The 43,083-nt window shown below is 51.4% G+C and carries 47 protein-coding genes, 2 pseudogenes and 1 riboswitch; of the genes and pseudogenes, 8 read left to right on the top strand and 41 right to left on the bottom strand.

Annotated features, from left to right (window positions below):
- Window positions 1-119 precede the first annotated feature (119 nt).
- The 32 genes from ACFFK0_RS15545 to ACFFK0_RS15390 form a co-directional block, all read right to left on the bottom strand.
- Complete coding sequence (locus tag ACFFK0_RS15545; RefSeq protein WP_377471175.1) at window positions 120-335, bottom strand: hypothetical protein; 216 nt, start codon at window positions 333-335, stop codon at window positions 120-122.
- Window positions 336-437: 102 nt separating this feature from the next.
- Entirely contained in the window at window positions 438-731 is a 294-nt protein-coding gene (locus tag ACFFK0_RS15540; protein ID WP_377471174.1) for a hypothetical protein, read from the bottom strand.
- On the bottom strand, window positions 718-1,248 hold the full coding sequence (locus ACFFK0_RS15535) for a hypothetical protein (RefSeq protein ID WP_377471173.1): 531 nt from the start codon (window positions 1,246-1,248) through the stop codon (window positions 718-720). The genes ACFFK0_RS15540 and ACFFK0_RS15535 overlap by 14 nt, the downstream gene beginning before the upstream one ends.
- Window positions 1,229-5,734 (bottom strand): CARDB domain-containing protein, encoded by a 4,506-nt coding sequence (locus tag ACFFK0_RS15530; protein WP_377471172.1) that lies wholly within the window; start codon window positions 5,732-5,734, stop codon window positions 1,229-1,231. Before ACFFK0_RS15530 ends, ACFFK0_RS15535 begins: the two co-directional genes overlap by 20 nt.
- 70 nt (window positions 5,735-5,804) lie before the next feature.
- Window positions 5,805-6,032, bottom strand: coding sequence for a hypothetical protein (locus ACFFK0_RS15525; protein ID WP_377471171.1), 228 nt, complete (start codon window positions 6,030-6,032; stop codon window positions 5,805-5,807).
- Window positions 6,033-6,180: 148 nt separating this feature from the next.
- Complete coding sequence (locus ACFFK0_RS15520) at window positions 6,181-6,435, bottom strand: hypothetical protein (protein ID WP_377471170.1); 255 nt, start codon at window positions 6,433-6,435, stop codon at window positions 6,181-6,183.
- A 28-nt stretch (window positions 6,436-6,463) separates the two neighbouring features.
- The gene (locus ACFFK0_RS15515; protein WP_377471169.1) at window positions 6,464-7,303 is read right to left on the bottom strand and encodes a type II secretion system F family protein; all 840 of its coding nucleotides are present in this window, start codon (window positions 7,301-7,303) and stop codon (window positions 6,464-6,466) included.
- A 16-nt stretch (window positions 7,304-7,319) separates the two neighbouring features.
- On the bottom strand, window positions 7,320-8,108 hold the full coding sequence (locus ACFFK0_RS15510) for a type II secretion system F family protein (protein ID WP_377471168.1): 789 nt from the start codon (window positions 8,106-8,108) through the stop codon (window positions 7,320-7,322).
- On the bottom strand, window positions 8,105-9,367 hold the full coding sequence (locus tag ACFFK0_RS15505; RefSeq protein ID WP_377471181.1) for a TadA family conjugal transfer-associated ATPase: 1,263 nt from the start codon (window positions 9,365-9,367) through the stop codon (window positions 8,105-8,107). The genes ACFFK0_RS15510 and ACFFK0_RS15505 overlap by 4 nt, the downstream gene beginning before the upstream one ends.
- 2 nt (window positions 9,368-9,369) lie before the next feature.
- Window positions 9,370-10,158, bottom strand: coding sequence for a CpaE/TadZ family protein (locus ACFFK0_RS15500; protein ID WP_377471167.1), 789 nt, complete (start codon window positions 10,156-10,158; stop codon window positions 9,370-9,372).
- Window positions 10,155-10,919 carry an RcpC/CpaB family pilus assembly protein gene (locus ACFFK0_RS15495; RefSeq protein WP_377471166.1) on the bottom strand — a complete coding sequence of 255 codons (765 nt, stop codon included), beginning with the start codon at window positions 10,917-10,919 and terminating at the stop codon, window positions 10,155-10,157. Before ACFFK0_RS15495 ends, ACFFK0_RS15500 begins: the two co-directional genes overlap by 4 nt.
- A 1-nt stretch (window position 10,920) precedes the next feature.
- A complete protein-coding gene (locus tag ACFFK0_RS15490) occupies window positions 10,921-11,376 on the bottom strand; it encodes a prepilin peptidase (RefSeq protein ID WP_377471180.1) in 456 nt (151 codons plus the stop codon).
- 75 nt (window positions 11,377-11,451) lie between these two features.
- Window positions 11,452-12,603: a M23 family metallopeptidase gene (locus ACFFK0_RS15485; protein ID WP_377471165.1), complete on the bottom strand. Its 1,152-nt coding sequence runs from the start codon at window positions 12,601-12,603 to the stop codon at window positions 11,452-11,454.
- Complete coding sequence (locus ACFFK0_RS15480; protein ID WP_377471164.1) at window positions 12,600-12,758, bottom strand: hypothetical protein; 159 nt, start codon at window positions 12,756-12,758, stop codon at window positions 12,600-12,602. The genes ACFFK0_RS15485 and ACFFK0_RS15480 overlap by 4 nt, the downstream gene beginning before the upstream one ends.
- Window positions 12,759-12,859: 101 nt before the next feature.
- Window positions 12,860-13,042, bottom strand: a complete 183-nt coding sequence (locus ACFFK0_RS15475; RefSeq protein WP_377471163.1) for a hypothetical protein — start codon at window positions 13,040-13,042, stop codon at window positions 12,860-12,862.
- Window positions 13,043-13,067: 25 nt separating this feature from the next.
- Window positions 13,068-13,283: a hypothetical protein gene (locus ACFFK0_RS15470; RefSeq protein WP_377471162.1), complete on the bottom strand. Its 216-nt coding sequence runs from the start codon at window positions 13,281-13,283 to the stop codon at window positions 13,068-13,070.
- An 18-nt stretch (window positions 13,284-13,301) separates the two neighbouring features.
- Complete coding sequence (locus ACFFK0_RS15465) at window positions 13,302-14,789, bottom strand: hypothetical protein (RefSeq protein WP_377471161.1); 1,488 nt, start codon at window positions 14,787-14,789, stop codon at window positions 13,302-13,304.
- Between the two features lie 47 nt (window positions 14,790-14,836).
- On the bottom strand, window positions 14,837-17,329 hold the full coding sequence (locus tag ACFFK0_RS15460) for an ATP-binding protein (RefSeq protein WP_377471160.1): 2,493 nt from the start codon (window positions 17,327-17,329) through the stop codon (window positions 14,837-14,839).
- A 33-nt stretch (window positions 17,330-17,362) separates the two neighbouring features.
- On the bottom strand, window positions 17,363-17,587 hold the full coding sequence (locus tag ACFFK0_RS15455; RefSeq protein ID WP_377471159.1) for a hypothetical protein: 225 nt from the start codon (window positions 17,585-17,587) through the stop codon (window positions 17,363-17,365).
- Window positions 17,588-18,310, bottom strand: coding sequence for a TcpE family conjugal transfer membrane protein (locus tag ACFFK0_RS15450; protein WP_377471158.1), 723 nt, complete (start codon window positions 18,308-18,310; stop codon window positions 17,588-17,590).
- A 6-nt stretch (window positions 18,311-18,316) separates the two neighbouring features.
- On the bottom strand, window positions 18,317-18,559 hold the full coding sequence (locus ACFFK0_RS15445) for a hypothetical protein (RefSeq protein WP_377471157.1): 243 nt from the start codon (window positions 18,557-18,559) through the stop codon (window positions 18,317-18,319).
- Window positions 18,560-18,631: 72 nt separating this feature from the next.
- Window positions 18,632-18,799 (bottom strand): hypothetical protein, encoded by a 168-nt coding sequence (locus ACFFK0_RS15440; protein WP_377471156.1) that lies wholly within the window; start codon window positions 18,797-18,799, stop codon window positions 18,632-18,634.
- A gap of 38 nt (window positions 18,800-18,837) precedes the next feature.
- Window positions 18,838-19,650 (bottom strand): conjugal transfer protein, encoded by an 813-nt coding sequence (locus ACFFK0_RS15435; protein ID WP_377471179.1) that lies wholly within the window; start codon window positions 19,648-19,650, stop codon window positions 18,838-18,840.
- Window positions 19,651-19,661: 11 nt separating this feature from the next.
- A complete protein-coding gene (locus ACFFK0_RS15430) occupies window positions 19,662-20,540 on the bottom strand; it encodes a replication-relaxation family protein (RefSeq protein ID WP_377471155.1) in 879 nt (292 codons plus the stop codon).
- A 201-nt stretch (window positions 20,541-20,741) separates the two neighbouring features.
- Complete coding sequence (locus ACFFK0_RS15425; protein ID WP_377471154.1) at window positions 20,742-23,036, bottom strand: ATP-binding protein; 2,295 nt, start codon at window positions 23,034-23,036, stop codon at window positions 20,742-20,744.
- Window positions 23,037-23,057: 21 nt separating this feature from the next.
- A complete protein-coding gene (locus tag ACFFK0_RS15420; RefSeq protein WP_377471153.1) occupies window positions 23,058-23,300 on the bottom strand; it encodes a hypothetical protein in 243 nt (80 codons plus the stop codon).
- Between the two features lie 2 nt (window positions 23,301-23,302).
- Complete coding sequence (locus ACFFK0_RS15415; RefSeq protein ID WP_377471152.1) at window positions 23,303-23,770, bottom strand: sigma-70 RNA polymerase sigma factor region 4 domain-containing protein; 468 nt, start codon at window positions 23,768-23,770, stop codon at window positions 23,303-23,305.
- 1,439 nt (window positions 23,771-25,209) lie between these two features.
- On the bottom strand, window positions 25,210-25,695 hold the full coding sequence (locus ACFFK0_RS15410; protein ID WP_377471151.1) for a hypothetical protein: 486 nt from the start codon (window positions 25,693-25,695) through the stop codon (window positions 25,210-25,212).
- A 324-nt stretch (window positions 25,696-26,019) separates the two neighbouring features.
- Window positions 26,020-26,583, bottom strand: a complete 564-nt coding sequence (locus ACFFK0_RS15405; protein ID WP_377471178.1) for a response regulator transcription factor — start codon at window positions 26,581-26,583, stop codon at window positions 26,020-26,022.
- Window positions 26,486-28,036, bottom strand: a complete 1,551-nt coding sequence (locus tag ACFFK0_RS15400) for a sensor histidine kinase (RefSeq protein ID WP_377471150.1) — start codon at window positions 28,034-28,036, stop codon at window positions 26,486-26,488. The genes ACFFK0_RS15405 and ACFFK0_RS15400 overlap by 98 nt, the downstream gene beginning before the upstream one ends.
- Window positions 28,037-28,053: 17 nt before the next feature.
- Window positions 28,054-29,025, bottom strand: coding sequence for an alpha/beta hydrolase (locus ACFFK0_RS15395; RefSeq protein ID WP_377471177.1), 972 nt, complete (start codon window positions 29,023-29,025; stop codon window positions 28,054-28,056).
- A gap of 292 nt (window positions 29,026-29,317) precedes the next feature.
- A riboswitch (cyclic di-GMP riboswitch) is annotated at window positions 29,318-29,407 on the bottom strand.
- Between the two features lie 548 nt (window positions 29,408-29,955).
- Window positions 29,956-30,198, bottom strand: coding sequence for a helix-turn-helix domain-containing protein (locus tag ACFFK0_RS15390; RefSeq protein WP_377471149.1), 243 nt, complete (start codon window positions 30,196-30,198; stop codon window positions 29,956-29,958).
- Window positions 30,199-30,413: 215 nt separating this feature from the next.
- Between ACFFK0_RS15390 and ACFFK0_RS15385 the strand changes: the two are divergent.
- Window positions 30,414-30,542: pseudogene (locus tag ACFFK0_RS15385) on the top strand (type II toxin-antitoxin system RelE family toxin); the annotation flags it as partial.
- A 59-nt stretch (window positions 30,543-30,601) separates the two neighbouring features.
- Here ACFFK0_RS15385 and ACFFK0_RS15380 read toward each other — a convergent pair.
- A complete protein-coding gene (locus tag ACFFK0_RS15380) occupies window positions 30,602-31,552 on the bottom strand; it encodes a substrate-binding domain-containing protein (RefSeq protein WP_377471148.1) in 951 nt (316 codons plus the stop codon).
- Between the two features lie 156 nt (window positions 31,553-31,708).
- Between ACFFK0_RS15380 and modA the strand changes: the two genes are divergently transcribed.
- Entirely contained in the window at window positions 31,709-32,560 is an 852-nt protein-coding gene (gene modA, locus ACFFK0_RS15375) for a molybdate ABC transporter substrate-binding protein (protein ID WP_377471147.1), read from the top strand.
- A gap of 12 nt (window positions 32,561-32,572) precedes the next feature.
- Entirely contained in the window at window positions 32,573-33,232 is a 660-nt protein-coding gene (modB, locus tag ACFFK0_RS15370) for a molybdate ABC transporter permease subunit (RefSeq protein WP_377471146.1), read from the top strand.
- Window positions 33,233-33,910: 678 nt separating this feature from the next.
- On the opposite strand, the gene ACFFK0_RS15365 is transcribed toward modB, so the two are convergent.
- Both ACFFK0_RS15365 and ACFFK0_RS15360 read right to left on the bottom strand, forming a co-directional pair.
- Entirely contained in the window at window positions 33,911-34,216 is a 306-nt protein-coding gene (locus tag ACFFK0_RS15365) for a P-type ATPase actuator domain-containing protein (RefSeq protein WP_377471144.1), read from the bottom strand.
- Window positions 34,217-34,300: 84 nt separating this feature from the next.
- Window positions 34,301-34,447, bottom strand: coding sequence for a cation transporter (locus ACFFK0_RS15360; protein ID WP_377471143.1), 147 nt, complete (start codon window positions 34,445-34,447; stop codon window positions 34,301-34,303).
- A gap of 215 nt (window positions 34,448-34,662) precedes the next feature.
- On the opposite strand from ACFFK0_RS15360, the gene ACFFK0_RS15355 reads away from it, so the two are divergent.
- Entirely contained in the window at window positions 34,663-35,991 is a 1,329-nt protein-coding gene (locus ACFFK0_RS15355) for a cytochrome ubiquinol oxidase subunit I (RefSeq protein ID WP_377471142.1), read from the top strand.
- A gap of 12 nt (window positions 35,992-36,003) precedes the next feature.
- Entirely contained in the window at window positions 36,004-37,020 is a 1,017-nt protein-coding gene (locus ACFFK0_RS15350) for a cytochrome d ubiquinol oxidase subunit II (protein ID WP_377471141.1), read from the top strand.
- Here ACFFK0_RS15350 and ACFFK0_RS15345 read toward each other — a convergent pair.
- From ACFFK0_RS15345 to ACFFK0_RS15320, 6 genes and pseudogenes are all read right to left on the bottom strand, one after another.
- Window positions 36,949-37,320, bottom strand: a complete 372-nt coding sequence (locus ACFFK0_RS15345; RefSeq protein WP_377471176.1) for an SCO family protein — start codon at window positions 37,318-37,320, stop codon at window positions 36,949-36,951. The genes ACFFK0_RS15350 and ACFFK0_RS15345 overlap by 72 nt on opposite strands.
- A gap of 146 nt (window positions 37,321-37,466) precedes the next feature.
- Window positions 37,467-37,910 (bottom strand): annotated as a pseudogene (locus ACFFK0_RS15340) (ABC transporter permease subunit); the annotation flags it as partial.
- Between the two features lie 123 nt (window positions 37,911-38,033).
- Window positions 38,034-38,366, bottom strand: a complete 333-nt coding sequence (locus ACFFK0_RS15335; RefSeq protein WP_377471140.1) for a hypothetical protein — start codon at window positions 38,364-38,366, stop codon at window positions 38,034-38,036.
- Between the two features lie 134 nt (window positions 38,367-38,500).
- On the bottom strand, window positions 38,501-40,456 hold the full coding sequence (locus ACFFK0_RS15330) for an insertion element protein (RefSeq protein ID WP_377471139.1): 1,956 nt from the start codon (window positions 40,454-40,456) through the stop codon (window positions 38,501-38,503).
- Window positions 40,449-40,703: a hypothetical protein gene (locus tag ACFFK0_RS15325; protein ID WP_377471138.1), complete on the bottom strand. Its 255-nt coding sequence runs from the start codon at window positions 40,701-40,703 to the stop codon at window positions 40,449-40,451. The genes ACFFK0_RS15330 and ACFFK0_RS15325 overlap by 8 nt, the downstream gene beginning before the upstream one ends.
- Before the next feature lie 151 nt (window positions 40,704-40,854).
- On the bottom strand, window positions 40,855-41,160 hold the full coding sequence (locus tag ACFFK0_RS15320) for an ABC transporter permease subunit (RefSeq protein WP_377471137.1): 306 nt from the start codon (window positions 41,158-41,160) through the stop codon (window positions 40,855-40,857).
- Window positions 41,161-41,182: 22 nt separating this feature from the next.
- Here ACFFK0_RS15320 and ACFFK0_RS15315 point away from each other — a divergent pair, with 22 nt between their 5' ends.
- The 3 genes from ACFFK0_RS15315 to ACFFK0_RS15305 all read left to right on the top strand — a co-directional run bounded on the left by ACFFK0_RS15315 (window position 41,183) and on the right by ACFFK0_RS15305 (window position 42,938).
- A complete protein-coding gene (locus ACFFK0_RS15315) occupies window positions 41,183-41,374 on the top strand; it encodes a hypothetical protein (RefSeq protein WP_377471136.1) in 192 nt (63 codons plus the stop codon).
- Window positions 41,375-42,267: 893 nt separating this feature from the next.
- Window positions 42,268-42,729, top strand: a complete 462-nt coding sequence (locus tag ACFFK0_RS15310; protein WP_377471135.1) for an ATP-binding protein — start codon at window positions 42,268-42,270, stop codon at window positions 42,727-42,729.
- A 101-nt stretch (window positions 42,730-42,830) separates the two neighbouring features.
- Window positions 42,831-42,938 (top strand): helix-turn-helix domain-containing protein, encoded by a 108-nt coding sequence (locus ACFFK0_RS15305; RefSeq protein WP_377471134.1) that lies wholly within the window; start codon window positions 42,831-42,833, stop codon window positions 42,936-42,938.
- Window positions 42,939-43,083 lie beyond the last annotated feature (145 nt).

Below are 43,083 nucleotides of genomic sequence, written 5' to 3'. Positions count from 1 at the left end.
CTTCTGCCTCATTCACCCCTCATTCAGACTCAGAACACCTGCTTAATTCCGAGCCTCTATTTGAAGCATAAAAAAACGACCTCATCTTCAGAGATCGCTTTGTCTGGGCGCCTATGAAATCAACTGCAAAACGGATACGAATCCGTCTGTTTGAAGCGATCCCAAAAATCCGAGGCCTGCGCTTCGCTATCGAATTCAACCGACAGCAGTCCTCTTTCGCGAGCTGCGTCCAGTTCGCGATACACAATCCTTCCTCCGCTTTTGACTACATCCCGGGCGTAATGGTCCAAATCCCCGTTATGCTCACATTCCCGGCATGTCATATGAATGATCAATCCATTCACCTCCCACACCATAGAGTTCAACCTGGAAATCAACGGTTTATACGCCCTACAGTCTTTCATACAAAAGAGTCCCCGTTCCGATCAACAGGAGCATCACTTCTTTCTCCGGTTGAAACGCAAGCGCGGGAAAATGGCAGGGTGCTCCTGTTTGTCGTTCAGCATGGATAACCCGCTGTGGAGCATCCGGATCAAATCGCGATGCAATATCCAGGGTTCGACAACGATCGCGCCGGTCTTGCGATTCACCATCCGGAAGAGGACCGAATGCTCGTCGGATGGCATGGCCATCATCTGAACAGACAACACATTGCCGCTGCCTCTTCTGCCCACCTCCACCCAATCGTTGTCCATCGGGGATTGCGCATGAAGCCTCCTATGGATCAACATGCCATCCACCTTCCTTCATGACAGAGACTTGATGAGCCGATGCTGCCTCTTCGTTGTTATTGCCCGGCGCTACATGACCTTTTCGGAAATCGCTTGCTCGGGTGACTTCGATCGGAACGGATACATCCTGGCCGAAGAGAGCAAACGCGCGAAAGGGGATGCGTGTTTTAAAGGTCACCCACCATGTTGGATGGGGCGTTGCCTCCACCGGAGTGACGGAAAATGACCACTGTGCCGGATCCAGACCTCTTTGTTCCAGTAAACGGGCAACATCCTGCAGCACCTGTTCATCCGTTCCTTTCCGCATCTCGATTGCCTGCGTCGCTGTCTCCGCGACAGGCTGGACGGCAAAGAGCGTGATCTGCCAGCGCATAAAATCAACACCGATCAACAGAAAGAACAATAAAAAGGGCAGCAGGACAAGCCATTCCAGACTGGCCGTTCCGGATTGATCGCGGAGCCACCTGTTCAGGCGGCTCCGCTGCTTTGGACGCAGCTCATGGGATCGCAATCGCATTGGATTTCACCGTCGCCGAGTTTCCGCCCGGATACCGGGCGATCACTTCATACTCCACTTGCTCGCCGGATTTAACCGAGTCGTCGGTAAACAACGTTCCCTTTGCTCCGGGAACTCTACCGACCAAGATTCGCATCGGGTCTGTGGTTTTCTTCCTGTAAATGAGGTATTCTTTGGCGGCTTTCGGCGTCTCCCACGTGATCAGGACGCGGCCATCGTCAATGGATGCCGTTACATGTGACGGATCGAACACCGCAGACGGGAGAATCCCGTCTTCCGGCACGACCTTGATCGGCTTCGCTTCAAACTTGGGCGTCAGCAAGCTCCCGTATGGCTTCCGGTATTGGGCTTGAACGGCGTAGACATAGGTTTTTCCGACTTTCGCCGTGCTGTCCGTAAACTGCAGCCGATCGCCGGTTAACACCGCGATCAGCTTTTGATACATGCTGCCCGCTTCCTGACGATATACGAAATAGTGAGCTGGCGAACCTTCAGCGGCTTTCCAGGAAATCCTTACGCTTTCGCCTACCTGTTCCACAACCACGTAATCGCCGATGTGATCTTTCGGATCATCCTCGGGACTGCCCCAACCGGAAGGAGGACGATTCATTATCGAAACTGCGGGAAAAGCCGCTTTTTCCGATTCTTTACCGTCCTTCCAGGCCGAAACATGGTAGATATAAGTTCCATCGGAGCGAACTGTTCCGTCCTTATACGTCAAAGCGTCAATGCGCGGGGCCAGCAGCAATATCGGGCCGTCGCCCGCTTGCACATACAGGTTGTAGGCATCGGCGCCTTCAGCAGGCGGTTGCCAGCGAAGCCGAACCCCGTTTTCTTCTTGTTTCGCCTCCAAGGCGACGGGCATGGAAGGAGCAGAACCCGGTACCGTCACAAAAATGGGGATCGACACCGCTCGGACGGCATTGCGCTCTGCGGTCACCCGGTATTGGTAGCGTTGACCGGGGCGAATATCGCGGTCCAGCCACTCTGCTGCGTCTTCCGTGCCACGTTTGGTCTCAATCACGGTCCAATCGTCGGATAGCCTTCGCTCCAGCGTGTACGATTCCGCTCCCCGAACAGCTGTGCTCGCCAATTTCACCTCTTCCGGTGACACATGGCTAAGCCGCAAAATCGGATTGTCCGAAAGCGACACCACAGGACCGACCGGCCCGGCCTTGTCGGACTCCGTTCCTTCCGGGTCGACCGAAGCTACAACATACTGCACCCGCTCACCGTCTTCGAGTTCCAAACGATCGACGTATCGGGTCGTTCCCGCCGGCAATTCAGCAAGCAGTTTCCATTCCCCGTCATCGGCAATCTGCCGGTACAAACGATACGTTACCGGCGAAACATTGCCTTCTTCACGCCATTGGATGACCTGAGAGGTTCCCCATTTGTTGAACCGGAAATCCGCTGGTTTTAACGGCTTCGGCAACAGCAACACGGAGCGAACTTCCGACGGTTTCGAACGATTTCCTTGATCGTCCACGGCGACGGCCTTCACCACATACTTCCGATTCGCTTCCGGCCGAAGGACAACCGATTCGACTCCCGCAGGGATACGGCCGGTTTCCGTCCACTCCGCCCCTTCCTGATCTTCTTTGATCCACAGGACGATTTCCTTCAGATCCTCCTCTTCGGGATCGGTCCAACTCATCCGGATGCTTCCGGTTTTTTTATCCGGTACTGCGGACAGATTTCGAACCGCCTCCGTCGGCACGGTATCCTCATCCGTACGCAAGGATGTTTTGACGCCGGCCGAACGGTTTCCGGCCTCATCGACGGTAACAAATTGAAGCACATAGTCCGCCCCGGGCATGACCTTCAGAAACGTAACGTTTTGTTTCCCTTTTTCGACCGTTATCGGCGTTCCAACGAACTTGCCATATTTATCCAGCAAGCTCACTACGGTGAGTCGGTAATCCGGATCATTCGGATCCGTCCATTCCGCCCGAATCGACCTTCCCTGCGGCCCTGAAGTCAGACGAACATTGCGAACCTCTCCCGCCGGAACCGTGTCCTTCGGCACGCCGGTGACCGTTATCCCCGCAGACGTGTTTCCGTATATATCCACGGCGGTTAACCGAATTTCATAGGTCGTGCCGTTTGCCAATCCATCCAAAGCGATCTTCTTCACGCCTTTCGGAACAATCAAGGGCTCGCCGAATGTTTCCCCGGACGGACGGTAGGCAATCCGGACTTCCTTGACATCGTCCGCCGCAGGATCTTGCCATGTCACCTGAAACGCTTTGCCGGTCGGCACCACCGTAATTCTGGCATTTCCCACATCGTCAGGCGGCACGGAATCCCTTGGCGTGGTTACGGTTTGATTGATGCCGACGGATCGTTTGCCCGCTGTGTTGACCGTTGCGATACGCAGGTTGTAAGACGTCTCCGGTTTCAGACCACGGAACATCCACTTTTGAACGCCTTTGTCCACCCGCTGGGATGTCCCTTCGAACAGGAGGTTCACATGATCGAAAAAGGCGTCAGCCGGATCATCCCAGGAAACGGTCGCGCTGCGCCCATCCGGTGTCGCGGTGATTCGGACGTTTCGGACTTCCTGTACGGAAGCGACTCGAATGGCGGCTTCCGCCGCATTGTTGTCTTCACGGGATTCCGCAATTTGGGCCGCGGCATCCGCGATCACTTTATACGTGACATTGCCCGCCGGTTCGGCGAGCACATCGTCAAGCTCAAACGAAGCAACAGCGCCGGCATCCAGTCGATCGATCGTTTTCTGGGAAATTCGGGCGCCATTTTGGAACAGATCGACCCGGAATGATCCCGCCGCTCCTTGTCCGTTATTTTTTATTTGAACCCGAACATCATATCGGCCGCCCTGCGGCACTTCCGGCGCAGGAACAACTTCGATTGAAGGAACGAGTTCCACTCGGTGCAGTACCTGGATCGAACCGGCGATCTCATTGTTGCCCTCGTTTGCTTCCGCGACTTGTTTGGCGGAATCGACAACGGCTTTTAGTTGATGAAGAGCGGGCCGGTTTGCCTGGAAGGAAAACGAAACGTCCCGGCTTCCTCCGCCTGCCAAGCTGGATATCGTTTGCTCTGCAACCGCATTCCCGTCATCGTACAGGGTCACCCGAAACGCACTTGCTGCTTGCTCCCCTTCGTTTTTCAACAATACGGCAACGTTCACCGTGTTTTGATCGAGAACCGAACCGGCGGGAGTCGTCACAAGGGCCATCGGACGCAAGTCGGGCAGCGAGTAGATATGGATCGGCAAGCTTGCCCAATCGCTCCATGCATCGTAGCGATCCATCGCTCGAACTTCCACCACATAATCCTGACCGTAATCCATCCCTTTTGCTGTCATCGATGCGTTGGGCTGGCTGATTTCCCCACTGTCCCAAACGACGGTTCCGGACTTTTTGACCCGCATGTGGATTTTTTCCTGCGGATGCCCTTCCGGATCGCTGTAATTCCAGGATACCGTCGGCATTTTGGTGTTTGCGGAATCGACGCGCAAATTGGTTACCGCAGGTTTCCGGTTTCCCACGGCAATCGTATGCGTCACCGAGACCGATTCCCCGGTCGGATCCGTTGCCGTTCCGGTCACCTCCCAAACGCCCGGTTCCGTCAGCCGCACCCGGATCATCGGCGTGCTGCCGAGAAAGACTTTGCGCTCCTCCGGAGATAAAGCTTCCCAATAATAGCGAAGCGCGTCTCCGTCGGCATCCGAGCCGACGAGGGAAAATTCCAATTCGGTCGTCGTATTGATCGAACCCGGATCGACGCCGGGAGGAAGAACCACTTTGCTGTTTTCCACCTTCGGCGGCGTATTGCGTTGAATTTGCGCGATGATTCCTTGATAAGCCGTTCGCAAATCATTGGTTCGGAAATATTCGCCGCGCGTGTATCCGTCCAACTCACGGGCTTGACCGTAAGAATCCGCCCCCGTGCCGATGATGTTTAAGACGATGTTGTTGTCGCTGAGCAGCTTCCCAATCTCCTTGACGTCATACCCGCTTTCATTGCTTAAAAAAGGAGCGTCGGTGATCAGGATGATCATCCTGCCGGCTGTGGAACGGCTTTCGCTTTTGAACTTGAGATACCCATTGTACATCGCGTTAATATCCGACTCCGGCCAATCTCCGCCGCCGGTCGCGCGCAAACCGCCTACCCATCGGTTAAACGTCGAGGAATCGTCCGTAAAACCATACCACCACGGCCCTCCGTCGACTCGAATATCTTTGAAGTCGAGCAATCCGAGCCGGTAGTCGAACCCTTCCGCTTCGAGTTGATTGGCAAATGATGTCGTTTCCGAACGCACCTGCTGAATCCAGCCCGACATGCTGCCGGTCGTATCGATCGCTACAATCACATCGACGGTCGCGCTGACCAGCGTTTCGGATGGAGCCGCCGCGCCGATGCCGGAAAACACCGGGGAAAACGCCAGGACAAGAAACAGCAAGCAACTGACGATTCGTTTCCCGGCAGAACGATTCGTTTTCTCATCTCCGTACATGTGTTGAACTGCACCTCCCATGTTTGAAAAAGAAAGGAGAGCGGATCGCTCCGTTCCCTTTGTTTCCACTTCAGTTCGTCCAAAGACCGCCGTCGTAATTGACGGAGGTGTTCGTCAGCACGCTTTGGAAAAGTCCGCCGTCGCCGAGCAGCGCCGTCCCGAAGGCGGTAATCCCGGCAAACAACAGTGAACCGAGTCCCATGCCGGCCAAAAGCTTCACCATCGCCAGATTCCCTTCGTCAATTGAGGCGATCCCCTGCTCGTCTTTCAACCACTTCATCATTCGTTTTTTCAACATCGTATTCGGCCCTCGTTAAACAACAGGGCCTTCCTCCCTTCATCGGATCAAATGTTTTTCAATTGACTTGCTTGCCTGCTTGCCTGCTTGCCTGCCTTGCCGCAAAAAGAAGAGGGAAGCGAGCGTCCCGCCTCCCTTCTTCTTTGCCTCAGTTCGTCCAAAGACCGCCGTCGTAATTGACGGAGGTATTCGTCAGCACGCTTTGGAAAAGTCCGCTGTCGCCGAGCAGCGCCGCTCCGAAGGCGGCAATCCCGGCAAACAGCAGCGAACCGAGTCCCATGCCGGCCAGCAGCTTGACCATGGCCAGATTCCCTTCGTCGATCGAGGCAATCCCCCGTTCGTCTTTCAACCACTTCTTTAACTGATTTTTCAACATCAATTGTCGGCCCAAGTCCCGCAGCAAGGGCCTTCCTCCCTTCGTAGAATGAAATTTATAAAAAGATGCGGAGCCTCTGCGATAGCTCGAGCCCCACACCGATTACGGGCAACAGGATCAGATTGATAAACATGAGCAAATTCGGCCACTGCAAGCGGCCCGGAAGTTGCCGGACTTTTTGTTGCCATGCGGCTTGTTGTTCCCGCCGCAACGTTTGATAGGCCAAACGAAGCTGCCGCTCCATGTTCGCCGTATTCACGGTCATCAACTGCTGCAGCAGCGCGGCGAAACGATAGGCAGACGGGGAATGAATCCGTTCGGCCCAGCGTTTCCATGCTCCCGCGACATCCCCCGTCATTTCCATATCACGCGTAAGACGCTGGATCTCCCGTCGCAAAGCGCCGGAAATCGACGGAGCCGTCTCCAGTGTCGCCTGATACGGAGATAAGCCGGCCAGTAAACGCTGCAGCATCCCGACCTGCAGGAAGGGAAGTTCGTTCTCCACCTCGTGCCGCAATCGCTCCGCTTGGCGGCGCAGATGCTGAACCGGCCACCGATAGCTTGTCCATGAAGCGAATATCCCGAAGATAAACCAAACAATATGGAAGGTTTCTATCCAGAGCAGAAATCCGGCGAAAAAAGCGCCGACGGCCAAGAGCCATTGCTTGCGGACGATGTGCGTCCCTGTTTCCGTGAGACCAAGCAATCTTGCATCTCGCTGTAATCCTTTAAAATGCCGACTTTCTTGCGACCCGTCCCGGAGAACCTTCTCTTCGCCGAAAGTCGTCTGTCCCTTCAGAGGATGAAGAGCATCGGAGGATGGTTCAAACGGCACGAAACCCCGCCATAGCAGAAACAAGCCGACCAGAACGTTTGCGATCAAAACCCATTGCATCGTTTCCCTTCCCCCTTTAGCCGTTCTCCAATTTGCGGATGTGAAGACGCACCCACATCACACATAAGGCATTCATGGAAAACAGAACAACCATTGCGGTTTGTCCGATCGCGCTATCAAACAAGCCGGAAAAGAAAGTACCTTCCACGATCCTCAAAAAGAGGAGTTCGACGAGAAACAAAACAAACAAATGGCGGGATTCGGTCAGTCTGGCCGATATTTCCCTGTCCATGTCTTCCGCCCTCGCACTCGCTTCTTCGATCCACGCGACGGACTCTTCCAGGAGCGTTTCTCCGAGCGGGCCGCCGACGTTTTCGAGCAGCTGGATCGCTTCCCAGAAGAGGTTCAGTTCCGCGATCGGCATTCGTTTCTTGCCTTCCCAGATCATGTCGGGAAGAGACATCCCCAAATGTTCGCAGCGAAACCATTCCCGAAAAAGGCCCCTAGTTTCATCCGGCATGTGGGAAAGACTGAGCTGAATCGCCTTTCGCCATTCCCCGCACACAAGATAGGAATTGTGGAGCAACCGGATCGTTTCGATCCATGTATTCCGCAGTTTCTTTCGGTTTCGCCTGCGAACGGCTTCGAGCAGTTCCCCGGGTGCGGCATAAGCCGCAAAGACCGCCATCCCCAGACCGAGCCATGGATGATGAAACAACGACCCCAAGCTTAAACCGCCCGCAATGGCGGCTGCCAGCATGCTGATATACAAAAAGTGCGGCAATTCCCATCCGCATGCGCGTGCAGCCGAAACATACCGCCATGGCAACGGCCACGGCAATTGCCCCCATCCGTTTCGCTTCATGACCCGATCCCCCGCTTGATTTTGGCAAGCAAGGCGGAGGAAGGGGACTCACGCTTCACCCAGCAGCCATCCTCATAGACATACAAAGGAGCCGTTTCCGGTTGGCAGTTGCGATAACCGGTCACCTCCGCCACTTCCGTTACGCGGTAATGCCTCATCTGCACGATCAGGTCCACCGCATGGGCGATCATTTTCCCGGTATATTCCGGATCCATCTGCCGCTGACTGCGCAAGCACATGTGGACCAAACGCTGCGCCGTATCTTTCGGATCGTCCCCGTGCATCGTGGTCCATCCCGAGTGGCCGGTTTGAAACGCCTCTAGGACAAGCGCCGTCTCCGCACCGCGAATTTCTCCAAAAATAAAGCGCCTCACGTTTTGGTGAAGCGCATTTTCAAACAATTGCTCCAGGCTGACCCGGCTGGACTCATGTCCGCGAAGTCGCGGGATGACACTGATGATGCATTTGGAAGGATACAACGTCTTCAAAAACAGTTCCGGCACGGTTTCCGCCACCAATATGCCCTCCCCATCCGGCACGTGGGCAATCAGGCTTTGCAAGAGCGTCGTTTTCCCGGAACCCATCGGACCGCTGATAATGCCCGTCAGTCCGGCCTTCATCGCGTCGGAGAGAAACCGCCAAATATCGGAATTGAGCGTTCCGGCGCGAAGATAGGCTTGCTCGGTCCACCGGCGCTCCCGATATTTTCGAACGATGATCGTGGTCCCCTCCGCCGAAACTGGTGGAATCATCACATTGATCCGCATCCCGCGAACGGCACAGGTCGCGAATGGCTCTCCGACAGTGATTGATTGACCGGCTGCGTGCGCGATTTTCCGGGCGATTCGGATCATATGTTCCTCATCGCGAAATCGTATCGACAACCGCCGTTTCACTCCATCCTGCTGAATCCAGATTTCTTGCGCGCTTGCCATGATATCTGTTACGGATTCGTCCGCGATCAACGGTTCCAGGATGCCCCACCCGAACAGTTCCCAATCTATTCTTTGCGCAACTCGCCTGAGCCCGTTTCCATACAGTCCGGTCCGCTCCGATACCCAAGCTTCGATGACAGGCATGACATCCGCTTGCTCCCAACCGGACAGTCGCTCTTGTTGCAGCAACGCTCTCTGTACATCCGTAATGAGCTGCCCAAACATCTCCCACTGAAGCCACAGGGAAACCGGATCAAGCCGAAGCCGCTCGCGTCCAAGCGGGGTGAGCCTGGCAGAGACAACAGCATCGACTTCCAAGCTCATGGTCACCTTTGATCGCCGCCTTTCACCATGGTTTGTTGCTCCATTCGCTGGATCAACCGAAACAGTAGTTTCAGCGCCTTGCGATACCTCCATCCGGAAAATGAAAACAACGCTGAATTTCGCACATAAGGGAATGCGACCCGCGGCTGCTCCCAATCTTCCAAATCTGGATTTGCCCGCGACCGTTGTTTTCCCGGACGCAGCCGAACCGAAACCGGAATGACCGGGGAACTCCATCCCAAGCAGCGAAGCAAATTCCAGCGGTGCCGGAACAGGGTTCGGTGAGCGATCCGGTCATCGTGGATCGTAATGCATAGATCCACATGACGGAGTGCGGATATGGTTAGCATGGAATCCGCATCGCTGGAAATGTCCAGAATGACCCAATGAAAACCCAGTTGCTCCGCTTGCCGGCATACCTCGGGAACAAACGATTCCGGTTCTCCCGGGATATGCTCGAAGCCTCGCATGCCGGAAGGAACCAACATCCGCAAATCCGATGAACGCCCCTTTGTCCGCCGCTGCGGTACAGCCGATGGATTGTTGCTTGGTCCATGCGGCAGCAAATACTTCTCCAAACGCCAATCGTCCGATTCCATGCGATCCGCAATCGCGCGCTCCAAACATCGCTTGCTATCTGCCATTCCCCACTCGATTGCGGCGCTCGGATAATGGTACTCCAGTTCCACGAGCAGTACCTTCCGATCGCGAGCGGCGGCATGATTCGCCAGTTCCCGGGCCAACGTACTGGCGCCCATATTCGGTTTTGGCGCATAAATGCCAATGATCAAGGTGCTTCCCCTTCCTTCCCCCAGCGGGACGTTAGCCACGCTTTCGCGTCCAGCGGATGCCCCGTATCATCAACCTTGTTCCCGAGACCCACCCACACGAGCTTGCCCTCTTCCTGGGCGGACAGGAGGAATGGAATGTCTTCCTCCTTCAGCGAAATCGTAAGGAGCGTTTGCGAAGGGGAAGCGGACATCGGAGAAAAGGAAAGCAATCCTTTCTTCCCTTCCGAACCGCCCGTCTGCCCGCTCGTTTTTCCGCTATTGCCTTTCACATCCAACACTTCAATATCCCCGAACAATTTGCCGACAAAGCTGCCTTTCGGCTTAGGCTTCGATACGAACCAGACATCAATTCGATCGCCCCGGTGAAACCTGTCGCCCATACTTGCGGCATCGTCGATTGGAACCGTAATTCTCCGCGCATCTGAAGATTGCTGTCCTGTTTCTCCTGCATTTCGTTCATCTGCTGTGGAAAGATGAGCCATATAAACAAAGCTGTTTTTCGGAATCGAATAGCCACAGCTTGTCCACAAGTTGTCAACATCTGCCAATATCCGGGCCGTTCCCGGGGGAATTCCCATTTGCGGCAGCCGGATAATTTTCAAGGAAGAAGGGGGAATCGGGCTGCAGTCGGGGACGGTCTCGACGGTCACGACAACGGGCGCCAGAACCAACCGGTCCTTCCACAGATGGAATCCCATCCCCGCGAAAACGGTGGACATCAACAAGGCCATGCCAACAACCGCGGTCCATTTCACCTTCATGTCACCAGTTCCCCCTTGCCATCCATTCATGCAGCAGCAGGGTCATCCCGCTTGCGAGCGCAATCGTCATCGACCCGGGGTAATGCCATGACATGGACAAGTTGCGCCGGTTTCGCCGTGCGAAAAACTGGATCACACACACTCCCGTATGAAGGCTCGCCGTCCATCCGATAAGAAGGCTTGTCCCCCATAGCGGCGGAACGATGCCGTTCATCCAAACCGCCACGGCCAAAAACAGCTTGCTGTCCCCGGCCGCCCAAATGCTGCTTTTCTCCATAAACAGGCAAAATCCGGCGGAACAAAGGAACGCCAACACAAACGGGATCAATAAGAAAAGCCGGCCTTGTATCGTCGCGGTTGCCGCCATCGCGAGAAAACCCGCTGCCATGGCAGGGAGGGTCACGACGTTCAAAATGTGCCGGCTTCGGAGATCGGTGATTAACGATACGATCACCACCAATCCAAGGATTCCTCTGCATACCCACATCCAGGTTTCCGTAAAGCATCACCCCGTTTTTTTCCGAAATATTACCTACATATAATCGGACAGTTTTCGTCCTTTGTAGAACACGTTGTTCGCCGGAATGTTCCGTTTGATTGCCAAATCCAAAGCGAGCGCGGCGGCATCGTGAAACCCCCATCGAAACCCGACAGGACGAGGCTCAGTAGCGGAAAGAACCAAGTATATCATGAATCCGTCCGCACCTTGCTCGAGATGAATTTCCGCCACACCATCACACTCCTCGTCCGTCTTCCACTTCAAATAAGGATCGGTCGTCGATCCGTACTCCCGTATCTCCAGATGCAGATGAGGACCCGTCGATCTTCCCGAGCTGCCGACCAACCCGATCCATTCTCCTTGACTCACCCGCTGATCTTCTTCCACGACAATCTGGGAGAGGTGCGCATATACGCTTTGCATTCCGCCTCCATGGTCGATCCGGATAAAGTGGCCGTACCCGTCCGGATCGGACGAAACGGCGGTCACAGTTCCTCCTTGAACAGCGAGAACGGGTGTTCCTTTAGCCGCCGGGATATCGATTCCTTTGTGAAATGTCTCCTTTCCCGTAAGCGGATCGATACGCAACCCGTAAGGACTCGAAACGACTGGCGAGCCGGGGAACGGCCATAACCATCCGTTTTCGATGAACAGGAGAGTATGAAAATTTCGCTCTAAGCCAAGCACCCGGTCGACGTCGCTAGGTTGCGGCAAAAACCGTTCCAACTTCTGACGAGGTTCGCCGACCGAGCTTCCCAAGTAATGAGCCAGAGAAAAAATCGCGTCATACGGGTTCTCCGCCTCGGTGTCCCCGTCGCCATCCCCATCCTTTTGATACGTATGCCACAATTCTGCAGGAAATCCCACGAATCCCACCCGATTACCGGATGAAGGCTTTCTTTCGCCAAAATCCGTTGTCACTTGATGAATGGCGGCAAGTCTCGACCAGGGAACTTGACCTTGTTCGGCCTGCAAATAGATCGGCAGCATCGTCAGGGGAATGTTGATTTCCCGTTGCTCAGGCATTGGCGGGACACCGATCGATGCGCCGGACTGCGACACGAACATGCCCATGATCAGCAGGAATACGAGTCCGAAACCAAGCATTAGAAGCACGCCGCCCACCCCGATACTGCTGATGATCCAGATCGCGGCTTTCAACAAGACGGATTGCTTCGCGCTCATGTTTCCCGGTTCTCTCTTCGTATGTCTTCCCGTTGCCTCGCCTGCTTCAAGTCCGCCTCGACCTTTTGTAAAAGCGGGCGGCACGACTCGTCTCCGTTTTCAACCCGCTCCTGCAAATCGTCGAGCAATGCCTCCAAGTCCTGAACGACGTTCATGTCGAGGAATCCCTCCCCTTAATGGCTTGCTTGATTCAATCTTAGACGATCTATCTTTTTGCCTCATGCAATCCCCAATAACAGCACATCCTTACTATTCGTTAAGCCTTTTCATACTCGCTCATCATCACCGAGTCATCCAATACATAGCCGTTAAATGTAACTTCCAGCGCTTTTTCCCTCGAATGGCCGCGCTTCACCAAATCCTCCACGACAAAGCGGAGAAGCGCATCGCGCTTTACCAACCGCTCCATCTTAGCGGGGTCGAACACAGGTTCATCCATGCTAACCTCCCCCTCGCTTTGAGATTTAAAACAGTACCCGATCCGGAACGTAAACGCCCGTTGTTCTCCAGGACCGTTCACTCGGCTGTTTCAACCATACATGTCCCGAAGATACGACCAACAAGTCTACTTCCCGTTCCTGAGCCGCCCCCTTAAGCAAATGCCCGTGGGAATGCTTCTCAACGAACAAAACGGACTCGAGTTTCAATTCACGCTTCAGCCACTCCGCCAGTCGCTCCATGCATCCTTCCCCTTTCCGCTACTTGAGCTTGTCGATGATTTTTTTCGCCGTGACTTTCGCCTTCTTCGCGCGCTCCTTCGTGTTCTCCCACGACTGTTTCGCCTCCTCGACATGATAAGCGACCTCCCGCTTGGAAGCGTCGTACATCTCATGCGGCGTCGGCGCTTGGAAGATGCCAAGCAGTTGCTTCAGGATTTTCTTTCGGAACAAAAACGCGCAGAAAAACAGCAGCGCCACAAAGATTTGCTGCAGCATCAGAATGCCGGAACCGCGCGCGACGATGTCGGCCACGAGCAGCGTAAAGCCGAGGTAAAAACCGTAGATCACCTTGGTCCCGAGCGTCCCGATTAGCCAGCCGACCCAACGCCGCACGAACGCAACTCCCCGCTCCGGGAACAGGCCGATCAACAGCACAACCGGCGCGAGGATGATGATCGCGAGCGCCATCTCTTGCGCTACAATCAAGATGAGCGAAATGGTCCCGACAAACAGCAGCAACGTCAGGGTAGCGATCAGCGACAGCAGCGCGACCAGGCAGCGGATGCCCGCCGAACCGCCGGCAAACAAATACGGCACGTCCGCGTGATCGCCGTGGTCGATTTTCGGATCGCCCAGCACCTTCCGCAATATATCCCGCTCTTTCATCCCGGGCGCGTATTGCCGCATCCAATGCGACCACGCATCGCCGACCCGCACCCCGATCGTGGTGTCTTCCTCTTCGGCTCGGTCCAAGATCGCTTCCACTTCCTCCGACGTCATGCGCACCGCGCCTGCGTCCTGACGGTTAAACTGCCCGATCAGCCACGGACGGTCGACAAACAGCTTCCACAGCCGGTTGGACGTCGCCAGAAGCTGCTGGTCCGCCGCGTTCGCGAGTCCCGCGTCCATTTGCTCGCCGGTCACGCGCTGGTAGGGCGCGGCCAAGGAGCCCATCGTCACTTGCGTCAGCTTGTCCATCGTCTGCGACACTGCGCGGATACTCTGTCCCGCATGCGTGAAAAACCAGTAGCTTCCTATGAGCACAACAATCGATCCGATGACGCCGGACATGAGCCGCGACGTCTGGTTGTTCCAGTATCCGACTTTCACCATCCAAGCGGCCAAGAGCACGAGCGCCCAAGGCAGAAACTTGGAAAAGATGCTTGTTCTTAGCCCATCCATGATCGGCATAATCAGCGAAAGCTGTTCATTGACGAGATCGGTGTGAAAGCCGAGCTGCATCAGGAAAATGCAAAGGCGGGTGATAAACGCGCTGAACAGAAACAGCACGTTGGCGATCCAGTTCAACACAATCGGAAACGGGTTGTTCAGTCGCGGCTTCCACCCGGACCACTCGACGAGATCGTAGCCCAAATCCCATGTGTAGTGATCCGTCGGATACTGGCGGTAATCGAGCGTCCGGTCCCCGGGTTCAATGCCCATCTCGCTTTCTCCGGGCAACAGCTGATCCAGCATGTCTTTTGGTGTTTCAGCAGATACGGCAACCGGATTTGCCAATGTCATCATGCAAGCGATTAACACCACCAATAACAGTCCGAATCGGCATTGTCGTTTCAATGGGTTTCCCCCCTTTCCGGCGGATGTCGATCCGGCGTCGTATTAAAGATGGTCAGCAGATCGTCCGGCGTCGGCTCGATGTGCACCCGCCCGATCCGGCCGGTAATGTCTTTCATGAAGCAATCCCCGGCTTTCAGTTCACGGAATGATTGGATCATGTCCTCGTCGTCGGGATCGAGACCGAGCAGCGTCAGATTGTCCGCAATCGCCCGCGGGTCTTCGGTGCGGAAACAAAAAATGGAGCCGAGATTGTTTCTCGTCTCCTCATCCGAAACGTCTCCAGGGTTTTGGGTCGCCAAGAGCGGCACGACCTGAAAGGAACGGCCCATCCGAATGATTTCATCAATGAGCAGCGCGCCTTCCGGAAAGGAACGAAGAATCCAGCTTTCGTCGATGCCGAAGATTTTGAGCAGGTCGTGCGGGCTGTAAAACATATACTCGCGCCCAAGCGCCGCAACCAAATACATGATGCCAAGGCCGAACCGCTCGTTGGGCGTCAGCGCCGTCTGCAGCCGTTCGCTGCGCTTCTTGGGGAGCGGCAGACCGGCGAGCGTAATGACGATAAAACGCGCGCCGCTCAAATACGTGTTTTCTTCTCCGTCGCGGGCGAAGATAAACTTTCCGAACGGGCTGCGCGAGTAAGAGTGCAGCCGGTTCACGCAGCGCCGTGCCTCTACCCGAATCGCTTCCACCGGCGATTCCGCCGCAACACGCTCCAGTTCTTCGATAAAAAGATGCAGATCGCGCCGATCCCGCTCAAAGGTCCGTTCCACGGCTTCCATGATGGCGTCGGCCCGCTCGTCGCTTTTTGTCCCCTCGAGCAGCAAACTGAGGAAATCCAGTACAATGCCGTGCGCTCGTTCCTCGCTTTTTGACATCCGAAATGGATTGAATTTCGTCGCCGATTCCGCCGAAAAGTTCAGGCGCACCATGTTCTGCTGAATATCCGGGATGAGGGCGAAACAACTGTCTTCATCTTTCGGATCAATAGAAAATACGATGCCGCCCTGGTTGTATCCGTGGTAAAACAACGTCTTCTTCAGCACCGACTTTCCGGAACCGAGCGTGCCGACGATGACGATCGCACCGGACCGGTTCAGTACCTTGGACATCGGACGCTTCAGATCGAGCAGCACCGGAATGCGGTGCAGCGTCCGGCCGATGTAATCCCCGTCCGGATCGCCAATCTCCCGGGAGCCGTGCAGCATGCCCGCCGCCAAAAACTTCGGATCCATCGGAATGCGGTTTTGCTTGTCCATCGCAGAACCGGGCAAAAAGAGTTGAAACGCCTTCGCTTGATCGGCCGGCGATCGAACGATGCGGATTTGCTTGGTCGCATACAATTGCGAAAGCTGCGCCGCCCGTTCCTCCAGTTCCTTCCGGGAGGAAGCCGCGACATTGAGCCACGTCGACGACCAAACGAGCGGCATCCCTTTTTGCAGCTTGTTTTCAAGCACCCGCCCGCGCTTGCCCGCCCATTCGAGCGTAATCGGCGTTTCCTCGGACGCTTCCTTATACTCGCGACGTTGGTCTTTGAGCGCCTTGCGGCTTCGTTGCAAGCCGCCCGCCGCCTCGTGCGGCGTCTGTACCTGAAAATGGATGCTCACTTCGGCGGGAAACGGCAGGTCTTCGAGCGCATACAGCCACTCGTCGCCGATGGTCGAAATCTCCTCCGGCACATCGACGACCGAGAAAAACGCCTGATAGCTTTTACGGCTGTCCTCCTCCCAGTCGTCGTGATGCACGATCCACGTCTTCATCTTTTCTTCGCCGACCAGATCGGCGGCGAGCAGCACCGGCAGCGACTTTTTCGGGCGAAGCAGCACCTTCTCGCCCTTCACCAGAACCTCCCGCATCGTCTCCGGCGTCAGCGTGAGCTCCGGCTCGAGCGCCAGCCCTCGGAAAAAGCCGCGCCGGATTAGCCACTCGATCTCCCGAGGCCCGCACCGTTCGCCGTTTAAGTGGTGGTTGACCTGATTGAACTGCAAGCTTTCAGCGGACAACGCGATGTTCAGTCGCTCCAGCTCAAGTTCCCCGCGCTGGCGGTACCAAAACTGTTCCTGAATATTGCGCCCCATCGCGCCAGCCCACTCCCGCAGCGTTTCGCCGGTTTTGCGCCAACCGGATAAATCCACTTCCGGGAACTGCTTGTGCACGGCGGACAGCTGCAAAATGAGATAAAGCGATCGCTGCCACGGCCGCCGCTCGGCAAACCGCTGCATGACCGCTTTCACATATCGCTCGTATTCCGCGCCTTGGCCTATGCGCCTAGCCCGCCACATCGCGGCGTCCATCATCCGGGTGACGGAGAGCAATTGGCCGCTGCCGTGATAGCTGTGCAGAAATTGCTGCATCGAACTGACCGTGCCGCGCTTTTTCTCCGAGGATTGGTACGCATACGGCTTCAGCGAAATGCGATACACCGCCCACGGCTTCAGCAGCGTGTCGAACAGGAGGTTTTGTTCCCAATATAACACCGGAAAAGTCAATGCCCTTCACCTCCCTACACCGCATTAGATTCTTCATCGCGAAGATGAACCGGCCGGGATGTGCGATTCGATACGGGCAATTTCGACCGCATGAATCCGAAACCCGCGATCGGCAAACGTGAAAGCGTCATGTTGAGGAGAGACCCATTCAATGACGCCGCTGCATTGTTCGTTGTTTACCATCCGGAACACGATAACATCTCCGGGGCTTATCGCTTTGAGCGCTTCCGGCCGGATGGTGTCAAGCAATGGTTTCATTTACACGCCGTCCTCCTTTCGCTGCATGCCGTTCCGTTTTCCAACCTTCCATATCTCCATGTGTTCGTCTTTCTTCTCTCGCTGTATTTGCACCGGAGCGGCTGTCATCCACACCAGCGTCCTTTGGGTCTTCCCTTCCAGCACGGCAGGTGGAACAACCGCCCGTTTGGATGGTCGTTTCACCGGCGTCAAGGTCAGCCTCCCGGAACGCCCGCGCCAGCGAACACGCATATTGGCGGGAAGGGCAAGCATCTCCAAGCCCTCGACCGTTCCGCTAAGCGAGCCGCTGCCGCCGCGCCACAATTCTCCGCCGCTTTGCAGCGTGACTCGTTCATACGGACGGTAGCGGCCAACAAACCGGAGCTTTCGCTTCCCTCCAGGCTGGCGGTTCGCCTGCCAGCGGACGAACCATTTCGGGCGCACCAAAAAATGCAAAATATCCCGCAAATAACGCGGCACGGTTTTCCCCGCCGGATCGAGCTTGACCGTGTAGTAGGCTGCGGCAATCGGGCCTACGACCATCGTGATCGTCCGATCAAGCGGGAGCAGCCAGGCCAGCACCGGGAACACGTAGCAAAAGACGAAAAACACACCGATGTATACAAACCAGAGCACCACGCCATCCTGACGGATCGGCATCCACAGGCGAATGTCGCCGATATGGTAAATGAGCGGTCGAACCCGGTACAACGCGCGGTAGGACTCCGTTTTTTCCTCGTCCATCCGGCCTCACCCGCCTGTCGTATCCGTCAGCCCATCAACGGAAATGCCAAGCTGCTTTAGCACGTAGAGCGCCAAGTACTTGGCAATGCCGGGAGCGAAGACGAAAATGCCCAAAATCGTCGACAGCACAATGTGCGACCAAAGCCGGTTCGTCTCGCCGTTCGCGTACATTTTCACGCCCCGGTATATCGCGATGGTGAGGAAAATGGCTTGCAGCAGCCGCTTAACGACAAGCAACCCGGTATTCACAAAATCCCCTTCCACTGTCCCACCCCTTTTATTACAAGATGTTTCTGATTTCTAATCGCTTCCCGCTAACCGTCATTGATTTTTCGGATCCGACATGGCGGCCCATTTGGCCCGCGCTTCATGCAAAGTGAGCGGCGGATATCCTTCCATCCTGCTTTTTTCGTCGGTCCAAACGCCATGACGATCCAGTTGCTGAAGCCGGGCAAGTATCGCTTGCCGTTCTTCTTCCTGTTTGGACATCGTAAGTCGAACCTCCCTTTTTTCCACCCATAGACCGCCTACTCCACAGACCCTACAAAAAACTTCTTGTTTTCTTCCGTTACCGTCAGCTTCCACATCTGTGTGAACCGAAAGCCGGTCGCCGCATCCTGCGCCGAAAACGTAACGGCAACCTGATACGGTCCCGTTCCGGTTGCTTCCAGCCGATCCAGCGCAATGAAGCGAAGCCTGCCTTCGAGCGGTTTCACATTGGAGCCGGTCGCGACGTAGTTGAACAGGCTGTCCGCATCCTTGCCTTCGCACACCGCTTTCAGGAAGCTTTCGATCGCCGGACGCATCCGCTGCTTGACCTCTGCAGATGCAGCCGATTCCCCGCTTCCGGTCTCCGGAACGGCAGGCGGCTCCTGCGGCAAACGGATGAGCGGCGGCGCAGTCACGGCAGCGCCCTTTCCGGCCTGCACCCACACGGGCACATCGGCTTCCCATACGACCCGTTCGGGAGTTGCAGCAATGACCCGAATCCGAACTGTGTAGCGCGAGCCGCTGCTGGAAGTCAGGGCAACAAACTCCGACGAGATTATCTCCTGCCGTTTTGCTTTTTGTTCCGGTTGAAGCGCAGAAACACGGTTCAGCGCATCCGGAGTGACGTATGGTTTAAGCCGCTGCACTCGAGCTTCCGGCAGTTCTTCTCCGTCCCAGCGCATCCATTCTCGGGCAAAGCTTACCGCCGTCTGGATCGCCATTTGCTGTTCCAGGGTTCGCTTGAGAAGGATCGGCGCCGGATCGGCTTCCGTATTGAGCAGTGTGGACACCGCTCCAAGACAGGAAAGGGTCAGCATGCTCCATAAAACCAGTTTCGGAAACCAGCGCATCTCCACCTTGTTCACCTCCCCTGCATCGGTGACGGCTCCCGCGGCTGTTTGCCGAGAATCAGCAAGTTCGGATCCACGGGAGGGGAGAGCAGCGGCATGTCCTTCCATCTTATCCGCTGGCCGTCCCTTCCCCACCAGAGCGCTGTCTCGACCCCTTTGGCCATCCATTCTTTTTCATGAATGACCCAAATGTTCGGCAGCCGCATGCCGCTCAATGATCCCGAGCAAAGCGCCTGCCAAATGTCGATGAGCGGCCCCGGGCGGCTGGCGATTTTCGTCACAAACAGCACATGCACCGCTTCGACTTTGGGCCAGAGTGTGGGGAGCAGCCGCCCGTAATTCCACATTTTTTCTTTCAACCGCCAGGTGCTCTCACTCCCGGTGTCATACTCCAGATGAAAGACGAGCCTGCCCCGTCCGGGCAGCAAATAGGCGCCCATTCCGTCCGGCTTGACCGGTCTCGATTGGCGTCCCGAAGTTTGTGTCTGCACGTACCGTTCCGCCGCTTCGCGAGCGCCCAACCATTCAAGCAAGCCTTCGCCGGGCTCAGTCAGGCTATGGCGAATGAGGGAAATAAAAAATGCGTTTGTCCCGTAAAAATGTTCGAGCTGCAACGGTGCTTCTTTCCATCCGTGGCTGCGGAACGTCTCCGCGTCCCCGATTCGCCGCGCCGCCTCTTTCGCCCCGTCCCGGGTCAGCGCGTAGCCGATGTGGTTCTTTCGCAGAAAGGGGAGGATGACGCTTTGCACCTTCCCCTCTCTCTTCAATTCGGAAGCCATGCTGTATACCGTCTTTTTGCGGTAATGGAGCAAATCAGCGACTTGATCGGCAGTAAGCAGAATGTAGCGGTACAGCATTTCTTGCAGTTCTTTTTTCGCCGCATAATACATCGGTTTGTTTTCCACCTCCTTGTTCGCGTGGGCCGCATGTGGGTGATTAGTCGGGCCAGGCCGGGTCCCGGTTTACCGCGACACCATACGGTTTTTTGGCGATTCGCAAGGTTCCGGCTTTCTCTCAGTCTTTCTCTCAGATGTTCTCTCTGTCTTTCTCTCAGTCGTTCTCTCTGTCTTTCTTGCTCGTAAAGGGGAAAATCATGGGTGAAAATGATGATCGCCGGTTGCAGTTTGACCCGGCATCGCGCTTCCAAGCAATTCCCGCTCCACCTCATCCACTGCACGCCCGTCATGTGTGTCGGACCAGGCCCGCGCCTCCTTGATCCAGGCTTCGTGCCGGATGGGGACGATATCGTTTTTGATCGTGAACAGCTCGAGCCGGCCTTCATGGCCTTTCGTGCGTACGATGGCATGAAGCTCGGCGAGATTCATCAGATCGGCGTTCGTCACAAGCGGCTTCAGCCACCGCGACAGCTTGTCCGCATCCGGACCGCCAAGCTGAAGCAGCATCAGCGTGCCGACGTTGCCGAGAATCGCCTCCAATATGCGGTCGGACAATTGCGACAAATACTGCGTGGCCAGAAACAGCGACAAGCCGAACTTGCGGTCCTCGGCCAGTATTTTCGTCAAAATGTCCGTCGCAAACAGATGAATCTCATCGGCAAAGAAGAAATGCGCCTTCGATTGATGCTGAGGCCGCTTGCGGCAGGTGAAATGGTAGTCGATGAAAAACAGGCTGGCCAATATCTTCAGCAAATCCGGTACGCAGCCAGAGCCGTCGATCAGCACGATGTGGCCGTCATCCATGACCTGCCTCGTGTTGACGCTGCTGTGAAGCTGGCCGAGCATGCGCCGCGACATTGGGTACGTGGTCAAAGCGCCAAGCTTGTTCATAATCGGTCCGAGGTGCTCGCCGAAGTTTTTGATCTCCGCGAACTCGTTCGTCCAAAAATGACTCAAATGCAAATCCAGATGCGGCAATATTTTTTTGCGGAACGGCTCATTGAAGAAAATATCGATGACGCCGAGCACCGTTTGCGGCGGCACGAAGAGCAAGCTGAGCACAGCGTTGCGGAGATAATGCTCCGCCCGCGGCCGCGACCCGGGAAACAACTGCTGCAGCGTCGTGACAAATTCCCCTGTGAGGCTTTCCCGCACATCGGCATGCGCAGACTGAAACAAGTTGAAGCCGCGCGGCCGGTCGGTTGGCCCGAGCGGGATGATATGCAGCTTCGGGTACAAGCTTTTCGGGATATAGCTCAGCAGCGTTTCGATCGCCCCGCCGTGCGGATCGAGAAACGTAAAGCCCGGCGCTTTCTCCGGCGAACGTTCCAAGTCATCGACCATTCGGGTCATGATGGAAAGCAGCGTCGACGTTTTCCCCGAGCCGGTCGTTCCGGCGAGAAATGCGTGCTTGAGCATCTGGTTCACCGGCATGCGGATCTCCCGGTCCGTACCCGGCACATTGCTTTTGCCGATGTACAGCCCTTCCGAGAGTCCCACCGGAGCAGGCACGATCTTCGCATGCATTTTTTCCATATGCGCGGCGGCCGGATCGCCGAAAGCGGGAATGCGCAGCCAGTAGCCGAGCTCCTCCGAGGTGAGCAGCAGCTTCTTTGAAGGCCAGCCCGGAATAGGCGCTGCCCGCTTTCCCCGAACGGGACGCAGCACAATGCCGTTGCCGCTTTTCATCGTTTGCAGCATGTCGTTCATCGTCTGCAGTCTCGCTTTGGCCGCATGCGAACGAATGAGGACGCGAAAACCTGTCCACAGCCCGATTTCGTCCTCGTCTTTCTTAGCTTGAAGCGAGCGCATGACGTTTTGTTGGTGGACGGTAAGCTCCCGTGGGCCTCGTTTTTCCTTCTGATTCGTTTGCATCTCCCGCCAGATCGCCTGAAGCGAGACCGGCTCGCTTGATGGGGAACGCAGCCAGTTTTCCGCTTTGCGGATGCGGCGTTGCAGAATACGTTTCCCCGCCGGCGCAAACGACAGCGCAAGCCAAACCTCCTCGCCCGCCTTGAGCTCTCCCGCGCCCATCGCTGCGATCATCTCGCCCACCGGGTCTTTGCCCGCCGGATGAAAGGCAGCGACCGACAGCGCGCCCCTGTACGCCGGACGGCCTTCGGCCACGATCACGTTGTTGCCCGAACCAGCCGCAAACACAGGCGCTTCCACCGGGAGCAAATAGATCCCGTGCACCTGAGTATGAAAGCCCGTGCGAAACCCCATCCAGCGAATGTCGGGGACAGAGAAATACAATCGTACGCGTCCGGCGGGTCCTGCGCACCGGATCAGGAAACGAAAGGTTAACTGTCCATATCGAAGACGCTGGAAGCGGGAATGGCCGAGCTGGCTGATATGTCTAGCAAAACGCGCCGTTTTGGCGAAGTCCATCTGCGCGGCATCCAGGGAGGGCATCACTTCGAACCAGAGCGTTTCCTTATGCTTGCCGCGCCCCGGCTCGCACCATGGCGGAAACAAAAAAGAGAGCATCGCGGCTCCCTCCCTTCCTTGCTATACGGTTGTTTGTTGTCCGTAAAGTACATCACCCCTTCGAAAAGGCTCCGGAAACTTGTCTTCCACGAACCCTTTAGAAATAAAAAAGACAGGCGGTTCCGGTAATGCCGGTCGGCCTGTCTCACATTCTTTCACAATACAAGCATACCATTTTTTTGCGACATCATCCTCCCCCAATTGCTGACTTTGTTGTGCCGGGGCATGACGAAATTGAGACAGCAACGTGACAACAATCCGCATGTTCAGGTAGCCTCCGAATCAAGCAAATCGTCCTTCAGGCCAAGGATGGAATCTTTACCTCCCGCAATGCGGTACAAGTGCTCCAGCGTTCGACGCCGCAACCGGTAAAAGCTGCGCAGCGTAATGTTCAGCTTTTCCGCAGCCGTCAATGTCGGCAAATTCATCCGGTATTTATATTCCACCAGCTGCTGCTCATCCGCGTGCAGCCCGCGAATTGCCGTCTCCAGCACCTGTATTTTGGCTTGAAGCAACGGAATCTCGATTTCCTTCACCTGAAGCCGCCGGATCACTTCATTTAAAATCGCTTCGTTTTTTTGTCCTTTGCCATGAATGTTTACCAGTTCGAGTCGTTGCGCAAGTCCGGGAATGTGATCCATTTGCGCTTGAAGCGTCTCCAGCCGAGACCGCCATTCCGGCAAGTCCGTCAGCCAGCCTTCCACCTTTCCGTATGAAATGCGCTCTTTCACCATCGCCACCCCCTTTGTCGAATTCGTCCTCTAACCCGGCCGTACCAATCCTGACGCATCAACTTCTCGTAAAAGCATAACGAGTACGTCATCTTCGGGGTATCGCTTTTCATGCTAGGCATACAGCCACGTTCGGACAGTTTAGCTTGCTTCTCTGCCAGAGCGACATTCGATTCCCTCATGGCTGATTCTCCTTTCTATCATTTTCATAGATACGTTCCTTATACAGGAGACAAAAAAGAGCGCCTGACTTTCTCCTTTTAAGAGAAAGCTGCGCTCCTTTGCCCGGCGGCAGAGTAAAACCGTCCTGGCGAAACAGCCAGATTCCGCTCCAACCTGCCGTTAACGGCATTCGGTCAAACAAAAAGACAGGCGATTCCACCGTTGGACCGCCTGTCCGCATATATGCACAATAGCAATGTATCACGGATTTGGTGACGCTGTCGTCTCCCGATTGCTGACGCCATTGTGCCACTTTTTGACACATTCATGACAAAACGGCAAATTAGCGAATCCACCGACAGGATCCGCTAAAGCCGAACCACCTTGAACCCAACCATCCGCTCCTTTCCTGATTATTACAAAAAAGAAAGCACTCGAAAAGCCTGTCCTTATTCACCTACAATACCATCGTACCACGAAATCATCCCGCTATGGTTCCATGGTTGTATCTTCTTTGTTTCACTGTGCTGCGATTGTTGTGAGGTATTCGTTTGCGATTTGTTTCGACTTTTTGAAGCAAGTAATTCGATGAACGTTTCGACTATAGTAAGGATGGCGTTCACAATACTGCTATTTTATAATGGAAGATAAGATCCGCAGTTTTGGGGGAGAAAGCGATATGGAGTTTAGGCTCGAGGATAATAACTGATTTCTGAGAGACGATGAATTAATTCATGATAGGAAAGCGAATCATACAACCGTGACTGCAATAAAGAGTGCTTAAAGAGGAAGGGATTAAAATGCACTTAGGGAGTCGATCATGTTATATGGAGTAACAATATCTATTGTGCTTTCTACGATCATCTTGGGAACTTTGTATTACAACCCTCGACTCTGCAATCCTATCCTGCGAACATTCAAAAAATAGTTGCATTAAAGACTAAATCAGAACTAATGCAAACCAAATTTAACTTCTTATCATCAAAGGAACAGAAGGAATGTCCGAATACAAAAGTTACTTTTTCCATTTTAGAGGCTTTGTTATTGGTCTATGTCTATCCCTTGCTATAAGTTTGGTCTTAGCGACAGTAATCTCGTTCTTATAATTATTCAATAACAACAATATTTACGAAAAGAGCCATTTGAAAAGAGAGAAGACTGTCTTAAAGAAACAACTACTTCAATTGACGAAATCTCGACGAATCTGTTTGAATAACCGACAATGAGAAGAACCCGCCAGTAAATGAGAATACCGGCGGGTTCATCCCATAACCTCAAAATCAAGACAACTTCGCACAAGAAAATATCGCACAACTCCCTATTCCGCTTTCCTGATGTTCCACCCATAAAATCGATTGATCTCCTCCGACTGCCAAGTACAATTGCCGCAATATTTCTTGCCGCTTGCGATAAAAGACACTGTGCGACAAATGGAAACGTTCCATCATTCTCCTGCTGTCCAGTCTTTTTATGTACCGCAGCTCTACGAATTGCCGGTCCAATTCCTGCAAGCGGGCTACGGCCTGTTCGAGCAAATGGACGCGCATTTCCCAGAATGGCAGTTCTTCTTCCTGAATGCGGATCCGCCGGATAACCTCATTCAGCACATGATCGACTTTTTGTCGTTCTCCGTGAACGTTTACAAGCTCCAGCCGTTGGGTCAAACCCGGCAAATGCGACAACTGCGTTTGCAATAGCTCCACGTGCTCTTTCCACATCGGCAACGCTTCCAGCCACTCTTCAATTGCTTCATAGCGATATCTCATCCCTATTTACCTCCCATGATTAGTTCTGTTAGAGATTCCTTCATCAAAAGACAAAGACAGTATTGATTCTTTAGAACTTCCACCTCCATCCCTTGTCATTCTCTGACGTTTCCGATCGATAATAAAGCCAAGAACATCGCAGAATGTCACTTATCCGAATTAGTCTGAATATTACGTCATCTTCTACCTTCATTTTACAAATTCCGCACTTCATCCGGCAGTACTCACTTTCTTGGGGAAATAATGTCCAAGGTACTCATTTTTTTAGTACCTCTACCGCTTTAGCCAAAAAGAAAATCCGGCCCACGCCGGATCTCATTCCACTTACCGTATTCGTTTTCTGATCGTCTCTACCGCTTCCCTCAGACGGCGCGCACCCAGCTTTTTCAAAAGCGAACCGGTTTGGTTCTTGATCGTCTGCTCAGTTTTGTGCAATACTTGGCCGATTTGCGACAGCGTGTACCCTCGCTCGGCCAGATCGAAAATTTCCCGCTCGGCCGTGGTCAACACACGCAATTTTTCATCTTGCTTCAACCGTTCGTAATCCTTCAGCAACACCTCGATCGGCGCCGCATTCTGATACGTAAACCGAATCGCGGCCGGAATGTCCCGGTAACGGGTTTTGTACAAGTAATTGACCGCTCCGGCGGCAAAAGACCGGATGATTAACTCTTCGTCTTCCTGTCCCGTGAGCATGATCACCTTGACCGGCTGCAGGTGCACGATTTCGCTGACCGCATCGATGCCCTCTTGCCGGTTTTCCGTCAGATGAATGTCCACGAGCGCCACGTCAAATGATAGCGTTTGCGTCAAACGAACTGCCTCTTCCTTGTTCGTCGCCGATCCGGCTACCAATATATCTGGCTGATGATGCAGATAATTCGTCATCGTCTTGATCCAGTCCGGATCGTCTTCGACCATGAGAACGCGAATGTTTTCCATCGTGCTCCTCCTCTCTGTCATCCGCCGAAACATCCACGATGGCATGAATCGGAAAACGAAGATAGACCGTCGTTCCTTCTCCTTCCAGACTGTGAATGTCAAGCGAACCGCCGTGTTTGCGCATAACGTTATACACGTAAGATAGACCGAGACCGAAGTGATTGCTGCGATTCGGTTTCGTTGTAAAAAACGGTTCGAACACAAAAGCCAGATGTTCTTTGGAGATGCCCGTTCCGTTATCTTGAACCGACACAATGAGCTGTTTTTTCTCAAATGCAACCGAGATGGTCAGTTCTCCTCCCGCCGACATTGCATCGACCGCATTGCGGATCACATTGACGAGCGTTTCCGTCAGGTGCACCGGATCGCAGCGAAGGTAGACGGTACATGCGGCGTTCCAGTTCACATGAATCTGCTTCGCGTCCATTAACGGACGGCACAGCAGCAACGCCCGTTCGATCAGGTCGCTCATCCTAACCGTCTCTTCATTCAGTACAAGTTCCTGCACGTGTTCTTGAATGCGCTCCGCCATCGCCAGCATATGCGCCGCTGCACCGGCGATAATCTCGACTTGCTCCTTCGTGTTTGGATCGGCAGCCGCCGTGGAGACCAGTAAATTATCTGTGGACATCGAGATTTTCGTAATTTCGTTTTTGATCGTATGATTCAAAAAGCTCGTTCCCATGCTGACCGCCCGCATCGTGCTTTCCAGGCTCTGTTTTTCGAACCGAAGCCTGACGCCGAGCAGTCCGTATCTGGCGGCAAAATAGAGAAACGCGATAAAGCCGAGAATAATCATCCAGGTATTGTACCGCCACGCTTCTTCGACGTGAAACACTCGCAGAACATAATTGGTTAACAGCGAGAACAGCGTCAATGGGCTGACGATCACGCAGAGCATTCCCTTCTGCCGTTTCAGGAGCGTTTGCCCTTCCCGGATCGCGGAGCGAATCATCAGGAAGTTGGCGGTCAGCACATATGGAGCAACCCAAAGCGTAAGCAGCCTAAAGTCGGCCTGAAGCTGAGGATAAACCGGAAACAGCGCATACATGACCGGGATCGGAAGAAAAAACACGATAGCCGAGATTATCCTGTCCACCCGATTTTTCGTCCAGACACCCGTGCAGCGAAAGCTGAACATGAGCAGCACATAAGGCGAAATGTAATGCGACAAGGAGGAAAAAACGCCCACCGCACCTTGTGCCATCCCAATCATCGCATGGTCCTCCGACAACCATTCACGCAGGAACGGACTGACCGACTCGTCCATCACATCGGCCAAACCTCCAAATCCGGAGAAAAAAGCGACGGCGCCGCCCCATCGGGTCGCTTCACTTGTCGGATTGGTCGTTACCAGGATGGTGGCCAGAATCCAAAGCAAAAGAAATAATATAACCATTCCGACTCCCTCCCTTGCTAGGACAATCGGGAGGACACAAACGACAGCACATCTTCGGCGATTTGCCTTCTCTTCAGAACGATGCCCGCATGACCGCTAGCGTACACGATTCTTTTGGGTTTGTCCCACGATTCCCAAAGGCGGGCCGCATCTTCTTCCAGCACATACCGGTCATAACGGCCTGACAGAAGCAGAATACGATCTTTTGGAATAACTGGCTCAAACCGGCTTGGATCCGTGATCGCCCAGCACGATTCCAATTGCTCGTATGTAAAACCGTGCCGCTCCAAATCCTCACGGATATATTTCCCCGGTATCGTCTTCCATACGGAATAGGCCAGCCGATTCGCATACATAACCGAAATGAGCAGATCGATCCGCTCCTCGATTACTCCGGTCAAATTCGTTACAAATCCCCCCAAACTGATTCCGATCAGAATGACACGTCCGCCTTTCCGCTCTTTGATCCAGCGAATCAGCGCCCGCAAATCCGAAACCGCTTGCTTAACTGCCAGCAGCGTGCGATCGATGTTGGCGCTGACCATATATTCACCGCCGTAAAGCGCTTCCTCGGGCGACCGCTCGAAATGATACGGGAGCGTAAAAAAGTACATGTCCGCCCCACGATTCATAAATCCGGGCAAAAACAACTCTTTGATGCGGTCCAGCCCGTCCATTCGCCAGCCATGCACAAATATTACATGCTCCTTCGCTTCCTTCGTTCGACCGGCATAATACCTACCGGAAGCCACATCGTTGTTCCGGTGGCCGGACGATATTTCGCTGTCGAATGCATATCGGCCCCATTCGTAATTCCCGCGTTCATCCGAACGCGTCCAATGAATGTGCGGCACCTCAGGCGTCGCATAATTTGCTTGCAGTCCAGCGATATCGACAGAAATAGGTGACATGAAGTCATACGCATATTGCGAATCCCTGCTCCTTTTCCGGTGAAGCTGATGCAACAAATAACGATCCAGCAACGGCATCCAAAATGAAATCATAATCCGGCACTCCCTTTCGATGTGGAATTGCACCTCAATACGATTGATAACCATATCATTCTACGCAAAACCGGCTTTGAAGCCCTCGTCATATCGATAATAATCGAAAAAGCGGAAAAAAAATGCTGTCATCGGTCAATTAATTGACGGCAGATGTCGAACGGGCGCCGTTATGAGTTGTGTATTCCATCCCACCTCCCTAGTATGATGATGTCCGCCTCCTTTTGCGAATGCAAAAAGACACTACCCTACGGCGGCAGTGTCCCGTTGCTGTCGATAGGGTAACCCGGCGGTCATCGCATGCTTTCATGCATTAGATCCGTGGCTTTGCGTCCCTGTCTTTCGAGCAGGTTTGCCTTTTTTCCTGGTTGATCGACATGATTGTATAGGACGATTCTATCATATATGTTCCAAAAATTCAAATATTTCGGAATGAAATCTATGCCTATTATCCCGGGACTAAAATTCCATGTCCATAACTGAAATCCTACTTTGTTTCATTCGGTGCCTGCACGGCAAGCGCAACATGAAGGCAACTCTTCTAATAAAGGCAACCTCGTTGTTTTCAGGTAATAATGATCGGCTTCCTTTCGTTGACTTCGATAGTCACATCTCACTATAATTGCGATTTCCAAACATCTGGGAAAGGAGGCTTGTATGCTGATAGGAGATTTGTACTATTTGTCGGATATGCCTTTGTCCACTTTCTTGTTGAACAAGGCGCTACTATTTCTTGAACTTTATGCGATTTGTCTTCTGTCCGGTTTCATCCACGTCCGGCAAATCAAAAAAGCGTGTAAAAATGGGAAAGTGACCTTACAGGAAGTGCGGGACGAGATCCGAAATGTGAAGAACGCGTTGCTGACAGTAACATTGCTTACGCTCGCAGCAGACTCATTGTTCGTGATTACGGCTTTAACGGTCTGAAAGCCGATTCAGTTCATCTTCGACCTGCCGAATCAAATCAGCTGCCGGAATATGCAATCCTCTCGCAAAAGCAAACAGACTCACGATACTTGCAATCTTCCTGCCATTCTCCACATAGCTGATGAATGTGCGATTGAGAGACGACCTATAGGCCAACTCTTCCTGTGTCATTTTTAAGAGCTTTCGTTGTTTCTGAATGACCCTGCCAAACGCCAACACTTCTTTGTTCATTATTTTACCTCTGAACTGTAGCTTATAGGCTAATTCTATAACCGCTACAAACAAACGCCACCGCCTATAGGCTACAATGAGGGGTTTCATTGAATTTCTCGCTTTACCGGTCAAAAGATTCGATTTGTGAAAAAGCAGTTGTAGAGCCGCTTTTTAACGGCACTCTGCAGGAATAAGAACAGACGCCATAGCACCTGCTCTATTGCTTCCTTCAAATGAAAGGCTATGTCGGCCTTTATCGGCTGCGTGTTGGTACATTACGAATCCTCTTCGAAATTAATCACGACGAGAGAGTCGTTTACATACGCGCTATCGATTCTCGCGGTGATATATACAAAAAGTGATACACTCCTTCCCGTCAAATGGAAAGGGGTGTATCACTTTTTGGGCCGAATTTTCATGTTTAGGTTTCATACAAAACCTGCCCTGTCAGTGACAAGTCGTACCCGGGAATTGCTCGTAGCTCATTCTGAAATGCATCGGATTTCAAAATTTGGATCACATGTTCAATCCAAATTCGATTCGCTGGCTTTCTCATCATGACGAGGTCGTATCTTTCTTGAATCAGGGGAATAAACTCGACATTGCTGACAATCGAAGCAGCTTTTTCAATACCTACGCCGACATCCGCTTCGCCCGAAGACACTTTCCCGGCTACTCCCAGATGATTGGATTCTTCAGAAGCATAACCTTGGATTTGATTAGGTTGAATACCGTGAAGACGTAGTTGTTCGTCAAGCAAAACACGGGCTCCCGAACCTTTTTCACGGTTTGCAAGCCGTATACCCTGACGCTTCAGATCGTTCCAACCCCTGATTTGATGAGGATTGCCTTGCTGTACATAAAACCCGGCCCAACGTAAAAGCAAGTTCACAACCAGATATGATGACCCGACAAGCAACTTGCGGATGTATGGGAGATTGTACTCTCCAGTATCACCGTCCAGAAGATGAGTGCTTACGATGTCGGATTCGCCGCGGTACATGGAAATCAAGCTGTCTAGGCTCCCGACAAAGGAACGCAACGGACGAACGCCAGAGATGGTTTTCTCAATATGATTCGCTAAAACATCCAGGCTAATATCCTGCCCGGTTATCACAATTGGTCGGAGTCCATTTGTGGAGGCTGATGGATTGAATGGTACAAGAGGATCGACAACGATTGGTCGAGCGGCAATCTTGATCCCTTTAGTCCGTTGTTTGTAGGCCTCCAAGTCGATCGCGTCCACTCGCATTTGCTTGCCAACCCGATAAGAGGGCAACTCACCTTTTTTGATTAAGTCATAGACTGTAAGCTTGGATATTTTAAGAAGTTTGGCAATTTCTTCGGTCGTATAAGAGATATTGTCGGACATCAAGATCCTCCTTGTTTGCATTCATATCCGCCTTATTATTTTAACACAACCAAACATAAAAAGATGATGAATCAAGTTTACAATATGATTAGGCATTATGTATAATCATATCTAAATTTATTTATTTATTATTAATCATTATATGGGAGTGGGAAAATGTTAAAGATCATTAAAAGTAGTATGGTTTTGTTATTGGTTGCTTCGATGGCTTTTGTATTCGCAAGCTGCGGCTCGGAACAAAAATCGGCTGCAAATAGTCCGGTCCCGACACAGTCAACCAACACGAGCAAAGCAAGCTCGAAAACGGCGGAAACCATTGAATTGACCGTTTCGGCGGCTGCAAGTCTGACGGATGCGCTTAATGAAATACAGAAGACATACGAAGCAAAGAATAAAAGCATCAAACTGAACTTTAACTTCGGCTCATCCGGGGCCTTGCAACAGCAAATCGAGCAAGGAGCACCTGCGGACCTGTTCCTTTCTGCCGCGTCCAAAAACATGAAGGCGCTTGTCGATAAGCAATTGATCGATGTGAATAAACAAAAGAATTTGTTGACTAACGAGTTGGTAGTTGTCATTCCGGTTAATGGAAAAGTAGCGATTGGCAGCGTATCGGATTTATCGAAAGCAGAGGTAAAGAATGTGGCGATCGGCATTCCGGAAAGTGTGCCAGCTGGAAACTATGCCAAAGAAGCGTTAACAAACGCTAAACTGTGGGATACGTTGCAATCCAAAACGGTTCAGGGCAAAGACGTCAGACAAGTGCTTCAATATGTGGAAACGGGAAATGCAGATGCCGGATTCGTGTATAAAACTGATGCTTTGACTTCAAAGAATGTAAAAGTAGCTTTTTCTATCGATCCGAAAACCTATACGCCTGTTGAATATCCGATTGGAATTGTCAAAGCGACAAAACATAGCAAGGAAGCGGAAGAATTCTATACGTACCTGCAATCGAAAGAAGCCCTGGATGTATTCGTCAAATACGGTTTTACCATTTCAAAGTGAATGTAGCGAACTATGACTTGGCATGGATATTGGTCTCCGATTCAACTGTCGTTGCAAGTTGCGTTTTTGTCAAGCATATTGGTAATTGTATTAGGTTTGAGTATTGCTTGGTGGATGTCCCGGCAATCGTATAGAGGAAAAACGCTTATCGAAACAGCATTCATGCTGCCTCTTGTACTTCCGCCAACAGTCATAGGTTTTTTGCTTTTGGTCATGCTCGGTCGAAATAGCTGGCCGGGACGTTTTATTGAGTGGGTGTTCTCCGCACCGATCATATTCTCGTGGTGGGCTGCTGTTATCGCGTCAATCGTGGTAGCCTTTCCGCTTGTTTATCAAACGATGAAGGTGGGTTTCGCTTCAGTTGATCGGGACTTGGAAGATGCGGGGCGTTCAATCGGAGCGAGTGAATGGCAAGTATTTTGGTACATCACCCTTCCTTTATCCTTTCGGTCAGTAGTATCCGCATATATCCTCGGATTTGCACGCAGTCTTGGTGAATTCGGGGCAACCTTAATGATTGCGGGGAATATTCCAGGCAAGACCCAAACGATACCTACTGCAATTTATGTTGCGGTAGATGCAGGGAAAGCTTCAATGGCTTGGGCTTGGACTTGTTCGATGATCATCATTTCTTTTATTTTACTGCTGTTAACCGGACGCAAAAAATCATAACCCAATATTCCAATTTCCTTAGCGTAATAAAAAACGCTAAGGCGACAAGGTTTTGAGGCTTAGGGTAATATTTTTGTTAAAATGTCGGCAGAACCCCTACATACGCATGAGCTGTGCAGTTGAAGGTACAATATAGAAACTGAGCAAAATCCAAAAACAAAAAACGAATCTGACTTTGTTCAACCCGTCACTTCCTTTCGGACATCGTTTCGACGGTAAAAAACCGAGAAGCCGCAGGATCGGCTCCTCGGTTTTCTGATTCGTCTTTCATTACTTGGCTGCATAAATGTGCACCGCAGCCTGAACACCGCCGACCGGCGCCAAGTATTCAACGGTTGCACCTAATGCTTCTCATCAATATAAGATCCGGCATCCACCGCTCGGTCATCTCGATCGCTTCCCACCCATTGCGGGCTTCAGCTACATTCTCGTGGTAAGTTTCGGAGTTCCCTCCGTATCGTTCCCGTCTTGTCAAGAAGAACAACATCGGCATCCTGAATGATTTCGATGTATTTCCCCTCTCTGAACAATATTCCTTTCTCTGCGGCGCGTCCCGAACGGTAGCCAAACCAACGGCGCATGGACAAGCAATGACATGCACGGAAATGGCATTCTCGAGCGCATTGGCAAAGCTACCCGGCTGAAAGAGTAAGAACTACGCTGCGAAAGTTATAACCGCTAGGCACTATAACGGACACGAATATTCCGGCAATTCGATCCGCCGCGCGTTGGATTGGCGTTTTTTGAATTTTGGGCTTCTTCGATGAGACGAGCTATTTGGGCAATGGTCGATTGATCGCCCGAGCGTGTAGAGACAACTTTTAAGGTCCCGTTATTATTGATCGAACCGCTGATAATCCGATCATTCTTTTGCCTTTCCACCGGCGCCGGTTCCCCTGCAACCGAAGATTCATCGACTAATGACCGGCCTTCCAACACTTTACCGTCGACAAGAACTTGCTCGCCCGGCCGGATCTGGAACATGTCTGTGTTTGCATCGTTATGAATCTGAGCCCCAAACCTGAGCAACTCATTTTTTGAGGCGATCTGCCCGATTTGCAGCTAGCTTCAATTATAATTTACCGAGGCCCGGCCAACAGCGAAGTTGACCGCCGCCTCCTGTACACCTTCCATTTTGCCAAGCGCCTTTTCGATTCGCGCAGCACATCCTGCGCAGGTCAAACCAGTAATATCGAACCTAATTTGCTCGGCCATACCGCGATTTCCCTCCGTACTTTGCCCTCGCTTTCATGGACAATCCCTATCACAACCTCATCGGAAAGAAAAAATGCTCGAGCTGTTTTTGCACTATCACTTATTTCGACTGGAAATGCAAATGGGAGTTCCTGTATACTTCCATGCGGGATATGACATACTAATCCTTAATTGATTGAAGCGTTAGGATCTTCAAGGAGTAGGGGGAACATGAAATGAGTACGCTGGATTGGAGCAGGGGGTTAACGGAAATGACCCTCGCTTTTCATATTCTGTTCGCTACGGTAGGCGTGGGCATCCCCATTTTCATTTCGATTGCAGAGTGGATAGGCATACGTAAAAAAGATCCTCACTATACGTTGATGGCAAGGCGGTGGACACGAGGCTTTGTCATCACCGTCGCGGTAGGCGTGGTAACAGGGACGTGCATCGGTCTTCAGTTAAGCTTGCTGTGGCCCGAATTTATGAGACTGGCGGGAAATGTGATCAGCCTGCCGCTATTTTTGGAAACTTTCGCATTCTTTTTCGAGGCGATCTTTCTGGGTATCTATCTGTATACATGGAACAGGTTCAAAAATCCGTACTTGCACTGGCTACTAACCGTTCCCATCGTTATCGGCTCCTCCGCCTCGGCTTTATTTATCACGATGGTGAATGCATTTATGAATACACCGCAGGGATTTACAGTAGAACAGGGAAACTTCATACATATTGATCCGATTGCGGCGATGTTCAATCCGGCCATGCCCTCCAAAGTTGCGCATGTGTTGTCTTCCGCTTATGTAACGGCGGCTTTTTTGCTTGCCATGATTGCGGCTTTCGGTATGTTAAGAGGAAGAAAGGATGACTATTACAAAAAGTCAATCCAATTGAACATGGCAGCCGGACTCATCTTGGCTGCCACGACGATCTGGATCGGGGATTGGTCCGCCAAATTTCTGGCCGAGGCGCAGCCCGAGAAGCTGGCTGCGGCCGAATGGCATTTCGAAACCGGCAATGAGGTTTCGTTGATTGTCGGAGGGAAGTTGAATCCAGAGACGAAGGAAGTGACGGGAGCCATTGAGATTCCATGGGGGCTTAGTTTCCTTGCCACAGGCGACCCGAATGGGACGGTAGTGGGATTGAACGATTTTCCGACGGAGGAGTGGCCTCCGCTGTATGTGCACTATTTATTCGATTTGATGGTCGGCATCGGTTTTTATTTGTTGGCCGTTCCCATTCTGTTTTTGCTTATCAAGAGAGTCAAGGGTTGGAATGCGTATAATCGCTGGATCCTAACGAGCATCGTCGCCGGAGGGCCCTTATCGCTTCTAGCTATTGAATTGGGATGGTTTTATGCCGAGGTGGGAAGACAACCATGGATCATCCGAGGATACATGAAAGTGTCGGACGCGGTGACAACAAATCCCAACGTTGGGTTTACGTTTTGGCTTTTTGCCGCCCTCCATGCACTGCTTGGCGTCATTTGCTTATTCGTCCTTGGCCGACTGTTCCGAAACAAACCAGCGGAAATGGAACTGGAGGAACGACGCATCATTTTGTAAAGGAGCATGAAGATGACGTTGGAACAGCTTGGAATTACGGTTCTTTGGGTGTTTTTATACGGGTATTTGATCGTTGCTTCCATTGATTTCGGCGCCGGTTTTTACGCGTACTACGGCAGGCTTATCGGAATTGAATCCATCATCGGGCCGCTAATTTCCCGATATCTATCTCCCGTCTGGGAAGTCACGAATGTGTTTCTCGTCTTTTTCTTCGTGGGCATTATCGGATTTTTTCCGGACACGGCATACTACTATGGAACCGCCTTGCTGATCCCCGGAAGTATTGCGCTGATCTTGCTTGCGATTCGGGGATCCTTCTACGCCTTCGCCAACTACGGGGCAAGAAAAAGCAATCTTTACTTGCTCGCTTACGGGGCAACGGGATTGCTGATTCCAGCCGCGCTGTCAACCGTGTTCACCATTTCGGAAGGCGGTTTTTTATCCTTCGAAGGCCGCTCAATTCATTTGTTGATGGAGGAGCTATTTTTCAGCACCTATTCATGGGCCGTCGTCTTGCTCGCCATATCAAGCGTTCTCTTTATCAGTTCTTCTTTCCTTGCGTATTACGCGGCTCATGCCGAGGACCGAAAAGCACTAGAGTGGCTTCGTCGTTTTGCGCTTTGGGCAGGTATCCCGACCATCATTTCCAGTCTGTTTACGTTTATGGCACTGCGAAACCATAACCTCGAACATTTTCTGAACACGCTGGATGTATGGTGGATGTTCGGCATGTCTCTCGTTTGTTTTGCGATGGCGATGCGGCTCATCTGGCGCAGACAAAGATTCGGCTTGGCGTTTATTCTGGTGATGGCCCAATTCGCCTTCGCTTTTTTCGGTTACGGACAATCGCATCTGCCGTATCTGCTTTATCCCGTCTTGACCGTCACTGGCGGTGTGACGAACCCGGTGATGGGACGCGCATTGGTTGCCTCATTCGCGGCGGGACTGCTGCTGTTGCTACCGGCGTTGATCTTGCTGTTGCGTCTGTTTTTGTTCAATGCGGATTATGTGAAAGGGAAAATGCCATGAACTTATTTGACCGACAGGATAAATGGCTGACGTGGTTATGTTTCGGAATCGCCTTTTTGCTTTTGGTTTCAGGGGCTCGATATTTATAATAAAACCGCTTTTTGAAAAGAGACGCGAAAGGTGCAGGATACAATTTCTGCCTTGATCCCGACATTTTTCATCATTTGCTGCAGTTCGGCGAACGGTTGTGCAATGCGTAAATGTAAAATAGGCGACCCAAACCTTATCTTTCGAATCCGCCAGTCCGAACGGTTCCCCGTCCTGATTCGTAAACGTAAAGTCGGCAACTTTAACATTCAGATCATTCGGTTTTCCTACTCCGCAGGCGGATAAGGTTACGAGACAACCAAAGCGTATACGAATATAAAGTGCCGCAGCAGTTGCGATTTGTTTCGACGAATTATCTGGTTCCCTCCTAGCGTATCATTGTAAGGTCTTGAGCCATTCTACCAATGCTGACGATGCGAATGGGACCTAACCCGCTGATTCGGGCGAAGGCTTGTCTCCCCTTTCAGCCGAATTTCAGGATTGAGATAACGGCATGACAAATCAACCAGCAGATTAATACCCGCCGCGCTCAGCAAGCTCCCTAAGCTGACGACAAACATATTGATGACAGGGGTCAGGCAGTGACGAAAAGCGTAGAGTATCAAAATGCGTTTACTGTTTATCCCTCTTGCCCGAGCTCCCCGGATGAACTCCTGACCCAAGCTTTCGATAAGACTGGGTGCGAATAAGCCGAACATAAACAGCCGCCATCGTCAACCCCAACGTCAGCGAAGAAAGGAATAGGTGCAGAATAGGTGCAGAATCGAACCAGTACCTATTGATGGAAGCAACCGGGACCGTACTGACAGGCTCTCAATGAAAAGAAGCCCCAGCCAGAAGCTAACGGGTTCCGTTTTGAGGTGGAAAGCGTCCAAATGTCACACAATTTGACAAGTAAATTGTCAATTAAATGCACGTTGGATTAACAAAAAAGGCGTGGTCTTTTGACCATGCCTTTTTCAGCGTCAATATTTTATCAAGATGCCTGTGCTTTTCTCATCAGTTTGCCTATAAAACGTCAATGTTGCCTTCTTATCTTTTGTGGTCAAAATAAAGGAGAAAGGTTCATCGTCAGTAGTCATATTGAACGTCCAACCCTCTTTTTTGGCTTTATCTTCGTACCAAGCTACTGTATCATTGTGTGATTTGGGAATCGAGTAGCACGTTCCGCCCAAATGAAGTATTTCTTCGGGACAAGCAGTTTTGGATTCCTTCGCTTCAGGAGGGAGAGGAATGACCGAATTTGAACACGCAACCAAAATGAGCATAAATGCAATTAACAGGATAATTTTTTTCACAAATACCACCTCCATACAATCGGATCTCTATTTGTTAGACGTTTCATCTCCACTAAATGTTCCATTCATTTAACTTATTTTACCACTAAAAGTTGTTTTCTTTGAAAAAAATTAAAGCCAAGGGAACCCTAGCTTTATCTAAAGTAAATGATATCTTTTATTGTGAACTGGTGGTCTGTAATCCCGATTCGTTGAGCGGGGGTGGCTTTTGTTCCATCATACGATTTGAATGGCATGCAGAAGTTATAAAAGGTGCGAAGAATCGTTTGTGCGTATTGAGCGTATTTAGGATTGAAGTTGGCATAGATGTAACTCTTGCCTTCGCCTCTCGCTGTTACAAGCGGTCTTTCCAAAATAGATATCCTCCGACGTATTTGTTGCAAGAAAGCGTTGACCGCTTTGTCGTTTACTTGGAGTATCATATTGGCAATATCTTTAGGTTCATATGCGGATAAATCGGTGGTGCAGTCTACATAACGAATTCCCTGGTCGGCAGTAGGCAAAGGGTGTTCAATCGGAGTCTTTGCCCATTTGGGATAATTTTTGCCAACTACGCTGACCATCTGATGAAATGTGTGTGTTTTGAACAATTCGGTCAACTTCAAGTATGCAAGTTTAGAAGCGGAATCTTTGAAGTATCCGTTACTTCGTCCCCAAGCAACAAGTTGCTCTCTTGCTTTTTGGCTCTCCATGAACGCATCCCGTCGGCTTTTTCTTCGGTCAATTTTGCATAGGAAATGATGTGCCGCGAATAGACGAATCTCTTTAGCGAACACGCGGTAGAGAGCTGTCATAATCGAATAGTCCTCGTCGGTGACAAATCTCCATTCATCAGCTTGCACCATTTGTTTTATCCACCACAAGTGAGCAATGGTCGTATATGTCGAATTCACATGAAGACCATCAATATATTTTTTCCTGCGGTTGAATTCATTCAGTTCTTCGCGGTATTCGTATTGGGTCTGAGTATCGTTGTCGGTAGGCGGCTGAGGAGCAAAAGAAAATCTTAACCTTGCATTTTTCCTTGCAAACTCGTTCAGATGGTCTTCTTTATATAATTTTGTATCATTTTCGATGTCATCCATGCCTATGTTCCAATCATAGGCAACGTCAGACCTGAATACGTATCGGGAATGAACATCACTGGTGACAACGATATGAGTTGCGAAATGCCTATCTTCCAGGTCGTCGTACCGAAGATTGCCTTGACCTCGCTTACGGACATTGTTCAAGTAATAAATCATTTTGTCCGTATTCAGCCACATGACATCGAATTTCTTTTTTGCAAACGCTTTGGTTTCGTGCCGTTCAAGAAACTCCAAGCATCTTTTGTAAAGCCACTCCAATTTACTGTAATACGTTTCGGAACCTATTTGGAGTATTTCACAAGTTCTTTTAACTGGAGTTCGGTTCAAAAGGCATAGGGCGAGAGAGAGTAGCACATCATTTCGTTTCTGATGGTATCCAAAAGATTCTCTCTGTGACGGCAGTACATTTGTTATCTTTTTGCAAGCCTTGCATTGCCATTTTTGCGAATTGCTACTGCTTTTTCCTTGTTTATAAAAATCCTTCGGACTAACGAATGGAGTAAGGCTAGCATTCGAGCAAGCTTCCCGATGGAATTGATACTCAGGCTCCCAATCCTGAACGCTATCGACCGCCGCGAGACGGGCGATTTCCTCCGCAATAGACCAATTGGATAATGGTTGTGTGGTGCTATCCCAAGTCATCCCAACTCCTGTTCGAATCGGGTCAGGGTTGCATACTATCGACTGGCTGCCATGTTTTAGACTCCCGATCAATTTGTACCTGCTCGGTTTATTTTTAACGGTTTCAAATCTTTGTTGAGGTAAGCCAAACCATTTACAAAAAGGGTCAGTACAGGTGTTCATTTGAATCTGATATATCTTATCATTCCAATGAACATTCACAGGTCTAAATAAAACATCGCGGTATTTATTTGCAAATTTTAACGGCGTTAGCAGGAAATAATCGCCAGACCGCCGCGAATGTATTTCGCTATCCGTTATCGGTCGTTCAACCGTAACGATATTATCTTCTGTGGTTGCTAACCTTTTTAATTTAGCCAACGGTGCTTTCCTCCGCTTCGGTATCCGAGAAGATTTGTGCCATTGCACGTTTGTTACGTCTCTTATCTTTTATCCATTTGATAAACTCTGGGTCATCTTTCAATTTCGACAATACTTGGTCTACAACTTCATCTTCGGTGTAGCCAGTGTATTGAGCGTAATATTTCACAATAGCCTTTGCTCGGTCAGAAACAACCCAGGTTGCCTTACTGCCAAGTCTAGGCTTTGGTTTGAGGAACAAATCCATCGAGCAACCTCCTATTTTAAATTGGCATCCAAATTGACGCATGAAATGACAATCAATTGACATCTAATATGACATTATACATAAATTGTTTCCATAATTCCAAACGTATATACATTGTAGTGTCATTTTGAGCGAAATAATCAAAAAACCCTTAATGATAAAAGAAAAATGGCGTGTCAAATTGGTTGTCAATTTGCACGCCATTCGGCTTGTCATTTAATGTTTTCAACCTCAAAACGGAACCCGTTAGCCAGAAGCTAGGGACGGAAGCGCCGACGATGGCGACGAAACGGCTGAATCGGTCAATCCATCGGTTACGGTATATAGCGGACGACATGCCGAGCGGAACCGCGATAAGGATTAAGAAGGACGTACAAGTGAGCAGCAGAGTCGCGGGCAATTTCCCGAATAACTCCTCCTCACCGGGCGGTTGGTCATAGGAGAAGCCAAGATCCATTCGGACAAAATGTGAAACCCAGTTGCCGTATTGGATGTTGCACGAGTTTGTACACCATGAGCAGCAGTTTTCCGCGATACGCCACTTTACGCTGCAAGAGCAAGAGAAGGCAGTAGGAGATCATCGCGATGCTGATTTGCGTGTTGACGGCATTAGCGCTGATACCATACAACCGCTTGATGTGCAGATGCTGTTTGACCCATTTGAAGAATAATGTATACGCTACTTAGTTCTTCCGCGCTGATCGTCATATCGTTGGTAATGATGGTGATCTGCCCATTTCCATTCCAGAAAATCCTAACTTGACTACCGGATTAAATGAATTAGCTCCCCACAATAACACCCTTTCTGTCGTTAGTCCAGAAGCATTTGCTGCTATCAACACTTTACCTGGCGACGTCAATGCAAAAGTTGAATAATTGTGTAAGAGCCGATTCTTTTTCTTTACAGGAACCGGCCTAGTCATAATTCGATTTGTTATCCTCCCCCATTCAGAAAGGCAAATTCCCAAACTGAACTTGTATCTCAGAAATGATCTTTTACACAAGTTTGTCTAGGACAATACTGTTTCAAACCGTCCCAACAACCCCATATGCAATTTCTGCATTGCTTAGGTTGCACACGTTTTTGATCTAAGAATGAAATAGCAGATCGGTGCATACTTGTTCTCCCTGTTTGATTAAGTTCCTTAAAGCAACAGAAAATATTTTACCCAAACGCTTAGTTTCTTATTCACCCGCCTGAAGCAAACACCGATGCTCAAATTCCTTACAGCCGTCATCCACAGCGGGTTATTTACTCAGTAAAAATAGGGTTGCAAGAACGCATGTTCGGGAGGAGTCGGCGTTTTTTTGGCGAATAATTGGGTATAAAGAAGGATTCTGTCGTAAATAGCGGAGATTCATTAGGAAGGATGGAGTTTATCTGTAAGTCCTAAGGCCTATCTTCTTTCGAGATCGTACAAACGATAACACAAACCCTTTGAAATATGGGGCCGAAGGATTTTGTCTATAGTAGCTGGGAGGAATTTGTTGCTTCCAAGCTCAAAGCTGCTCCAATTCGGGGTAGCTTCTTATTTTGATTCTCTAGCAAAGGAAGTAGCCGTTGATGCCTAATATTGAACAATTGCTCGTACAAAACGATTTTTATCATGTGTTCCAGCCCATCTATAGGTTCCCCGGAAAGAGCATCCTTGGTTACGAGGCGCTCATTCGCGAGTTTTCTGGTCAAAATGGACAGGTATTGACCGAGGAACTTAGGTTGGAGGAAATAATCACTGCCGTTTGCCGCAATGCATGCGAAGCGTGCGGATCTAATGGAATTGTAGGATTTCTCGTTCGGATATCCGATGAGACGGTGGAATTCATTATTTCGGACAATGGAGAAGGAATCGCAGCGGACATATTACCTCGTGTCAAAGAACCGTTTTTCACGACGAAAGAAGAAGCGCTCGGTTTTGGATTGAGTTATTGTGAAATCATGACCCGGAAAATAGGCGGAAGAATGCATATCCAGAGTTCGACAGAGGGAACCGAAGTTCGATTAGTATTTCCATTGTCAACCCTGTAGATCCAGGCATTGAATGGAATTTGTCCATCTGCTGTTGTTGAAAATCGAGAGAAGCGATCTGACGGTTCCTAAAAAAACGTCCCCGAGCTTTCTTTGCTATTGTGGCTCAATTCCATCTTATCAAACACTGCATCGAGCGTGAAGGGCTCTCCCAACGGGAAACCGCACAGAAGCTCGGAATCTCACGGAACACAGTGAAAAAAACTTGAAGAGAGAGAAGCCTCCCACTACGGTAGAACGGATTCTACTGCTGATCGACGAGTGGCTCAAAACCGATCAGAACGAACGAGATCCTAGGAGTCTGTCCGACGAATTGAGTTTTAGTGAAGCCTCTACCGTCGTAGATTCGGATTT

Origin of the sequence: Paenibacillus chartarius, from assembly GCF_042432825.1 — a bacterium.
GTDB classification, from domain to species: domain Bacteria; phylum Bacillota; class Bacilli; order Paenibacillales; family NBRC-103111; genus Gordoniibacillus; species Gordoniibacillus chartarius.
Note: the sequence above shows the minus strand (reverse complement) of the source record. Positions and strands in the feature narration are given on the sequence as shown.

What these genes read in the sequence shown, in the direction of transcription:
- ACFFK0_RS15540 (WP_377471174.1), bottom strand. Translation starts at nt 731, where the DNA reads ATGTTGATCCATAGGAGGCTTCATGCGCAATCCCCGATGGACAACGAT.
- ACFFK0_RS15535 (WP_377471173.1), bottom strand. Translation starts at nt 1,248, where the DNA reads ATGCGATTGCGATCCCATGAGCTGCGTCCAAAGCAGCGGAGCCGCCTG.
- ACFFK0_RS15530 (WP_377471172.1), bottom strand. Translation starts at nt 5,734, where the DNA reads ATGTACGGAGATGAGAAAACGAATCGTTCTGCCGGGAAACGAATCGTC.
- ACFFK0_RS15525 (WP_377471171.1), bottom strand. Translation starts at nt 6,032, where the DNA reads ATGTTGAAAAAACGAATGATGAAGTGGTTGAAAGACGAGCAGGGGATC.
- ACFFK0_RS15515 (WP_377471169.1), bottom strand. Translation starts at nt 7,303, where the DNA reads ATGCAATGGGTTTTGATCGCAAACGTTCTGGTCGGCTTGTTTCTGCTA.
- ACFFK0_RS15510 (WP_377471168.1), bottom strand. Translation starts at nt 8,108, where the DNA reads ATGAAGCGAAACGGATGGGGGCAATTGCCGTGGCCGTTGCCATGGCGG.
- ACFFK0_RS15505 (WP_377471181.1), bottom strand. Translation starts at nt 9,367, where the DNA reads ATGAGCTTGGAAGTCGATGCTGTTGTCTCTGCCAGGCTCACCCCGCTT.
- ACFFK0_RS15495 (WP_377471166.1), bottom strand. Translation starts at nt 10,919, where the DNA reads ATGAAGGTGAAATGGACCGCGGTTGTTGGCATGGCCTTGTTGATGTCC.
- ACFFK0_RS15485 (WP_377471165.1), bottom strand. Translation starts at nt 12,603, where the DNA reads ATGAGCGCGAAGCAATCCGTCTTGTTGAAAGCCGCGATCTGGATCATC.
- ACFFK0_RS15480 (WP_377471164.1), bottom strand. Translation starts at nt 12,758, where the DNA reads ATGAACGTCGTTCAGGACTTGGAGGCATTGCTCGACGATTTGCAGGAG.
- ACFFK0_RS15475 (WP_377471163.1), bottom strand. Translation starts at nt 13,042, where the DNA reads ATGGATGAACCTGTGTTCGACCCCGCTAAGATGGAGCGGTTGGTAAAG.
- ACFFK0_RS15470 (WP_377471162.1), bottom strand. Translation starts at nt 13,283, where the DNA reads ATGGAGCGACTGGCGGAGTGGCTGAAGCGTGAATTGAAACTCGAGTCC.
- ACFFK0_RS15465 (WP_377471161.1), bottom strand. Translation starts at nt 14,789, where the DNA reads ATGATGACATTGGCAAATCCGGTTGCCGTATCTGCTGAAACACCAAAA.
- ACFFK0_RS15455 (WP_377471159.1), bottom strand. Translation starts at nt 17,587, where the DNA reads ATGAAACCATTGCTTGACACCATCCGGCCGGAAGCGCTCAAAGCGATA.
- ACFFK0_RS15450 (WP_377471158.1), bottom strand. Translation starts at nt 18,310, where the DNA reads ATGGACGAGGAAAAAACGGAGTCCTACCGCGCGTTGTACCGGGTTCGA.
- ACFFK0_RS15440 (WP_377471156.1), bottom strand. Translation starts at nt 18,799, where the DNA reads ATGTCCAAACAGGAAGAAGAACGGCAAGCGATACTTGCCCGGCTTCAG.
- ACFFK0_RS15435 (WP_377471179.1), bottom strand. Translation starts at nt 19,650, where the DNA reads ATGCGCTGGTTTCCGAAACTGGTTTTATGGAGCATGCTGACCCTTTCC.
- ACFFK0_RS15430 (WP_377471155.1), bottom strand. Translation starts at nt 20,540, where the DNA reads ATGTATTATGCGGCGAAAAAAGAACTGCAAGAAATGCTGTACCGCTAC.
- ACFFK0_RS15425 (WP_377471154.1), bottom strand. Translation starts at nt 23,036, where the DNA reads ATGCTCTCTTTTTTGTTTCCGCCATGGTGCGAGCCGGGGCGCGGCAAG.
- ACFFK0_RS15420 (WP_377471153.1), bottom strand. Translation starts at nt 23,300, where the DNA reads ATGCGGATTGTTGTCACGTTGCTGTCTCAATTTCGTCATGCCCCGGCA.
- ACFFK0_RS15415 (WP_377471152.1), bottom strand. Translation starts at nt 23,770, where the DNA reads ATGGTGAAAGAGCGCATTTCATACGGAAAGGTGGAAGGCTGGCTGACG.
- ACFFK0_RS15410 (WP_377471151.1), bottom strand. Translation starts at nt 25,695, where the DNA reads ATGAGATATCGCTATGAAGCAATTGAAGAGTGGCTGGAAGCGTTGCCG.
- ACFFK0_RS15405 (WP_377471178.1), bottom strand. Translation starts at nt 26,583, where the DNA reads ATGACGAATTATCTGCATCATCAGCCAGATATATTGGTAGCCGGATCG.
- ACFFK0_RS15400 (WP_377471150.1), bottom strand. Translation starts at nt 28,036, where the DNA reads ATGGTTATATTATTTCTTTTGCTTTGGATTCTGGCCACCATCCTGGTA.
- ACFFK0_RS15395 (WP_377471177.1), bottom strand. Translation starts at nt 29,025, where the DNA reads ATGCCGTTGCTGGATCGTTATTTGTTGCATCAGCTTCACCGGAAAAGG.
- ACFFK0_RS15390 (WP_377471149.1), bottom strand. Translation starts at nt 30,198, where the DNA reads ATGAACAAAGAAGTGTTGGCGTTTGGCAGGGTCATTCAGAAACAACGA.
- ACFFK0_RS15380 (WP_377471148.1), bottom strand. Translation starts at nt 31,552, where the DNA reads ATGTCCGACAATATCTCTTATACGACCGAAGAAATTGCCAAACTTCTT.
- modA (WP_377471147.1), top strand. Translation starts at nt 31,709, where the DNA reads ATGTTAAAGATCATTAAAAGTAGTATGGTTTTGTTATTGGTTGCTTCG.
- modB (WP_377471146.1), top strand. Translation starts at nt 32,573, where the DNA reads ATGACTTGGCATGGATATTGGTCTCCGATTCAACTGTCGTTGCAAGTT.
- ACFFK0_RS15365 (WP_377471144.1), bottom strand. Translation starts at nt 34,216, where the DNA reads ATGTTCCAGATCCGGCCGGGCGAGCAAGTTCTTGTCGACGGTAAAGTG.
- ACFFK0_RS15360 (WP_377471143.1), bottom strand. Translation starts at nt 34,447, where the DNA reads ATGGCCGAGCAAATTAGGTTCGATATTACTGGTTTGACCTGCGCAGGA.
- ACFFK0_RS15355 (WP_377471142.1), top strand. Translation starts at nt 34,663, where the DNA reads ATGAGTACGCTGGATTGGAGCAGGGGGTTAACGGAAATGACCCTCGCT.
- ACFFK0_RS15350 (WP_377471141.1), top strand. Translation starts at nt 36,004, where the DNA reads ATGACGTTGGAACAGCTTGGAATTACGGTTCTTTGGGTGTTTTTATAC.
- ACFFK0_RS15325 (WP_377471138.1), bottom strand. Translation starts at nt 40,703, where the DNA reads ATGGATTTGTTCCTCAAACCAAAGCCTAGACTTGGCAGTAAGGCAACC.
- ACFFK0_RS15320 (WP_377471137.1), bottom strand. Translation starts at nt 41,160, where the DNA reads ATGGATCTTGGCTTCTCCTATGACCAACCGCCCGGTGAGGAGGAGTTA.
- ACFFK0_RS15310 (WP_377471135.1), top strand. Translation starts at nt 42,268, where the DNA reads ATGCCTAATATTGAACAATTGCTCGTACAAAACGATTTTTATCATGTG.